This is a genomic window from Xenorhabdus yunnanensis (assembly GCF_028598805.1).
In the GTDB taxonomy this organism is placed as follows: domain Bacteria; phylum Pseudomonadota; class Gammaproteobacteria; order Enterobacterales; family Enterobacteriaceae; genus Xenorhabdus; species Xenorhabdus yunnanensis.
The window spans coordinates 1-57,671 of sequence record NZ_JAQRFI010000004.1 but is presented as its reverse complement, the minus strand read 5'-3'; the positions used below and the strand labels follow the sequence as shown (position 1 = coordinate 57,671).

Sequence of the window (57,671 nt, the reverse complement as noted above, 5' to 3'; positions counted from 1 at the left end):
CCAGTGCGGAGTTTTCACCGATGCCACCAGTGAAGATAATCGCGTCCAGACGGCCTTCCATCAGTGCGCTGTATGCGCCGATGTATTTAGCCAGACGGTGGCAGTAAACATCCATAGCACGTTTAGCATCAGCTTTGGTTTCGTAGTTATCTTCTACGTAACGGCAATCGCTGGTGACTTCGGTCAGACCCTGGAAGCCGGACTCTTTGGTCAGCAGGGTGTTGATCTGAGCGATGCTCATACCCATTGCATCGTGCAGGTGGAATACGATGGCTGGATCGATGTCACCACTGCGGGTACCCATGACCAGACCTTCCAGTGGAGTCAGGCCCATGGAAGTATCAACACACTGACCGTTGACGATTGCAGAAACAGAACCACCGTTGCCCAAATGGCAGGTGATGACATTCAGTTCTTCAACTGGCTTGTCCAGCATTTTAGCTGCTTCGCGGGAAACATAGAAATGGCTGGTGCCATGTGCGCCGTAGCGACGGATGCCATGCTCTTTGTACAGGTTGTAAGGCAGTGCGTACAGGTAGGCTTCTTCTGGCATAGTCTGGTGGAATGCAGTGTCAAATACTGCAATATTTTTCTCAACCAGATGAGGGAATGCTTTTTCCGCTTCTGCAATACCGATCAAGTGAGCTGGGTTGTGCAGTGGTGCGAATGGAATAGCCGCTTCAATACCTTTGATAACTTCATCGGTGATAATCACGGAAGAAGTGAACTTCTCACCACCGTGAACAATGCGGTGACCGATGGATGAAATCTGTGCAGAAAGTTCTGGTTTTTCAGCCAAAATAGTATTAACAATGAAGTTCAGCGCTTCGCTGTGTGCTGCGCCGGCTCCTAAAGCCGCTTCGTTTTTCGCGCCATCCATTTTCCATTTAATACGAGCTTCAGGCAGGCTAAAGCACTCAGCTAAACCAGAAAGATATTCTTCACCATTGGCAGGGTCGATGATAGCGAATTTCAGGGAGGAGCTACCGCAGTTAAGAACCAGTACCAGCTTACTTGACATGGAAATACCTATTATCTTGTTGTGATCTAATCTTAAAATGAGAACAATGTTAAAAAATGAAATAATTTATTAACAAACCGAATCCAATTGTTGCGAAAAAGGTCAAAATTCCTGTTTTGCTACTGCAACAACATAAAAGTCTGTGTAGGATACAGTTTGCTAGCAATAAAGACAAAATATACTTAATAGTATTAATACTACAAAAAAGATTTTATCTTTTGTAGGGATTTTTTAAAAATTATACCTTTAATTGATTGAGGTTATGATGAACACGACACCACCTGTTAACCAAGGTTGGTTTAAACGAATGCAATTAGGGCAGCAATATTTGAAAATCTGGCCACTGGCAAAACAGCTTGCACCTATTTTTCCTGAAAATCGTGTGATTAAGGCGACTCGCTTTGGTATCCGGTTTATGCCGCCATTAGCAATTTTTACTTTGACATGGCAAATCGCTCTGGGTGGTCAATTGGGGCCAACGGTGGCGACAGCGCTGTTTGCCTGTAGTTTGCCGTTGCAGGGGTTATGGTGGTTGGGAAAACGTGCGGCAACACCGTTACCGGAAAGATTGCTGCAATGGTTTTATGAAATTCGGGAAAAATTTGCTCAGGCAGGAATTGTAATGGCACCGATAGAAAATGCCCCGACTTACTTTGCGCTGGCTGAATTGCTTAAACGGGCATTCAGGCAATTGGATAATTCTTTCCTTGATGATATTTAAACCGCTGGAACCCCTATTCAATACAAATTCATGTCCATGCTGGAACCTGAACATGCTGAACGTTATCGTCGTTACCAAACCGTTATCGAATGGGGTTTTGGTTTACAATTGCGTGAGTTGGATCGCGATTTTGGTGAGTTATCCGAAGAGATTTGTCGCCCTATCATTAATATTATGGAAATGTATCATGCGCTGCATATTTCATTAAGTAATCTTAAAGATCGGCAGGAACTGGATGAGCGCCGTATGGCCTTTTTAGGTTTTGATGCGGCGACAGAACCGCATTATCTTGCTTATGTTCGTTTTATGGTGAATACAGAGGGACGCTATACTCATTTTGATTCTGGGAGCCATGGCTTTAATGCTCAGGCACCAATGTGGGATAAGTATCAGCGTATGTTGGCGCTTTGGTTTTCTTGCCCTCGGCAATACCATCTGAGTGCCGTTGAGATTGAGCAGATTATTAACGTATAGTTGCGTTTGAAGGAGTCGGGTTTGGTACTGAGATGCAGAGGTTTTTTATTCGATTTGGATGGTACTCTGATCGATTCATTGCCTGCGGTTGAGCGGGCATGGATTCAGTTTGCCGATAAGATGGGGATCGATAGAGACGAAGTATTGAACTATGTTCATGGCACTCCGGCAATATTATCCCTGCGGCATTTCATGCCAGATGCTAGTGAAGAAGAGATCGCCAGCACTTTCAAATGGATTGAAAAAATTGAAACAGAAGATACAGAAGGCATTACTGCTTTGCCTGGTGCCATTGCCCTGATTGATAAATTGAATGCGCTGGACATTCCGTGGGCAATCGTGACATCGGGGACTGTTCCTCTTGCCTCTGAACGTCATAAGATGGCGGAGTTGCCGGAACCTGCGCACTGGGTAACGGCTGAGTCAGTCACACATGGCAAACCAAATCCTGAGCCTTATTTGCTGGGCGCTAAAAAATTGGGATTATTGCCAGAGGAGTGTGTGGTTTTTGAAGATGCTGTTGCGGGAATTCATGCCGGGCTGGATGCGGGCTGTCAGGTTGTTGTCGTCCACGATTCGCCAGATATTCCGCGTCGTGATGAAATCCATTTGACGATTACTAATCTGGAAGATATTGAAATTGTCAAATCTGGCGGTTATATATCGATTTATACCCAATAGCGTTTTATATCCAACTTGAAAGATGAAGAACATATACCACAAATCAGGATGATTCTTGATCATGACGAGGGATTTTCCCTGAGAAAAATGGCTTACTTATCTGGTTAACGTTTGTATCCGTAGTCTTTTGATATTGCGGATAGGTCATATTTAAAATATATCGTTGATAGAGGCCAGATTGAGTAGCGAATTGTTGTGGGTATTGACCCTGTTATTAATAGCTATTGTGCTTTTCACCACCAATAAAGTCAGAATGGATGTTGTGGCTTTATTGGTGATCATTGCATTTGTCTTGAGTGGCACATTGACGTTAAGTGAAGCCACTGTCGGTTTTAGTGATCCTAATGTGTTATTGATCGCTGCCTTATTTGTCATTGGTGAAGGGCTGGTGAGAACCGGGGTTGCTTATCAGATGGGGGATTGGTTGGTTCGTGTCGCCGGTAACAGTGAAACCAAAATGTTGGCCTGGTTAATGCTATCGGTTGCCGGACTGGGCGCTTTTATGAGTTCAACCGGGGTTGTGGCAATATTTATTCCCGTTGTCTTGAGCGTGGCCGCCAGAATGAAAATCTCTCCGGGACGATTGATGATGCCATTAGGGTTTGCGGGCTTGATCAGTGGCATGATGACCTTGGTAGCAACGCCGCCCAATATGGTCGTCAATAGTGAGCTGGTGCGCGAAGGTCTGCGGGGTTTTGATTTCTTCTCCATTACACCGATTGGCATTTTAGTCTTGATGGCTGGTGTGGTTTACATGTTAGTCGCTCGTCGTTGGTTGGGGGGCAAAAGCCACCAGGCAGTGGACGAACGTTATCATCGGACATTCCGTGATTTGATACGTGACTATAAACTATCTGGTCGCGCTCGCCGTTTTGCTATCCGGCAAGATTCACCCTTGATTGGTCACACATTGGATGAGCTAGGGTTACGTGCAGGCTATGGTGCGAATGTCATTGGCATTGAACGTTGGCGTAAATTTCGTCGGGTGATGGTTGCTGCTACTGGTGATATAGAGCTGCGGGGTCAGGATGTTCTGCTGGTGGATATGTCGGATAGTAATGTTGATTTACGGGAGTTTTGCAGCGAACAACAGCTGGAACCGATGGTATTGCGTGGGGAATATTTTTCCGAGCAGTCCCGTGATGTCGGTATGGCTGAGGTTTCCGTGATCCCTGAATCCGACCTCTTGGGGCAATCATTGCGTGGTATGAAATTTCGCACGCGTTATGGACTCAATGTAGTGGGAATTCGTCGTGGGGGAAAAGCGTTGGAAGGGAAGTTAGTGGATGAACCCTTGTTGCTTGGTGACACGTTACTGGTGATTGGCGATTGGAAATTGATTCGTGCATTGAAAACGAAAACCCCCGATTTTATTGTACTGAATCTACCCATTGAAGTGGAAAGTGCGGCTCCCGCTGCTTCACAAGCGCCTCATGCCTTATTCTGCCTTGCCCTGATGGTTGTTATGATGCTGACCAATGAAATCCCGAATTTTATTGCTGCGTTAATTGCCTGTCTGCTAATGGGGAAATTCCGCTGTATTGATATGGAGAGTGCTTATCGTGCCATTCACTGGCCGAGCATTATTTTGATTGTCGGTATGATGCCTTTTGCGCTGGCATTGCAGAAAACAGGGGGGATTGACCTCATTGTCCGCGGGCTGATGGATATCGCAGGTAATATGGGGCCGCGGGTGATGCTAATGTGCTTGTTTGTACTTTGTGCCGTTATCGGCTTGTTTATCTCCAATACGGCGACGGCAGTGTTAATGGCTCCGATTGCGATTGCAGCCGCGAATGAAATGGCTGTTTCTCCTTTACCCTTTGCCATGATTATTGGTGTGGCGGCTTCAGCAGCATTTATGACACCGATTTCATCTCCGGTTAATACATTGGTGCTTGGGCCTGGCGGATATCGATTCGCCGATTTCCTGAAACTCGGCGTACCTTTTACGTTAATTGTTATGGGAATCAGTGTGGCGACTATCCCAATACTTTTCCCTTTCTAATGTTTCTGTCGGGCAGCTCCTGTATCAATATGGAGCTGCATTACAGTTATAGATTAACATTATTGAATTATTTTGGCTGACCTGATCGCAACTGGATAGCCACTATCGGATAACTGTTGTCAGATAACTACAGCCGTGGCAAAGCATCACTTATGAACTGATTTCATCGAGGGAGAGGCTGAAGCTCGGTACGAATACATCCATGAAATAATCCATTTCTTCACTGCGACGTTCTGCCAGTGTTTTATCTAATCGGTTTTTAGCTTGATTGAACTCAGTATTGCCCGCAGAGAGTTCTTCCAGACATTTCAAGTAAGCACATAACGCATCAGCTTGCTTAATAATGCGGATTTCTTCTTCAGTATGGTGATGTTCATCCAGAATAGAACGAAAATCATCCTGTAGTTCAGTTGGAAGCATATTCAATAACTTTTGTTGAGCTATTTTTTCTATCTTCTTATATTCATGGGCAATTTGAGGGTTGTAGTACTTAATGGGCGTTGGCAAATCCCCTGTAATGACTTCGCTGGCATCGTGATACATTGCCAGCAAAGCGATCCGTTCGGCATTGACATTACCATTGAATTTACGGTTTTTGATTATTGCCAGAGCGTGTGCGACAAAAGCAACCTGCAAACTGTGCTCTGAAACATTTTCTGTGCGCACATTTCGCATAAGAGGCCAACGGCTAATTAATTTTAGGCGGGATAATTGGGCGAAAAAATGACTCATAATTTCCTCTTGTAGCGGAATAATATTGATTAATTGTGGTCGGAGTGGAAGGGGAAGTAAACCTATTAGATATCGATTTAACTCAATATATTCCTTCCATTGCGTAATCTATAACATGAAAAATAAAGGGAATATTAATTTATGGAAATTCATTTATAGGGAAATAACAGTGAATGAGAAATAAACTTTTGATAACAAAATAATAACCTACCCCATTAGTTTATTAATACTTTCCGAGATAGGCTTTAAATAATGAATATTATGGTTATTGGTGATAGTTACCGATAAAGCGGGAAAATTTATCAATAGCCATTTGCAAGTCAGTGACATGCGGCAATGTAACAATGCGGAAATGGTCAGGAGCTGGCCAATTAAATGCGGTACCCTGAACCAGCAAAACTTTTTCCTGTAGTAAAAGATCTAATACCATTTTTTGGTCATCATGAATATTGAAACGTTTGATGTCTATTTTCGGGAACATATATAGAGCACCCATTGGTTTCACACAGGAGACCCCTGGGATCTGGTTAATCAATTCCCATGCACGGTTGCGTTGTTCATAGAGTCTGCCACCTGGAAGAATAAATTCACTGATACTTTGATAGCCACCTAATGCTGTTTGAATCGCGTGCTGCATTGGCACATTGGCACAAAGGCGCATTGATGCCAGCATTTCTAACCCTTCAATATAATCCTTGGCTTGCTTTTTAGGACCGTTCAGTACCATCCAACCTTGACGGAAACCAGCTACACGGTAGGTTTTGGACAGGCCATTAAAAGTCACAGTAAAGAGATCGGGTGCTAATGCTGCGATGGAGTGGTGCTGGGCATCATCGTACAGAATCTTGTCATAAATCTCATCGGCAAAAATAATCAGATTATGTTGACGGGCGATTTCTACTATTTCCAGCAACAATTCTTTACTATATACCGCTCCGGTTGGGTTGTTCGGGTTAATAATAACGATGCCACGGGTACGCGGAGTAATTTTACGGCGGATGTCATCTAAATCAGGAAACCACCCTTGTTGCTCATCACATAGATAGTGGACGGCATTACCGCTGGAAAGTGAGACAGCCGCAGTCCAAAGAGGATAATCAGGTGCAGGAACCAACATTTCGTCCCCGGTATTCAGCAGAGCCTGCATAGATTGAACGATAAGTTCAGAAACACCGTTACCAATAAAGATATCTTCAACGGTAACATCCAGCATATTTCTGGCTTGGTAATGCTGCACGATCGCCTTGCGTGCGGAATACAACCCTTTTGAGTCAGAATAACCTTGGGCTGTTGATAGATTACGGATGACATCGACTAAAATTTCATCAGGCGCTTCGAATCCAAATGGTGCTGGATTTCCAATATTTAATTTCAGTACCTTATTACCTTCTTCTTCGAGTCGTTTAGCTTCTTTGAGGGTATTCCCCCGGATGTCGTAGCAGACATTATCTAATTTGTTGGATTTATTAATGGAAAACATAGAGTGCCTTGACCTCTTGGCAAAATTGGATACTACCCAGCATACAAAAGTGTAGTAATCAATGTACTCTTCTCAATCTATATTTTGAAGAGGCTTTGATATCTTTGGTTAAAACGGTTGTTTTAAGAATAAATGAATAAGTTTGCTCTCTAAATTATCCTGATTTGTTGGTGTTTTATTTCTAGTTGGTTTATTTTTTTGGTTTTTTATTTTGTATAATGACTTGTTTTTAGTTGACAAGAAACGAAGAAGATGACATTTTGACAGGTGTTTTTTTAGCCCATATGTTTAGTAAATTTTAATTTGTCAATAAAAGTAAGAAGGTTTGTATAATGTATTCTTATAATTTATCTTTATTGACGTAAAGTTAATTTAGGTTTTTATCACATGATACTTTGACAATTTTTTTGAATTCTTATCCATAATATTTTCAGGCCTATTCAGTGATAAAGTTAACTCATTAAAAATACTAATATTAGCTGGCGGTGTTAAGTATGGCTAATTCAGATCATGTTATTCTTTGAAGTAAGTCAGAAAAAGGATATTTGTACTGGAAATTGGTGATTATGTGATGTAAATAGAGTTTTATCTCTAATTTATTTTTGGATTGCATAATTTTTGTTAAGAAAGGAGAAAATAAAACCCATAATGATCTAAATGATAAAAAAATGCAGTAAACCTTTGCCCTATTAAATAGAGTAGAGTAATGTCATAATCGGCATTATTTTATTTAATACTGCTGAAGTAACGAAACAACACCAGGTTAGTACTATTAGCTATTAAAAAAAGACCAGTAAAAAGCGAATACATGCGATGATAAATTCGAATCGTCAGATAATAAACCTCGATCTCGATCTGTTGAGGACTTTTGTTGCTGTTGCGGACTTAAATACTTTTGCAGCAGCAGCAAACGCTGTTTCCAGAACGCAGTCAGCTGTTAGTCAGCAAATGCAGCGGTTGGAACAGCTCGTGGGGAGAGAATTATTTGCTCGCCACGGCCGCAATAAGCTTTTGACCGAGCATGGGCTTCAACTTCTTGGTTATGCACGTCAAATTCTTCGTGCTAATGATGATGCAACTGCATCATTGACTTACAATGATGCGGAAGGTGAATTGAGAATAGGTGTATCAGATGATGCTGTTGATACATTACTTCCTTTCTTATTGAACCGTATTGCTTCTGTCTATCCACGCGTGGCCGTTGATGTACGTATTAAGCGTGCTCAATTTATCGAAAGCATGTTGGATAACCATGAAATTGATTTGGCATTAACTACAGCAAAAATTAACCACCATCCTAAAACGATCTTACGTTCTTCGCCTGTTTTATGGCACTGCGCACCAGATTTCCAATTGCGGACGAACGAACCTATACCGTTGGTTGTGATGGATGAAGCTAATCCTTTCCGCGAGCTCGCTCTGGATACGCTGCATATGGCAGGTATTTCATGTCGCGTTGCATATGAAGCTGCCTCCTTATCCGCTATTCGTGCGGCTGTGAACGCAGAAGTTGGTATTACCGCTCGCCCTCTGGAAATGCATAATGCAGACCTGAGAATTTTAGGTGAAGCTGACGGTTTACCACGCCTGCCGGAAATTCAATTCTTTTTGTATTGTAACAGTAATGAGCAGAATGAATCTGTCTTGACTGTTTTTGGTGCAATAGAAAATAAGAAAACACCTTATACTGTAACGTCGGCTCAGTCTGATGAATCAGATGAAATAGATGAATCTATTGATTCTATTGATGAACCTATCAAACCAACTGAAGTCATTGATGAAACTTCTGTTGAAGATATAGACGAATAAGTTTTATGTGTTTATAGGCTAATATTTCCATTTTACTTATGGAGATATTAGCCTGTTGTTAATTGCTTATTAATAATCCTCTCCGGTTTTCATTCCCATTTCTGATATTTCCAACAAGAAATATACCCTAATAATTTTCCTATATCTTTCGAATTTTAGTTAAAAGAATGTTGCTTTGTTAACAAATTTTATTTTTCTAAATTGATAAAATAAATCTGTTTTCAGAAATAGCTTTTTTATCGCACATCAATAGTTCTTTTTAGAAACAATTTATTAGGAATTGAATGAATTACGTTCATCTGTTGAATGTTTTTCAATGAAACTGTGCACTTGATCATAAAAATATCCCAAGTAGTGCAGTGGAAAGACAGGTTTTTCCTGCGATAATAGTGTAGGAAAGTCGAGTTATCGGTTAGACTGGTTATGTCGGGAAGGTGTTTTCTTATACGACTGACACGTTTTAGCGATATGCCAGCACAATCTGTTAATTAATAGTTTGCTGTTTGTAAATAAATAAATGAGTGCTTTTGCCGTTATGGCAAATATATTGAGAGGAATAAAAACCAAGACGATTCAAGCGATGAGATATATTGATTAGCGCTGCTTCAGATTTGGTTGTTATCCCTTCCCATGAATCGATGTGGTGCAACACTGCCGGCAAAAAGAGCAGACACCTTGACACCACTTTTGATGAGTAAGCAACGAGTATGTCTACATCCACTGGAATTTTAGCCCATCACTGGGCATTTGCGGTTTTCTTAATAGGTGCTCTTGGTTTGTGTGTGCTCATGCTACTGGGCGGGTACTTCATGGGGGGCAGAGCGAAAGCCAGGGCAAAACACATACCTTATGAATCAGGTATTGATTCTGTCGGCAGTGCTCGTTTACGTCTGTCGTCGAAGTTTTATCTGGTTGCCATGTTCTTTGTTATCTTCGATGTTGAAGCCCTTTACTTGTATGCATGGGCCGTCTCAATCAAAGAGAGCGGTTGGCTAGGCTTTGCCGAAGCAAGTATTTTCATTTTGGTGTTATTGGCAGGCTTGGTTTATCTGGCGCGTATTGGAGCGTTGGATTGGACCCCCGCACGTTCAAAACGTCAGGTCAGTAAACCAAGTGCTGACACTTATACCAACAACAGTCATATGCAGTAATAGCGAGGCATAAAGATGGATTATACGCTCACCCGCATAGATCCGAACGGTGAGAATGACCGTTATCCCCTGCAAAAACAGGAAACTGTCAGCGATCCCTTAGAGCAGCACGTTCACCGTAGTGTCTATATGGGAAAATTGGAACATGCTCTGCATGATATGGTGAACTGGGGAAGGAAAAACTCCCTGTGGCCCTACAACTTCGGGCTTTCTTGCTGTTATGTGGAAATGGTGACGTCATTTACCGCAGTTCACGATGTTGCTCGTTTTGGTGCAGAAGTATTACGGGCATCTCCCCGTCAGGCTGATTTCATGGTGGTTTCTGGCACCTGCTTTGTCAAAATGGCTCCTGTCATTCAACGTTTGTACGATCAAATGCTGGAACCGAAGTGGGTTATTTCAATGGGAGCCTGTGCAAATTCCGGTGGTATGTACGATATTTACTCTGTAGTTCAAGGGGTTGATAAATTTATCCCCGTCGATGTTTATATTCCTGGCTGTCCCCCTCGCCCAGAAGCCTATATGCAGGCACTGTTGCTGTTGCAAGAGTCCATAGGCAAAGAACGACGTCCGCTGTCTTGGGTTGTTGGCGATCAGGGGGTTTACCGCGCAAATATGCAATCAGAAAGAGAACGGAAGCGTGGTGAACGTATTGCAGTGAAAAATCTGCGTACTCCAGACGAAATTTAAGGCTTTTAGCCATATAGCGTAACCAGAGCAATGTGTTGCGATTACAAAAACCCTGATCAAGCGTTGTGGTGAAGAATGATGACAGATCAGATAGCGCAAGAAAGCGCACGACCTGCTTGGGAAACACGAGATCATATTGATGATCCTGTTGTAAGCGAGCTTAACCGTCAATTTGGCCCGGATGCCTTTACCATCCAACCGACCCGTACCGGTATGCCTGTTGTTTGGGTTAAGCGGAAACAGTTACTGGAAGTAATAACATTCCTGAAAAAGTTGCCCAAACCTTACGTCATGCTGTTTGACTTACATGGTGTCGATGAGCGTCAGCGCTCTCACCGACAAGGTTTGCCTACGGCCGATTTTTCGGTGTTTTATCACTTGATTTCCATAGAGCGTAACCGTGACATCATGTTGAAAGTTGCGCTCATTGAACAAGATCTGAATATCCCAACTATCACGTCAATTTTCCCGAATGCTAATTGGTATGAACGTGAAACGTGGGAAATGTTCGGCATTACATTCAACGGCCATCCAAATTTGCGCCGTATCTTGATGCCACCGACATGGGAAGGCCATCCGTTGCGCAAGGAATATTCTGCGCGTGCCACGGAATTCGATCCTTTCATACTGACGAAGCAGAAAGAAGATCTGGAGATGGAAGCCCTGACTTTCAAACCAGAAGAGTGGGGCATGAAGCGTAGTACTGATAATGAGGACTTCATGTTCCTTAACCTTGGCCCAAACCATCCTTCTGCTCACGGTGCATTCCGCATAGTTCTGCAACTTGATGGCGAAGAAATCGTTGATTGCGTACCTGATATTGGCTACCACCATCGTGGCGCCGAAAAGATGGGTGAACGTCAGTCATGGCACAGTTATATCCCTTATACCGATCGTATCGAATATCTGGGGGGATGTGTTAACGAAATGCCTTATGTGCTGGCGGTTGAGAAGCTGGCAGGTATTGAAGTACCAGATCGCGTGAAAACAATTCGTGTCATGCTGTCTGAGCTGTTCCGCATTAATAGCCATCTGCTTTATATCAGTACATTTATCCAAGACGTTGGTGCGATGACCCCCGTCTTCTTTGCCTTTACTGACCGACAGAAAGTTTACGATGTTGTTGAGGCAATTACTGGGTTCCGTATGCATCCGGCGTGGTTCCGAATCGGTGGTGTTGCCCATGACTTGCCACGCGGCTGGGAAAAACTTTTACGTGAATTGCTGGACTGGCTGCCGAAACGTTTGAATTCTTATGTCAAAGCAGCGCTGAAAAACAGTGTCCTTAAAGGGCGTTCTGTTGGAGTGGCGGCTTACAATGCTAAACAGGCTTTGGACTGGGGAGTTACCGGTGCGGGGCTGCGTGCGACCGGTATTGGTTTTGATGTGCGTAAATGGCGTCCTTATTCCGGCTATGAAAATTTCGATTTTGAAGTACCAACAGGCTATAACGGCGATTGCTATGACCGTGTCATGCTGAAAGTGGAAGAAATCCGTCAGAGTATGCGCATCCTTGAGCAGTGCCTCAAAAATATGCCGGAAGGTCCATTCAAGGCTGATCATCCCCTGACCACACCACCACCGAGAGAACGGGCTTTGCAGCACATCGAAACCATGATTAACCACTTCTTGCAAGTGTCATGGGGACCCGTCATGCCTGCCAATGAATCATTCCAGATGATCGAAGCAACTAAAGGTATCAACAGTTATTACCTGACCAGTGACGGTAGCACTATGAGCTATCGTACCCGCATTCGTACACCAAGTTTTGCTCACTTGCAGCAAATACCATCGGTGATCCGCGGCAGCCTGGTTTCTGACCTTATCGTCTATCTGGGCAGTATCGATTTTGTTATGTCTGATGTGGATCGCTAACGATGCAAAGTGAATTTAACGCAAACAAGCAAGCACGTCTTGATGTGGTTAACGTAACGGACGCTCAGACACCGGATGAATTTGTGTTGAGTGCGGAAGAACGTAATGCCATTGAGCAAGAAAAACACCACTATGAAGATCCGCGTGCTGCGTCAATTGAAGCACTGAAAATTGTGCAAAAGCAGCGTGGTTGGGTGCCGGATGGTGCCATTTATGCCATTGCTGAAGTTTTGGGTATTCCAGCCAGTGATGTGGAAGGTGTGGCGACGTTTTACAGCCAGATTTACCGGCAGCCGGTAGGGCGTCACATTATCCGTTATTGTGACAGTGTTGTATGTCATATTACGGGCTATCAGGGCGTTCAGGCAGCGATAGAGTCTCACCTGAACATTTGTCCGGGGCAAACCACGACAGATGGACGCTTCACATTGTTGCCAACCTGCTGTTTGGGTAACTGTGACAAGGGGCCAACCATGATGATTGATGAGGACACTCACAGTTATGTGAAACCCGAAGAAATTGAAAAATTACTGGAGCAGTATCCATGACAACGCACTCAGGAGTGAAAAAAATTATCCGCGCAGCGGAAACTCATCCCCTGACATGGCGGTTGCGTGATGACCAACAACCTGTCTGGCTGGACGAATACTGCAGCAAGAATGGTTACAAAGGAGCCGAAAAAGCACTGAAGGGCATGGCTCCTGATGAAATTACCGCGCTGGTTAAAGATGCTGGCTTAAAAGGTCGAGGCGGTGCGGGCTTCTCAACAGGCTTGAAATGGAGCCTGATGCCAAAAGACGAAAGTATGAATATCCGCTACTTGTTGTGTAATGCGGATGAGATGGAGCCGGGCACGTACAAAGATCGCCTGTTGATGGAACAACTGCCCCACCTGTTGGTGGAAGGTATGCTCATCAGTGCTTTTGCACTGAAAGCCTATCGTGGCTACATCTTTCTGCGTGGTGAGTATGTCGAAGCGGCTGTTCATCTGCGCAGAGCAATTGAAGAGGCTAAAGCTGCGGGGCTGCTTGGCAAGAATATTTTGGGCAGTGGCTTTGATTTTGAATTATTTGTTCATACCGGCGCGGGTCGTTATATCTGTGGTGAAGAAACCGCACTGATTAACTCCCTTGAAGGGCGCAGGGCAAACCCACGTTCAAAACCACCATTTCCTGCGACTTCTGGCGTATGGGGAAAACCAACGTGCGTCAACAACGTCGAAACCCTGTGCAACGTTCCTGCAATTCTTGAGCATGGAAAAGAATGGTATATCGGTTTGAGTGAAGGCAAAAGTAAAGATGCCGGCACCAAACTGATGGGCTTTTCTGGCCGCGTCAAAAATCCGGGTGTTTGGGAACTGCCTTTTGGTACGACAGCCCGTGAAATTCTTGAAGATTATGCGGGTGGAATGCGTGATGGCCTGAAATTCAAGGCATGGCAACCAGGAGGGGCAGGAACCGATTTCCTGACCACAGATCATTTGGATCTGCCAATGGATTTTGAGCATATCGCCAAAGCGGGTAGCCGTTTGGGAACTGCATTGGCAATGGCAGTGGATCATGAAATCAATATGGTTTCCCTGACCCGTAATCTTGAAGAATTCTTCGCTCGTGAATCTTGTGGTTGGTGTACCCCATGCCGTGATGGTTTGCCGTGGAGTGTCAAAATCCTCCGTGCTATTGAGAACGGTAAAGGCCAGCATGGTGATATCGAGACTTTAGAACAACTCTGCCGTTTCCTCGGCCCCGGCAAAACTTTCTGTGCTCATGCACCCGGTGCCGTAGAACCTTTGCAGAGTGCTATCAAATATTTCCGCGAAGAATTTGAAGCGGGAATTGTAACTAAAGACTACGGCAATACCAGCCTGATTGCGGGTATTCAACCAAACCTGCTCAAACAGCGTTGGTAAGGCTTGTTTGCATAAAGCAGAATTTTGATTAACGCCTGCCACGGCAGGCCATTGGGAAGCATGCTGACTATGGCTACGATACATGTAGACGGCAAAGAATATGATGTAAACGGGGCTGATAACCTGTTGCAAGCCTGCCTCTCATTGGGGCTTGATATACCTTATTTTTGCTGGCATCCAGCGCTGGGAAGCGTTGGCGCTTGCCGCCAGTGTGCGGTGAAGCAATATCAGAACGCGGAAGATACGCGTGGACGTCTGGTGATGTCTTGTATGACACCAGCGACAGATGGCGCGTATATTTCCATTGATGATGATGAAGCAAAGCAGTTCCGCGCAAGTGTCGTGGAATGGCTGATGACCAACCACCCTCACGACTGTCCAGTTTGTGAGGAAGGGGGAAACTGTCATTTGCAGGATATGACGGTGATGACCGGGCATTCATTCCGGAAATATCGTTTTACCAAACGCACTCACAAAAATCAGGAACTGGGGCCATTCATTGCTCATGAAATGAACCGCTGTATCGCTTGTTACCGTTGTGTTCGCTACTACAAAGATTATGCGGATGGAACGGATTTTGGCGTTTATGGTGCTCATGACAACGTCTATTTTGGTCGCACTGAAAGTGGCACACTGGAAAGTGAATTTTCCGGTAACCTTGTTGAAATTTGCCCAACTGGGGTATTTACCGACAAAACACATTCAGAACGCTATAACCGTAAATGGGACATGCAATTTGCGCCAAGTATCTGCCAACAGTGCAGCATCGGCTGTAACACCAGTCCCGGAGAGCGTTACGGTGAACTGCGCCGAATTGAAAACCGCTACAACGGTACCATCAACCACTACTTTATGTGTGACCGTGGGCGCTTCGGCTATGGTTATGTCAATCGTGATGATCGTCCTCGCCAGCCACAACAATTGCGTGGTGATCAGTGGATTTCACTGAATGCCGAACAAGTTATGCAAGGGGGCGCAGACATTTTGCGTCAGGCGAAAAATGCCATTGGTATCGGTTCACCGCGTGCCAGTATTGAAAGTAACTTTGCCTTGCGGGAATTGGTTGGTGCGGAAAACTTCTACAGCGGCATTTCAGCGGAAGAACAACATCGCCTTGATATGATGTTGGAAATTCTTCAGCAAGGCGGGGTTTATACGCCTTCCTTGCGTGAAATTGAAAATTATGATGCCGTATTGATTTTAGGGGAAGATCTGACTCAGACCGCTGCCCGCATGGCTTTGTCTGTGCGTCAGGCCGTGAAGGGCAAGGCCCGCGAAATGGCGGCAGCCCAGAAAGTGGCTGACTGGCAAATTGCGGCTGTGATGAATATCGGTCAGCATGCCAAGTACCCTCTGTTCTTGACCAGCGTCGATGATACTCGATTGGATGATGTTGCAGCATGGAGCTACCATGCCCCCGTTGATGATCAAGCGCGTTTGGGTTTTGCTGTCGCACATGCCCTGAACAGCATAGCTCCTGCTGTCAATGACTTGCCGGATGATTTGAAATCGAAAGTGGAAATTATTGCACAGGCACTGCGTGATGCGAAAAAACCATTGATTATCAGTGGCAGTAATCCGGGTAGTGACACTTTGGTTCAGGCAGCCGCAAATATCGCATGGGCATTGAAAGATAAGGGAGCCAATGTTGGGCTTTCCTATGTTGCCGCGTATGCCAATAGCTTGGGTCTGGCGATGATGGAAGCACGACCATTGGATGTTGCTTTGCAACGCATTACCAAAGGGGATTCAGATACCGCCATTGTGATGGAAAATGATCTCTATCGTCATGCACCGGCAGACAAAATAGACCGCGCGCTGGATAGCCTGAAAAACCTGATAGTTGTTGATCATCAACGCACGGCTATCATGGATAAAGCTCATTTGATTCTTTCGGCATCTAGTTTTGCTGAAAGTGATGGTACGTTGGTGAATCAGGAAGGTCGTGCTCAGCGCTATTTCCAAGTCTATGAACCTGCATTCTATGACAAATCCATCGTTATGTTAGAAAGCTGGCGTTGGATGCACTCTCTGTACACCACCTACACACAATGCCAGACTGACTGGACGCAGCTTGACCATGTAATTGAAGCCTGTGTTAAAGCCATGCCGCAATTCAAAGACATCGTAAATGCAGCGCCTGATGCCACATTCCGTATTCGTGGGCAAAAATTGGCTCGCTCACCTCATCGCTACAGCGGTCGTACCGCCATGCTGGCCGACGTCAGTGTTCATGAGCAGCGCCAACCGCAGGATATCGACACAGCATTTGCCTTCTCAATGGAAGGGAACAACAGTCCATATGCACCTCGTCAGCAAATACCATTTGCATGGGCACCAGGCTGGAACTCGCCACAGGCGTGGAATAAATTCCAGGCTGAAGTCGGTGGTAATCTACGTTTCGGCGATCCAGGGGTTCGTCTGATTGAAACGGTTGATGGTGGATTGAATTATTTTGACGCTATTCCAACCGCATTCACTGCGCGAAAAAACCAATGGCATGTTGCGCCTTATTTCCATTTGTTTGGCAGTGATGAACTGTCACAACGTTCAGATGTATTGCAGGAGCGTATGCCTGAACCGTATGTGATGATCAATCATAAGGATGCGGAGCATTTGAATGTGAAAGAAGGTGCGGTGATGACATTTGATTGTGAAGGACAGCAGCTGCGTTTGGCAGTGCGCTTGAGTGGCAATCTGGCTCAAGGGCAAGTCGGCCTGCCTCTGGGAATGCCGGGTATACCACCGGTTCTGGCAGGCAAATCAGTCAATAATTTACGGGAGGTTGCATAATGAGTTGGTTAACTCCCGATATGATTGAGATTCTGATTACTGTTCTGAAATCGGTCGCCATTCTGCTGGTTGTGGTTATCTGCGGGGCATTCATGAGCTTCTTTGAACGCCGCATTCTTGGCCTGTTCCAGAACCGTTACGGGCCAAACCGTGTGGGTTGGGGCGGTTCATTGCAGCTCGTCGCAGACATGATCAAAATGTTCTTTAAAGAAGACTGGGCCCCCCGCTTTTCTGACAGAGCCATTTTTACTTTGGCTCCTGTCATTGCATTCTGCTCACTGCTTCTGGCGTTTGCCATTGTGCCAATAAGCCCTACGTGGATGGTTGCCGATCTGAATATCGGCATCTTATTCTTCATGATGATGGCAGGATTGGCGGTTTACGCCGTGCTGTTTGCCGGATGGGCGAGTAACAACAAATATTCTCTGTTGGGCGCGATGCGTGCATCAGCACAGACATTGAGTTATGAAGTTTTCCTCGGTCTGTCCATGATGGGAGTTGTGGCGCAAGCTGGCTCCTTCAACATGGTGGATATCGTCAACTCACAACAACATGTGTGGAATATCATTCCCCAATTCTTTGGCTTCCTGACTTTCGCCATTGCAGGTGTTGCAGTGTGTCACCGTCATCCGTTTGACCAACCGGAAGCAGAGCAGGAATTGGCTGACGGTTATCACGTTGAATATTCCGGTATGAAATTCGGTCTGTTCTTTGTGGGGGAATATATCGCTGTCGTGACGGTGTCAGCCTTAATCGTCACACTGTTCTTTGGTGGCTGGAATGGGCCTCTCTTGCCTCCATTCATCTGGTTTGCGTTGAAAACGGCATTTTTCATGATGATGTTCATCTTGATCCGTGCCGCATTACCGCGTCCTCGTTATGACCAGGTGATGTCGTTTGGCTGGAAAGTCTGCCTGCCGTTAACATTACTTAATATGCTGGCGACTGCCGCAGTTATTTTATACAACGCTCAATAAAGGGGTGATTGAACCATGACATTGAAAGAGTTAGTGGTCGGTTTCGCCACCCAGGTACGCAGTATTTGGATGATAGGGCTTCATGCCTTCCATAAACGCGAAACAAAAATGTATCCGGAAGAACCGGTTTACCTGCCACCCCGTTACCGTGGGCGCATCGTTCTGACGCGTGATCCTGACGGTGAAGAGCGTTGTGTTGCGTGTAACTTGTGTGCAGCGGTATGCCCGGTGGGATGTATCTCACTGCAAAAAGCCGAGCATAAAGATGGTCGCTGGTATCCTGAATTCTTCCGCGTTAACTTCTCGCGTTGTATCTTCTGCGGCCTGTGTGAAGAAGCTTGCCCAACTACCGCTATTCAGTTGACTCCGGATTTTGAACTGGGTGAATTCAAGCGTCAGGATCTGGTGTATGAGAAAGAAGATCTGCTGATTTCAGGGCCGGGTAAATACCCTGATTATAACTTTTACCGTAAGACAGGTATGGCGATTGACGGCAAGGATAAAGGTGAAGCCGAGAATGAAGCCAAGCCTATCGACGTTAAAAGCCTGTTGCCATAAGGAGCGATGTTCATGGAATTTACATTTTATGTCGCAGGGCTGGTTGCCATCCTCGCAACCCTCAGGGTAATAATCCACACTAATCCGGTGCATGCATTGTTGTATCTGATTATTTCCTTGTTGGCACTGTCTGTCGTGTTTTTTTCAATGGGCGCCTATTTTGCAGGTGCTTTGGAGATTATCGTTTATGCAGGCGCAATCATGGTGTTGTTCGTCTTCGTCGTGATGATGCTGAATTTAGGAAAATCAGTTGTTGAGCAGGAACGGTTATGGCTACAACCCAGAGTTTGGATTGGCCCGTCAGTCTTGTCTATTGTGCTGTTGATTGTGCTGATTTATGCCATCAGTACCCTGTCATCCGCTAAAATCAGCGGTGAAGTGGTCAGTGCCAAAGAAGTGGGCATTAGCTTGTTTGGCCCTTATGTATTAGCCGTGGAGCTGGCATCTTTGTTGCTGCTGGCTGGATTGGTCGTGGCTTATCACATTGGCCGTGAAAATCGACAAGGGGAAGTGATCAGCAATCGTGCGGAGGACCAACAATGATAGCGTTACACCACGGCCTCATTCTGGCGGCTATTCTGTTTATATTGGGCTTCACTTGCCTGATTATCCGCCGCAACTTGTTATTCATGCTGATCGGGCTGGAAATCATGATCAATGCTTCAGCACTGGCATTTGTCGTTGCTGGCAGCTATTGGCTCCAGCCTGATGGTCAGGTGATGTATATTCTGGCTATCACTCTGGCAGCAGCCGAGGCGAGTATCGGTTTGGCACTGTTACTACAGTTGCACCGTCGTCGCCAAAACCTGAATATTGATACAGTCAGTGAGATGCGCGGATGAACTTACTCTATTTAACAATTCTGCTGCCACTGCTGGGATTTTTGCTATTGGCATTTTCCCGTGGCCGCTGGTCTGAAAATTTGTCAGCCACCATTGGAATTGGTTCCATTGGGCTGGCAGCATTGGTCACATTCTGGGTAGCGATTGAGTTCCTTACTCATAATGGGGCAGGGGGGCTGGCCTACAGCCAAACATTGTGGAACTGGATGGCTGTCGATAATTTCAGCATCCCCGTTAATTTGGTACTGGACGGGTTATCACTGACAATGCTGAGTGTTGTAACTGGCATTGGCTTCCTGATCCACATATACGCTTCTTGGTATATGCGTGGTGAAGAAGGGTATTCCCGTTTCTTCGCCTATACCAACCTATTTATCGCCAGCATGGTGGTATTGGTACTGGCAGACAACATGCTACTGATGTACCTCGGTTGGGAAGGCGTTGGCCTGTGTAGTTACCTGCTGATCGGTTTCTACTACAAGACCCCTGCCAATGGTGCGGCGGCAATGAAGGCTTTCATTGTAACCCGTGTTGGTGATGTATTCCTTGCCATTGGAATGTTTATCCTTTACGACCAGCTCGGCACGTTAAGTTTCCGCGAATTGGCGGTATTGGCTCCACAACATATCGAAGCAGGATCTACCGCGATCACTTGGGCAACCCTGATGATTCTGGGTGGTGCTGTAGGTAAATCAGCTCAGTTACCATTGCAAACATGGCTGGCGGATGCGATGGCAGGTCCAACACCGGTTTCTGCTCTGATTCACGCCGCTACGATGGTTACCGCTGGTGTTTATCTGATTGCCCGTAGCCATGCGTTGTTCTTGATGGCGCCGGATATTCTGCATTTGGTAGGTGTTATTGGTGCAGTCACCTTACTGTTGGCAGGTTTCGCTGCGCTGGTGCAGACAGATATCAAACGGGTGCTGGCTTACTCCACCATGAGCCAGATTGGTTACATGTTTCTGGCGCTCGGGGTACAGGCGTGGGATGCAGCAATTTTCCACCTCATGACCCATGCGTTCTTCAAAGCATTATTGTTCCTGGCTTCTGGTTCGGTGATTCTGGCATGCCATCATGAGCAAAACATCTTCAAAATGGGTGGCCTGAGCAAGCGGATTCCATTTGTTTATCTCTGCTTCATTATAGGTGGTTCTGCATTGTCAGCACTGCCATTACTGACCGCAGGTTTCTACAGTAAAGATGAAATCTTGTGGGGCGCGTTGGCAAATGGTCATATGAACCTGATGCTGGCAGGGCTGATTGGCGCATTGATGACATCACTGTATACCTTCCGCATGATCTTTATTGTGTTCCACGGTAAAGAAAATACCAAGGCTCATTCAGTCAAGGGCATTACTCATACCTTGCCATTGTCGGTATTGTTGGTGCTGTCCACCTTTGTTGGCGCGCTGATTGTGCCTCCGCTGGCGGGTGTTTTACCCGAAAACAATGCAGGGCATGATGGCAAAGTGACATTGGAAATCATTTCTGGTGTGGTTGCCGTTGCCGGTATCTTGCTGGCGGCAGCGCTGTATCTGGGCAAGCGTCGCGTGGTCAATGCCACTGCGAACAGTGCTCCGGGGCGCTTCTTCTCCACATGGTGGTTCCACGCATGGGGATTTGATGCGCTGTATGACTGGGTATTTGTGAAACCATTCAAAGGTATCACCCGTCTGTTGCAAAACGATCCTTTGAATTCACTGATGAACATGCCAGCTATATTGTCACGTTGGGGCAATAAAGGGCTTCGTTGGAGTCAAAACGGACAAGTCCGTTGGTATGCTGCCTCTCTGGGGTTGGGTGCAGTGCTGGTTTTAGCTCTGCTGCTTTTGGTTTAATTAAGGGACATATTGCGCCATGCTACTACCTTGGCTAATTCTTCTGCCCTTCATCGGAGGCCTGCTGTGTTGGCAGGCGGAGCGCTTCGGCACTCGTATGCCGCGTTGGATAGCGCTTCTGGCGATGGGGTTGACACTGTTACTCTCCCTGTATCTGTGGTTGCAGGGGGGTTATACACTCACCAACCCACAAGGCATTCCACAGTGGCAATCAGAATTTTTGCTTCCGTGGATCCCCCGTTTTGGCATTAACATTCATCTGGCATTGGATGGTTTATCCTTGTTGATGGTGGTACTAACGGCATTATTGGGCTCGATGGCGATCCTCTGTTCGTGGAATGAAAACCAGCCATATCAGGGTTTCTTCCATCTGAACTTGTTGTGGATACTGGGTGGTGTGATGGGGGTCTTCCTTGCCATCGACCTGTTCTTGTTCTTCTTCTTCTGGGAAGTGATGCTGGTACCGATGTACTTCCTGATTGCGCTGTGGGGACACAGAGGCTCGGAAGGTAAAACCCGTATCACTGCGGCAACGAAATTCTTCATCTATACTCAAGCCAGTGGTTTGGTGATGCTGATTTCGATTCTGGCATTAGCTTTCATTCACCATGATGCAACGGGTGAATGGACATTCAACTATGAAAAACTGTTGAATACGCCAATGTCATACACGGTTCAATACCTGTTGATGTTGGGCTTCTTCATTGCATTCGCCGTGAAAATGCCGGTTGTTCCTTTACATGGCTGGTTGCCTGATGCTCATAGTCAGGCACCAACAGCAGGTTCGGTTGACCTTGCGGGTATTTTGTTGAAAACAGCGGCGTATGGTTTGTTGCGCTTCGGTTTACCACTGTTCCCACAAGCCTCTGCGGAATTTGCTCCGATTGCAATGTGGTTGGGGGTCATTGGCATTTTCTACGGCGCGTGGATGGCATTCAGTCAGACTGACATCAAGCGCCTGATTGCTTATACCAGTGTTTCCCACATGGGTTTTGTTCTTATCGCCATTTATACGGGTAGCCAATTGGCTTATCAGGGAGCGGTGATTCAGATGATTGCACATGGTTTGTCAGCCGCAGGGTTGTTCATTCTGTGTGGTCAGCTATATGAACGCCTGCATACCCGAGATATGCGCCAAATGGGCGGATTGTGGGCAAGAATTCAGCTTTTGCCTGCGATATCCCTATTTTTCGCGGTAGCGACATTGGGTATGCCGGCAACCGGTAACTTTGTTGGTGAATTTATGATCCTGTTCGGCAGCTTCAGTAAATTTACCCTGATTACTACAGTATCCGTGTTCGGTTTAGTTTTTGCCTCCGTTTATGCACTGTATTTGATGCAGAAGGCTTATTACGGTACACCAAAAACTGATGAGCCATTACAGCGGATGGATGTGCGTGAAATTTCCATTTTGCTGCTGTTGGTTGTCTTGTTGGTGATTTTGGGTGTTTACCCGCAGCCAATCCTTGATACCTCAGCCGCAGCGATGAGTAACATCCAGAATTGGTATTCAGCTTCACTTTTAACTACAAGGCCGTAATTCGCCATGACAATAACTTCTGAACAATTGATCGCACTGTTGCCGCTATTGATCGTCGGGTTGACGGTGGTGGTTGTGATGCTGTCCATTGCGTGGCGACGCGATCATTTCACCAATGTCACCTTGACGGTGATTGGTTTAAACCTGGCCCTGCTTTCTCTCTATTTTGTGGGACTACAGGAGCCAATGGATGTCACGCCATTGATCCATGTAGATCGTTTTTCAATGTTCTATTCCGCCCTTGTGCTGATTGCGAGCCTTGCAACAACGACATTTGCCTACTCATGGCTGGAGAATTATCCCGACAACAAAGAAGAATTTTATCTTTTGGTGCTGATTGCGGCAGTTGGAGGCATTCTGCTCTCTTCTGCCAACCACATGGCATCGCTGTTTATCGGAATTGAATTAATCACTCTGCCGCTGTTTGGTTTGGTGGGCTATGCGTATCGCCAAAAACGTTCGTTGGAAGCGAGCATCAAATATATGTTGCTGTCTGCGGCTGCATCTTCATTCCTGCTATTTGGTATCGCTCTGCTGTATGCTGAATCCGGTGACTTGTCTTTCGCATCATTGGGTAAGAGTCTGAGTGACAGCAAATTACATGAACCGTTGATTTTGGCTGGACTGGGTATGATGATCGTGGGACTGGGCTTTAAACTTTCCCTTGTGCCTTTCCAACTGTGGACACCGGATGTTTATCAAGGTGCACCAGCACCGGTATCAACCTTTTTGGCGACGGCAAGTAAAGTTGCTATCTTCGCAGTGGTTATGCGCTTATTCCTTGAAGCGCCGGTCACTGATAGCACAACTCTGCGTATTGCACTGACCGTGATTGCCATTGCATCTATCCTGTTTGGTAACTTGTTGGCATTGACACAAAGCAATATCAAACGTCTGCTGGGTTACTCATCCATTGCTCATCTGGGGTATTTGCTGGTGGTACTGATTGCCATTAAAGATCACACACTGGCAGAAGAGACAGCGGGTGTCTATCTGGTCGGTTATTTGCTTGCCAGTATCGGAGCGTTTGGTGTAGTCAGCCTGATGTCCAGCCCATACAGAGGACCGGATGCTGATTCACTGTTCTCATATCGTGGCCTGTTCTGGCATAAACCGATACTGTCGGCAGTTATGACTATCATGATGCTGTCATTGGCGGGAATACCATTAACATTTGGTTTCATTGGTAAATTCTATGTCATCGCGACAGGTGTTGAAGCAAAGTTGTGGTGGTTGACCGGAGCAGTTGTTGTTGGTAGTGCCATCGGGCTTTACTACTATTTGCGCGTGATGGTGAGCTTATACCTGCCGGCACCGAAAGCCCTGAACCGTGATACACCACACAACTGGGCATTCACTTCTGGCGGGATTGTTGTACTACTCACCGCATTGCTGGTGTTGATCCTCGGTGTCTGGCCACAACCATTGATCGATATTGTTCAGCAGGCGAAAAGTGTCTTGTAAGGCAATAACCTAAAGAGACTATAAAAAAACCCAGCCACTGTTGACTGGGTTTTTTATTATATTAATAATTAATGACAGATAAGTTTGTTTTATATCTGGTTAACGGGTTCAGCAATTTAGTGCTATGAAAAATTAATTTCTGAAATTGATTTTTTTATTTTATATTTCAACTTGTTGCCTATCAAATATAATGAATTTTCTTATGAAATGAAGTATGACTGTCATAAAGGCGGATTTATTTTCCTGAAAAATATCATGTGCTATTGATGCTATTAATGTAGACTTAAAACCTTGAGGTTGTCATTTTTGCATTTTAGGCCAACGCGAAAATTATGGGTTTTTGCTGTGATTAACATATTATAAAAAGTATTTCGAGAATCAAGGCCATTTTCATCAGATATTGTTATCCAGTAATTCGGATATTCTCTAAGGTTAAATATAAAATGCTTTACATTATCAAAAACAGCGATTGTACCTATATGGCCTCTTGTAAAGCCATTCCTATGCCTAGGAGGACATACATATTTTGCAGCATGAGCCGTTCCGATAGAAAGAGTGATTAAAATAATTATAAAATCCAAGTGTTTTTTGTATTTCATGGCTTGTTACCTCTATTTTGAAAGCATTAATGGCTTGTATTTATATTAGATTGGATTGGAATTTTTGTGTTTTATTCAATGAATGATTAACAAGATTTTAAAAATACTGATTTAGTCATGCCGATAGGATTGGGATACTTAGTTAATATTAAAATTACAAGGTTTTTTACTCTACGAAATACTTGATATAAAGCATTTAGTATAAATTATCTGGATTGATGGAGTCGCTGGGAATAATTAACTGCTCTTGCTTTTCAAAGAATATTACTATTCTGGAAAATTGTCTAGCCGACCACCAAGAATATAGGTTATTAAACGAATTGAAAGGGGCTTATCTTTAACCGTATAAATATATTTACTTTTTACTGAGAAATTTGATTATCAACATAACTCCTCTACTGCACACACATATATATCCCTCTGTAAGTACAGTTATTTTTATTTTTATGTTAAGGTGACCTTTCATGTAGGTTGAGTGAATTATGAACGCAATGCGCCTGCGAGGTGTATAACCCTTTATTGGGATTATATGTAATTTTATAAAATCTCTACAAAATATTGCTTATTGGAGTAAATAGGAGATAGTGTCGAACACTAATTTTGAAGGATAATTATGAGTCAAGATAATACTGGTCAGGTAAAGACTAAAACTTCCATTAACCCACCAGTTTTCTTCTTCTCAGCGTTTTTAGTCATTGCACTGGTGACATTCGCTGGTTTGAAACCCGAACTTGCCGACCGATGGTTTAAGGCGTTGCAGCAGGATATTTTTGTTAACGCCAGTTGGTTTTATATCCTCGCGGTTGCTTTAATTTTACTTTCGGTTACCTATCTGGGTTTGTCCAGATACGGCAACATAAAACTGGGCCCCGACCACGCTGAACCAGATTTCAGTTATTTTTCCTGGTTTGCCATGCTGTTTTCTGCGGGTATGGGAATTGGGCTTATGTTCTTTGGCGTAGCCGAACCGGTGATGCATTATCTGTTACCTCCGGTGGGAACGCCTGAAAGCATCGCTGCGGCGAAACAAGCAATGAAGTTAACTTTCTTCCATTGGGGTCTTCATGCTTGGGCCATTTATGCGATTGTTGCTTTGATTCTGGCATTTTTCAGTTATCGACACGGCTTGCCTCTAACCTTGCGTTCAGCGCTATATCCGATTATTGGCGATAAAATTTATGGGCCGATTGGTCATGCAGTAGATATATTTGCTGTCATTGGTACTGTATTCGGCGTTGCCACCTCTTTAGGATATGGCGTTCTTCAGGTAAATGCAGGTCTTAACCATTTATTTGGATTGCCGCTCAATGAAACTGTACAGGTTGTATTGATCGTTGTTATTACCGCTTTAGCAACTATTTCTGTTGTTTCCGGCTTGGATAAAGGCATCCGCATTTTGTCTGAGTTGAATTTGGGTCTGGCATTTTTATTATTGATCTTGGTAGTTGTTTTGGGGCCAACTGTACTGTTACTGAAATCTTTTGTGGAAAATACGGGAGGCTACCTTTCGGAAATTGTCAGCAAGACATTTAATCTTTATGCCTACGAACCCAAATCCAGTAATTGGCTGGGGGGATGGACATTACTCTATTGGGGATGGTGGTTATCGTGGTCTCCATTCGTTGGTATGTTTATCGCAAGGGTTTCCCGGGGCCGAACTATCAGGGAGTTTGTAACCGGCGTCTTATTTGTACCGAGCGGTTTTACTCTGATGTGGATGACGGCATTCGGTAATAGCGCCATTGACCTGATTTCCAATAAAGGGGCGAAAGAACTGGGCCACATCGTGCAGACTGACGTTCCTCTGGCACTGTTTAGCTTCTTGGAACATTTCCCATTTCCTAGCGTTCTTTCGTTTATTGCGATGGCTATGGTAGTCATGTTTTTTGTCACCTCCGCGGATTCAGGCGCAATGGTGGTTGATACATTGGCTTCGGGCGGTGCTCAACATACACCAATCTGGCAACGGATCTTCTGGGCAGGGTTGATGGGCATTGTTGCTATCGCACTGTTACTTGCTGGTGGTTTGTCTGCTTTGCAAACAGTAACGATTGCTAGCGCGCTTCCTTTCTCCATTATCTTATTGATATCTATTTATGGCTTGCTCAAAGCATTGCGGGTTGATGCATATAAGAAAGACAGCCAGCAAATGACCACGATTGCACCTACAGCCAGCCGGAATCCTATTCCGTGGCAGAGGAGATTGAGGAATATCGTCTATTATCCTAAGTGTTCGCAGGTGAAGCGTTTTATGAACGAAGTCATCCAGCAGGCAATGGGAATGGTGGCTGAAGAATTAGAGAAACAAAATAAAGTTATCATAATTAATGATGAAATGGATGATCGGCTTCATTTGGAAGTAGATTTTGGCGACAACGTCAATTTTGTATACGAAGTTCGCCTGAGAGGATATATACAGCCTGCATTTGCTCTTGCTGGTTTGGAAGATGATGATAGAAATGAAGAGCAAAAATATTACCGTGCGGAAGTTTATCTTAAAGAAGGTGGACAAGACTATGATCTAATGGGTTGGACTCAAGAACAGATCATCCACGATATTTTGGATCAATACGAAAAGCACATTCACTTCTTGCATTTGGTTCGTTAGCAAATAGTTTTTTAACAAATAGCTCATTACAAATAGCTCGTTGACAAAAAAGCCAGTCCCCAGACTGACAATCTGGGGATTTTTTTATCTTATGATTTATTAATAGTGTGATTTACCCCGTATTATTGCATTTTTCATCTTTTTCCATCGGTGTGTTTGGTTTGCAGTGACTATTCTTTCATTTATTGGCTTTTATTCATTGGCTTATTGCACAGAGGGGGAATTGAATGCTGAAAACCTTACTGACTTATGACGTTATCCAATGGGTTGCCGGTGCAAAAGATTGGCGTGACGCTATCGCGATAGCATGTCAACCGCTCATTAATGATGGAGCGATTGAGCAAAGTTACGTTGATGCAATTTATCATTCCCATAAAGAGCTTGGCCCTTATTACGTAATTGGCCCAGGCATTGCGATACCACATGCAAGACCGGAACAAGGTGCCAACCGTCTTGCCTTGAGTTTAACGGTATTCCACCAAGGCGTGGTATTTGGTTCTGAAAACAATGATCCAATTAATTTATTGATCGTATTCGCGACGACAAACAGTAACAGCCATATTGAAGTGCTCGCTGAATTAGCCGAACTATTTGATGACCAACAAAAAATTAGCCAATTGATGCATTCCGGTAGCCAAGACGAGATTTTTTCGATCGTTCAGGGTTATTAACCAACATCTCATGCATGACGGGAAATATCATGAAAATTACAGTCGTTTGCGGTAATGGTTTGGGCACAAGTTTAATAATGGAAATGAGCATCAAAAAAATCCTGCAAGAATTAGCTGTAGAAGCCAGCGTTGAACATATCGATTTGGGATCAGCCAAAGGCACGATGAGCGATATTTTTGTTAGTACAAAAGACATCGCTGAACAGCTGATAATGCAGGATGTGGGCGGAAAAATTATTGTACTGGAAAATATGCTGGATAAATCCTCGATGAAAACACATTTATCTGCGGTACTGGTTGAAATGGGTAAATTATAATTGGAGGCGGGCATGAATTTCTTTCGCTTCTTGATGAACGATGTATTAGCAGAGCCGGCTATTTTAGTTGGGTTTATCGCTTTAATAGGTCTAATCGCCCAGAAAAAGACTGTAACGGAGTGTATTACAGGAACAATAAAAACCATTCTGGGATTTATCATTATGGGGGCAGGAGCGGGAGTCGTCATCAATTCTCTGGGGGGATTTTCCACTATATTTCAATATGCTTTTGGGATTCAGGGAGTAATACCAAACAATGAAGCGATTGTATCGATCGCGCAAAAAAGTTTTGGCAGAGAAATGGCCTTGATCATGTTTTTTGCCATGATTATTAATATCCTAATTGCCCGTTTCACACCGTGGAAGTTTATTTTCCTGACCGGACACCATACTTTATTTATGTCGATGCTGGTGGCGGTAATTCTATCAGTGGCCGGAATTGACGGTATGCTACTGGTAGCAATCGGCTCACTTGTCGTTGGCGTCTCGATGGTATTTTTCCCCGCTATTGCCCATCCTTACATGAAAAAAATCACTGGCTCTGATGACGTAGCACTTGGGCATTTCTCAACACTCTCTTATGTTTTAGCAGGATTTGTTGGCAGTAAATTGGGGAATAAGGCACATTCTACAGAAGAGATGAACGTACCGAAAAGTTTATTGTTTCTGCGTGACACACCTGTCGCCATCTCTTTTACTATGGCGATTATCTTTATTATCACCTGCCTGTTTGCTGGCGACGATTTTGTCCGGCAAGTCAGTGGTGGTAAAAACAGCATCATGTTTGCCGTAATGCAATCCATCACCTTTGCAGCAGGAGTTTATATCATCCTGCAAGGCGTCAGAATGGTGATTGCTGAGATCGTACCTGCATTTAAGGGAATTTCCGATAAACTGGTGCCGAATGCCAAGCCAGCACTGGATTGTCCAGTGGTATTTCCTTATGCACCTAATGCAGTCCTGATTGGTTTTTTGAGCAGTTTTGCCGCTGGTATTATTGGCCTGTTTATCCTTTATATATTTAATATGACCATGATTATTCCGGGTGTAGTGCCTCATTTCTTTGTTGGCGCAACCGCAGGTGTTTTCGGCAATGTTACGGGAGGAAAAAGAGGAGCAATATTAGGTGCCTTTGCACAAGGGATGCTTATTACTTTTTTGCCCGTATTCCTATTGCCAGTATTAGGAAATATCGGTATTGCCAATACTACATTCAGCGATGCTGATTTTGGTATAGTAGGCATTTTATTGGGGATTATTGTTCGTTATTGAATTTAGGGCAAGATAATGTCTATTATATTAAGAAAAGTAAGATAAATAGATTTATTGAATATAATATAGGTGTGTGTTTTTTTAATAAAATAGCCGTGAGTTGAATGATTGAAATATGGTATTTGTTGCAATATTTAGAAAACGATGACCTTGAGTTAGATGAAAATAAGATTCATGATTTGTTAGAGGAAATGGTGGATTATGGAAAACTGATAGAAGTATCTAGAGTCCAATATGAACTGTTATGAACCGATAAAATCAATATATTATTCTGTGTTCTTTTCATCAAAGGTGATTACTTAGGTTGATACTTTTAGTCGATAGAGTGTACAATAAATAATCCGCAAATCAGAACGCTGACTAAATTATTTAGATGTTGAATTAAACTGTGATCAGCTATTTCACTAAAAATTGAATCTAAAACGAGAGAAAATAAAATGGCAAAAGGAAATTTTTTGACAGTTGGAGATAAAACAACGTGTAACGGGGCTATTTTAACAGGAACCAGTAACATTAAATTTTATGGAAAACAAGCCGCAGTTGAAGGTTCCACGGTGACTTGTGGCAGATACTCAGGTAATTATGCCATTGTGGGTGGGGTTGGTTCTTTTTTGGATAAAGGAACAAAATTAGCCGGGACTTTGGATAGCCGGACTACTTGTCCTTGTAATGCTGGCCTTATCCATTCTATACCTGATAGTTACCAAAAATAGATTTATTTTATGATAAATATAGAAATAAAATATATGTAGCTAATCTTATTTCATAGCAACTATAAATGGAATTAAAATACCCTTATCCATGTTGTAATAATACTCCTTTCGAGTTTATAGGTGAATATAATATTTGTCCTATTTGTAAATGGGAAGATGATCCTATTCAAGCTCAGGATGCTGATTGTTCTGGAGAGGCCAATTCTATGAGCTTAAATGAAGCCAAAAAAGCCTTTAAACAAGGTAGAAAGATTGAATAATTTTATGTACTGTTTATCAGTATATTAATATATCAAAGAGAAATAGTATGGAAAGCTATAAAAAATACACTATGGATAAAGCTGATTTAATATTGCATCCTATTATTGGTGGGGAGCTGATATTATTAAATTATGTTGGGTTTGCACAAGAAAGTAGATTTGAATTTTTAAGCAAGATAGAGGGTTGGGATAGAATGGATGATTCTGAAATATTAGAATTCATCAACTTCAAAGAATACATTTCTAACGATGTTTTTATCATTAATGAAGATTCTTATACAAAAGATAAAGTTTATTTAATGGATGTAAATAACATTGATAATTTTGTTGGGGATTATTTCAAATTGAACTCTAGTTGTTTTTTTGATGGTGATACATTTTTTATATCTCCTCTAAATAAGGTTCTGATTGAGTTTCAACATGACGGTTATGTATTTCTGCATAAACTACCCGTTTTACTGAATGAGCTTGGTAAGTCTAGGATTTCAAATAAAACAGTGCATTATGTTTGATTTGTTACTCATCAAATCCTGGTGAGGATATTGCGGATAAAATAACGAGAATCATAAAGGAGTGGCGTATGGAAAACGGTAATTGTCACTATTATGACAAAATTGCGTTATAATCACTGGATTATTGTTATAATAGTAACAGGAGTGATGCTAATGTTTTCTCTCTATACCGCCTATGATGTGCAACATGAATTAAAAGACTTTATCAAGCGGCAACGTAAACAACAAAAAATATCTGTCGAAAACTTAGCCGATCGTTCGGGCGTACCTTATAGCACCATCAGGAAATTTGAGCGTACAGGCAATATCTCATTACGACAGTTTCTTATGTTATTGGAAGCGATGGGGGAGTTACATCCATTGCATGAACTTACCAAAGAACGTAAGCGAGAACCAACCACAATCGCCGAGGTGCTGAAAAATGCTTAATACTCCATTGAATGTCAAAAGGAAACTTTGCTTTTTTGGCCGATGATGCTGACAATTGGCGACTTTCTCCATTTTATGATGTGGTGTATATGCCGTCACCTTATAACGAACATATGACTTCGTTTAATGGTAATGGCAAGGCAATTACCTCTGTAGCATTGGCTCAATTGGCAGGACAGGCGGGGTTCTCCAGTGTGGCTCCTTTGATGGATATGCTTGAAGATATTTATGATGAAACTCGCCGTTTTCAATTAATTGCTAATGAGTTGGGAATTGATAAATCAATAGTGGCTACCATTGATCAGCATATAGAACATAAATGGTCGGAACTAAAAAAATGACATAATAGTGTCACTAATAACTAAAATATGCTAAAAAATGTCACTATAGTAACAATCTATAAACATTCTTGCAGGGGAAGATAAATTATTCATCACAACCATTTCTTCACAAATTCTTCCAATGGCATTGGGCGGTCAAAGTAATACCCCTGCAAATAATCGACAGAATAGTTTTTTAGCTGATTGACTTGTGCCCGATTTTCAATCCCTTCTGCCACAATTTCCAAATGCAATCGTAGAGCAAGATCAATAATATTTTCTACAATATGTTTTGAAATCATATTGGTACCCATTTTGCTAACAAAGTTATGTCCTATTTTTACTAAGTTAACATTAAATTTTTGTAAATAATTGTAATTAGAGTAACCCGTGCCAAAGTCATCCAGGGCGATTAATACGCCTAATTTATCCAACTTATCGAATAAACTAATTGTATGTTCATCTGGCTCCAATAATTCATATTCGGTAATTTCCAAAATTAGTTTGACGGAGTCTTTTGGAAATGATTTAAGAAAATTTTGGCAGTCATCAACTAAACGGGTGTCTTTATAATGTCTTGGGCTGATATTGAAATTAAAATGGAAATGTGTGGGTAACTGATGGGCAATAGGCGCAAAGTAATCTCGTACTTGGGTGATTAGGTTATGAGTTAAGGGAATAATAAGATCTGATTTTTCAATTTGTGCGATAAATTTAGCTGGTGTCAATAGACCATGAGCTGGGTGTTGCCAGCGAACAAGGATTTCACATCCGATAATTACATTGTTTTTACTACAAATAATTGGTTGTATGTAGGGAACGAATTGCTTGTTTTTAATCGCTTTTTTCAGACGATATTCTGGGATAATGATGGTTTTGGTGTATTTATAAAGAAACACCGCAGATATGAGAGTCAGTAGAAACAGTGGAATAAATACACGTTCTAATTCTACATCTTGCTGGATATTATCCTGATAATTGGAAAATAATCTCCAGAATATAAATCCTGTGTTGATAGTAATGGTGATGAATAACATCACAAACATCCGATACAGAGATCGGGATGATTTCAGATTCAGCCCCATCATTTCTCCTTTTTGATAAAGCTCATTACTTAACAGTAGACTTGTTATCTAAATGTGCAAAAAGTTATTAACTTTTTTTTACAAAAAAAGAAGTTTTTTGTAATAAATAATCTCGGCTATGTTACAGGAAGAGTTTAGCAACGGGAAATAGCTATATAGCTATACGGCATGATTTGAATAAAAAATTTCGTAATTGGTGGTACTGATCAAAATAAACGAATATTGTTGCCATCCATGGCAAAACTATTATTTGATTTATATCAGTATATTATCGGGTTACCACTAATAAGGTTACCACCAATAAATAGTGGTGCATTAAATCCAGTTCGTTAACTTCATTGTATTGCTATTACAGGGCTATTATGGCGCGGTTATAACAATGGCAACGCGGCGGTTTTCCGCTCGGCCTTTTGAGTTTCGGTTATCGGCGATAGGTTGGCTTGGTCCTAATCCACGGGTTGTCAGATTAGTACGCTGCATACCTCCCTGCGTTAGCGCATCTGCAACTGTGTTGGCTCGTTTCAAAGATAATTGATGGTTGTAGTTCACTTCTCCGTAGTTGTCGGTATGACCATCAAGACGTGCATGGTGGATGCCAATTTTGGATAAAGCACTTGCGAGTTCTTTTAATTTTGCTTCGCCTTCTGGACGCAAGTGAAATTGGTTATTACCAAACAAGACCTTTTCTGACATACCAAATAGCCAGCCTTCATTGGTTTGCTGAAACCCTTGCTGTTTAAGTGCGGTGATTTGTGCGGCTGTCAGTGCGTCTTTGTTCTGGCAGCCGCTGAGAAAAAGTGCACCAATAAATGCACAGATAAATAAAAAATAACGATTTTTACTCATAGTGAGTTCCTTGATAGGTAGTTTAGTTTTGTTGTATCAGCGGAATGCCAGCCGCCGCCTCGTTGTTTAATGTGATACATCGCCGCATCAGCTTCAGAGAGTAGTTGCTCTGCCGTCAGGTCACCGTTGGATAAGGCGATGCCAATGCTGAGTGTGATGCGTAGATGTTGACCGTTGGGAAGGATAATGGGGGTATCCATGGTATGGATGATATTTTTCGCCACACGCTCTGCATCTTCTAAATTGGCAGAAGGTAATAGGATAGCGAATTCATCTCCACCAAGCCGGGCAACGGTATCTGTTTTTCTTACTCTTCTTTTTAAGGTGGCAGCGATGGTGGCAAGAACATGATCGCCGGCAGCATGCCCATGAACATCGTTGACATATTTCAGCCTGTTACCATCAATAAATAATATCGCTGTGCTTTGGCACATGAATTTATCGTTCATGACGGTTGAAAGAACCCGTTCAAAAGTTGCCCGGTTTGGCAAACCTGTCAGGGAATCATGTTGCGCCTGCCAGGTTAAAACGGCTTTTTCTGTTTGCAGATGGTGTTGCCACTCTTCCAACTCTTCCAGCAGATGATTGAATACTTGGCTTAATTCATGTAATTCAGCAATATGCGCGGAAGGTACACGTCGTGAAAATGCTCGCCGTTGTCGTACATCATGGGCAACCACGGTAATGTTTTGCAAAGCTCTGACGATGCCATCGTGCATGCGTAGTGAAAGGTAAAGTGAAATTACGGCGCTGAACAGCAGGCAGGCAAATAGTACCAACAAGGCCTGATAAATAAATTTGATGATATGGTCGCTGTTGCCAATTAACCAGATTGATCCTACCTTTTGTTGATGGTGATAAATGGGCAGGGTAAGGGGTTCAGGAAGAAGCCAGCGCTCAACCAATTTTTTTAAATTGCTGGTACGAGGCTCCTGACTGGCTTGCCAGCTTGCCAATACCTGTTGCTTGGCATCAAAAATCTTAGCTTTTGTAAAGCCGTCATGAACAGCAATCATCTCCAATATTTCGTTTGCTGCGGTTTTGTCCTGAAAGACCACTGCCGCCTGTGCTGTATGGGCGATAGTCGTGGAGATTAGTTTTAAGTTATTTTCGGCATACTTCTGCATAGCAAACAATGCCAGTAAAGATAAGAATAAGCCGACTACAGATAATATGATAAAAGTAATAATCAGATGTATCCGGTGAAAGGCCTGGCGCAGAGTAGGGCGTGATAGCATCAGCGAATAACGTCTTTTCATACAGATTATTCCACCTTGCGTGCCAATTGCAGGACATTCGGATGTACGCGTACGCCGCTGCGCGTCAGAATATCAAGGTTGAGGCTAAATGTTGCCTGAGTGCTGTTAATGTTGAGACAGAATGCACTGCCAATTTCACAGCTCGGATTATTTTCAGCAATGGTAAGCAATGGCTTGTCATTTTTCCGGTCAATCACTTGGTGTTGAAGCTGTGGATCGACTTGACCATAGTAAATAACATCACATCTTTCTATTATTTGTTCTACGTCTAGTTGTTCTGCATCTAGTTGTTCTACATTGAAATTCAGAGTTTCTACTTGTATCTCTATGTGCTCAGAAATCTTATTAATGTGAGTTAAAGCGTTGATGTAATTGGATGGTGGAACCAGACATAAACGCAAGGTAGTCGGTGTAGTAGGCCAGTGTGTATAACTGAGAATCCCAGAAACTACCCGCACAACATTTTCTTCATCGCGTTTTAGTTTTTGATTGGTGTCAGACATAGCCATTACTGCTGAATTATATATTACAGTAATTAAGCATAAGGTTATTAATACCCGTATAAACAATCTGGAAATATAACGTTTAAAAATAATTTGTCTGAAAGCAATTTGCCTGAAAAAAATACGTTTAAAAGTAATATGCTTAAAAGCGATATGCCTAAAAGCAATGTGCTTAAAAATAGTGCGCTTAAAAGCAAAGCGCTTACAAAGATGATGAGTCCGTTCAATCAGTTGCATAACGAGTCCCAATATTCGTCTTTCATATGGTGTAAATAATAGTGTTTGGTATAAGTAATAATGTTGAGGTTATTGGTAAAGTCTGTTCCCAGTTAGAACCTATCTCATCAAGATATTTGTACAATCATTTTTTTCGTTGCTGCCACTTTTGTCGCTACAGCTACTGTAATTACGGTTGTCACGATTATTGTGACTGTGTATTACTGTGACTGCACAAAGAATGATACCGAATGAGATAGGTTGTAAATCTTTTACTAACTAAATAATATTATTCAAATTAAATTAATACCTTATTATTATAATTTCATTTTTAATAAATAATTATTATCTTTATTTTGATGTATTTTCATCGATGCTTATTATATGTCCATGATTGTCATAAGTGATACTGGAAACTTTGCTTTGTCTTAAGATGTCTAATAAATTTTTTTCCAAAATAAAACTCTGTGCTATTTCAGCATGAGTTAAAACAGGCCGATGGCGACGACGTTCGGTTCTGAATCGACGTTGATTGTATTTTGCCCAGCCAATTAGCAAGAGTGCATTAAATATGGCGATGGCAATATAAAGAACAATGGACCCTGGTTCTAAAGTAAATGCTGAAGTAAATACTGAAACAAATGGTCTGGGACCATTATGGGAGAAATGAGATAATCCCATCGTGAATAAATAGATAAAACCAACCCAAGCCAGAACCGTTAACAGGATGTCAATTAAACGAGGCGATAGTCTTTGCTCAGTAAAAATCAGTGGATCTTTCATGATTCGATTCTCTCTATTCCTCTGTCAGGGCTTTCCCAGCGAGCACGTTTTCTGCGAACTTTGAGCATCACTTTGGGAAAAGATACCAAGGTCGTAAATAGGTTTAGCATCCAATAGACCATCGGATACCAAATTACCCAGAAAAGCGATGAGGCAACGTGTTTTTCATAGCGTCGTTCAATCACTAAGCTGATAGTAAACTGGATCAGGCAGGTAGCCGCCAGAACTAATCCTGTATATCCGGGTGGAAATAGTGTATAGACGCGAATGTTTTCCGGTAATGTGATGAGCATTCCGAGAAAAAATAAAATGATGGAAAGGGCAAAGGTAAATGACCAAATAACGGAGCAGCAGAATTCGGCAAACAATACCCACATGCGGCGATATTTCCATGACCACAATTTACGTAGGTTTTTCAGGAAAACTTCGGCTCCACCCTGCGCCCAGCGCAATCGTTGCTTCCATAGTCCCCTCAAGGTTTCAGGCATCAGGATCCAACAAATGGCACGGGGTTCGAAAAAGATAGACCAATGGTGTAGCTGGAGTTTCCAGCTTACATCAATATCTTCCGTGATCATGTCATTACTCCAATAACCCACGTCAGCGAGTGCCCTGCGGTTAAACGCGGCAACAACCCCTGAAACAGTAAAGACTTGACCGTAAACCCGTTGAGTACGTTTGATCAGGCCAATGATGGAAGAGAATTCTCCGACCTGAACACGTCCAACTAAAGTGGAGCGTGTGCGAATACGGGGATTGCCGGTAACAGCACCAACGCGGGGATGATCAATCATGGGCTTGACCAACCAAACCGCAGCATCGCGATCCAACAGGGCATCACCATCAATGCAAACCAGATAATCACTTTTAGCGGCAGCGGCTCCCGCTTGAAGGGCAGTGGCTTTTCCCTGATTCTGTTTCAGGTGTATCACTCGCAAGGCTTGATGTTGTTTTGCCATAGCATTGAGTTCATCAGCGGTACTGTCAGTTGAACCATCATTGATTGCGATGACTTCAATATTGGGATAGCGCTGGTTCAATGCTGCCAGCAGTGTTTCGCGAACGTTTGGCCCTTCGTTATAGCAAGGGATTAAAATTGAAATCAGAGGCTCACCTTCAAGATGGGGGGCTTCTTTATCAACAATTTTCCAGTGTCTTTCCCGATAGAACCAAAAGTAGATCCCCCCTGAAACCCAGATGGCTGACATAAACAATGGCCAGAAAAAGACAAAGTTCAGCATGACTTCACCAGTAAAAGTGACGGCGATGCCAAGAGGGATGCTCAATACAAGGCAGAGCACTATAAAAGCAAGAATACGATCAATCATTAAGTGGATACCATTCAGGAGAAAGAACCGGGCGAACCTCGTTCATTTCTGGTTGATTATTGAGAAAGTCATCGGGGTAGTAACCGAAACTCTGAGCACCATTGAGCTGCAATTGACGCATCCATTCTGCTAATTGATGTCCGGGGATCGCTCTTTTATCCATAGGCTTGCGCCAATCTACGGATTGGAGTTCAAAGACCGTTTTATCCAGCGCCTGTGGACGTTGTGCAATGATTTTCACCAAGCGCGATAACCACTGATTGCTTTTTGACAGTGGCACATTTTCCATCAATGGCATTGCCATTGGGGCGACCCAATCATAGTGAGTAAGAAAATCATCCAGATTTTGGGCAAACCACTCTTCGCTGTCTGGCTCCAGAATTGGCATGGCAAAAATATTGCGTGCAGTTTTTATCTGATGACCCTGTATTGACTTAAGTTCTCGGGTTAATTCATGGGTAAAGTCAATCAGATATTGGCTTTTAAAACGTGTCCAACGGGCGAACTGTTCCGGATCTTGCCGAATTTCTGCAATCGAGGCAGGCAATCCTGCGGCTTGATAAGTTTTGATGGCATCTGCGCCAGCGTCTTCAAAATCAGACATCACTGCATCATCGTGATACAGGATGCCCTGAAAAATGGTATGGGAAGCCAAATCCTGATAAATCTCTTTGATTCTTTGACGATTGTCTGGGTTATAGGGCGATAAGCGACGATATTGTGTCGGGTTCACAAACAGCTTGTTGTAACTTTCGTCATAGCTCATTACCCGTGGAAGTGAAGGCTCCAGCTCGAATGCCAGAACGGGCATCCACGCATAAACGTCAATGTTCAGACGACTGTGCAGTTGCCAAGCAACACGGTTAAATAGATCAGCCCGCATCGGCAGCCAACGGTTAGGGAAGTAGAGTTCACGTACATTGCCATCGCCTTTGGGGTCGGCAAAGGCTTGCAGGAAAACGGTATTGACACGGAGATCAGCAATGCGTTGTACAAGTTGATCGAGATTGCTGGCTTGTTGAATGGGATCAGGATCATAAACATAGTCCAGATCGATATGGGCAATCCGTAAAATCCGTTTATTCTGCACCTGAATTACCTGCTCAGCAAACGACTTCAGAGAAGGGTTATGGGTAAGCAATATCCGGGGAACATTATCAAGATCGTTTACGTTTGCCAGCCCATTGTCCAGAGTCAGTGCCATTTTGTAGCCGTAGCGTTTGGCGATTTCCAGTGTAATACCGTTATCCATGCCATAAGGCCACACCCAAACCCGTGGTTGCTTGCCGGTGGCAGCAACAATTCTTTGGGTGATAGTGGCGATATCCTTTTCCAGCCGTTGGCGAAACGCTTGCTCACTTTCGTATTTACCTGTCTTGGGATCGTAAATACGAACAGCGGCGGCAGGTTCTGTGTTGCCTTGTGGGTTAGCGATGGCACCATAATGATGCTGATAAGTATGCGAACCTATTTCCACTAAACCAGAACGAGACATTTCAGCCACCTGTTCCCAAGTAGTGAAGCGTTCCCGCGGTACTGTCAATCCACCAAAATTAACGGGTTTTCCGGCTGGTACATCAACCCAGACGCCGACAGGAGCCAGAATGGCTGGCCAGTTATAGGCTTTAAGCAATGGAAATACACGATGATAAAAACTGCTATAGCCATCATCGAAAGTCAGCAATACTGCTTTTGGCGGCAATGGTGTACCGCCCTGATTGGCGGTGAGGATCTGATCGACGGTGACTGGCTGATAGCCATTTTCCCGCAACCATGCAAATTGATCGTTCAATGCGCTGGTACGGACTGACATAAAACGTTGATCTGCACCATTGTCTTCAACATCATGGTAAGCCAGCACCACAAAACTATTTTTGGGCCAGGGGCGTTCATTCATGGAAAGAGGCCGTTGCGCTGGTGGAACGAAATCAGGTTTTCCTGCGTATGCCATCATGTGCAGTTGAGGAATAAACAAGCTAATCAGCAGTGCCGATATCATCAAGCAATGGCGAAAAATATTGTGTGTCATAAAAAATCCTTCAGAACCGATAGATTAAATCAAAGGTAGCTTGCAGATTACTTTCCCGTTTACCGTCGTAAGGACGTTTATCCAGCGTGATCCTTACACCTGCATCAATGACGTCATTCCATTTAATCCGTTGGCCGTATCCCACCATTGTGATAAGACCTCTGCTGTACTCTTGCTGCCAATATTGCCCAATACCTGCCGCAATCTGCTGGCTCCAGACGGTTTGATAATGCCGATACATTATGTGATCTGCTTCCAATTCAGACAGGAATGTAAAGTCGCTTTTGGGGTTGAAATAAGGTGTATTCTGGTGAGTATTGTGAGTTGTACTCAGTTCCAGCTTCGTATCAAGTTTGAGATAAGGAGCGGTATATAGACGTTGAAGACTGTCAATGCCATATTCAAAGCGATGATTACCATCTGAGAAGAATGAAGGTGCAAAACGCGCACTCCATTGACTGCGTTCGCTATATCTCCAGAGAGTATAAATCTGTCCGCCATTCGCGTGGATATTATTGCTCAATGCACGCAGGGGAGTATTGCGGGCGAGGTGTTCTGCGGAGCCACCCAGACGCCATTGATCATTGAAATCATGCCACCCCGCAATTCTCAAGCCTATCTTGCTGCCATGCTGATAATTACGTGCCGAAACTTCACCTTCCAGCCAAAAATCCCGCGAACGCCACTCCACACCACCGCGCAAATCACGATTCAAGCCCCGTTCTTCTGAAAATTGGCTGCGGTTGTAAGCTCCACCAGCAAATAAGCGCCAATTATCATCAAGGGGAGGGCTATAAAGTACAGCATCAATATCTGAACTGTGTTTACCGCTTTTGGGGTTATCTGAATTTATGCCTTGGCTAGCTTTAATGCGCAATTCTGACATGTGATGCACATTGCGCAGACGGTTAAAGCGTTTGGCAAGCATATTTTCTGGTGCGCGGGTAATAACATCATCGGCCAGCAAATCCATCTGATGCCATTCTTGCAGAGCAAGGGCAGTATAGCCTTGTTGGATTTCCAATGACAAATTACGATGATCAAGTCCTTCAATTTGTTTTAATTCACTTTCAGCACGACGTGACCAACCACGATCCAGCCAGATAGCAGCCAAGTCGATCCGTAATTTCTGATTGCCGGGGGCTGTTCGGGCTAAATGGGCAAAGCGTTTTTCTGCTTCTGGAAGATCTTCATGTAATTGTGCCGATTCAGCTAAAAATTGCTGTCCTTGTAGCCAACCATCATTGGGAATGCGAATGGGTGATCCAAAGACATTAAGCATATGAGGATTGCGTTGCTTGATATTGGTGGCAAGCTGTTGAGCTGCATCCAGATGCTCACTTTCCACATTGGCATAAAAAAGAACGATATCATCTTCGGGGGGGATATTGGGCCGTGAGATTTCCCCAAACGGCACGATATTTTCATTGGGACGATTCAGGGAGCGCAGAATATCCCGCGCTTTTTCTGGTTGGCGCAGGTTCAGATAAGCTGCCGCTGCCCATTTCTGCGCATACTCCGGAACATGCAGGCCTTTTTTCTGCTCGGCTTGTTTTTGTAAGATCAGATATTCATTGATGACTTCTTGCATCTGATGGCGAGCAAGAAGAGCACCAAGCCGATCAATACGTGCCCGTTGAGAATCCTGTTGGGCATCGGCTAGGTTGTGCCATTGATTGAGCATGTTCTCGTAGCGAGCAAGTGCTTTATCAGCAATGTCAAACCGCTCTTTTTCGCTACGATTGGGGATCATTGACAAACGAACCAATTCAGCCGCAGCATCCGTTTCCAGCTTGCGCAGTTGTTCAGAGGTTAATTGTTCAGAGGTTAATCGTTCAGTGGTCAATTGTGTGGAATGCTGTTGTCCCAAATGCCATGCAGGGCTACTGACCCGATTGTTTTTTAGGCTAAACAGATAATCTTGAGCGACTTCTTTATTATCGGGAAACCGTTCATGCGCGGTGGAAAGTATTTGCATTGCACCCCATGTACGCCCGGCAGCTTGATCAACATAGGCCATCAAACGGTAATTGGCGGCGCTAGGTTGATGAGCCAATAAATCTTTTGCCAAACGGCGGGCTTCTTGGTCTTGCTTGGCATCGGCGAGTGTCATGATAAGACCAGCTTTGGTATCACTGTTTTGCTGATCTAAAGCCAGGGCAGTGCGCCATATCTGTATTGCTTGTGTCCATTGACGTTGGTTGCGATAGGCGCGGGCAACGGCCGAGATTCCTCTGGCGGGTAGAGCCACTGAGCGATAGCGTTGCCAAAGAGAAATGACTTCATCGTCATGCCCAGCCCAGCTCGCAACTTGTAACCAATCAGCAATTTTTGAGGCAGAAAGGCGATGTTGTTTCTCTTCCTGGCGAATATATTCGAGCATGGGTTCAGTATTACCATTTCTGGCTTGTTGAATTAATGCATCGTAATCTGCTTGAGCAGATTCTGTTGTGATTAAACAACCTAGAGATATAAATAACGATAACAATTTATACCGATATCTATGAAAGCCCATCGGACGGAAATAAAGATATGACACGCTATCCCCTTTTTATACTGCTTATTGGTTTTACAAATAGCAGAACCAGACGGAGTTGGGTTTAATTTAGATTAAGGTGAATTTTTACATTCTTCATTTTTGAAGAGGCAGAATAATACGTATTGTGTGAATTTATATCAATGGAAAAATTTCTCAAAATAATTAGGTGAATTTAATTTTGTATGGGTACTGTATTTTTATTTAATAATTATCATTAGGTATTTTACTGGGTTGTTATTTTTTTATTCCTTTTAAATCAATTGGTTGAATTTATTTTTTTCTGATGCTAAAACGTTTTGAAAAATAAATTCTAATGTTGTCAGTAGATTCAATAAAAATACTTTGGCTGAAAGTGAATGTTTTTCATAAATGTTTTTACTAACTAGATTATTTACAATTATAATCATGTTTTATTACCAATAAGTGAATGTTATTTGTTGTTGATGTTTTTATTTGAAATAAATTAATGAAATTAAATTAACTGATTTTTTCAGTATAAAAATATAGTTTACACATCGTGTGGTGGCTATACTTCGAAATTAAATGCTATTTTTATCATTGATATATAATTTATGATCTAACCAATAGATTTAAAGCTGCAACTTCGTCAATTTCCACAAATGCGTTTATGGATTTTTTTGATTTTCGGTGTTTAGAGGTGAGTGAATTTCAATCAATGCTATGTAATTAATTTACATTAGTAATTATATGGGTACTGTTTTTTCCTGTAGATAACGTCAAATATTTTTGTTTCTATGGTTTATTATAACTTTAAAATTAATAAATATAATAAATAAATTATTGATCATTAAATGATCATACTGAGATTTATCTTAGATGATATTAACTCAATTACCGATCAGACTTTATTCATCCTGCATTTTCTTTTTATTCTTATCCAATTGAATTATAAAAATAAATTTTTAATTAATATGCTTTATTTCAAGAATAAATAAATAACCTAATAAATTATTTCATCTGGTAAATAAAACCATGGAGAAAATATATGGAGTAATAATAATCATTAGTTTGCTAATTATATATTATTTTTAAATTAGTGAATTTTTAGAATTAAATTCATTGATTTCACCTATATATAATGTCATTTAGTAAACATTTAGGAATATTGCAGTATATAATACTAAATATAAATATAATTTAGATTTTCGTGTTGATCTATATGAAATTATAGCTATTATGATCTCGACTTGTCCGAAATGTACGAATGAACCCCATAAAAAACCACGTAGGGGAACATAAGTGCGTAAAAGACAATTGCTGTAGATGCGCGGTTTATACCTTAGATTTCAAGTTGCGGTATGGTGGAAAGAAAACGAATTTACAAAAGTATGGGGAATTACGTATGGACCATGTATGTGAACCATATGATTAGTAATTGGTGTGAGTAAAGCCAGTAATACAGCCGCTTGAAAGATGCAGCGTATATTGTGCGAAAACGGTCTATCAAGTAAGTAAATTTGTTTCCATATCGTCTGTAATTAGCCGATAGGATGTTTTTGTATATTGACTAATGGGGTTTAATTTAATGAAATCTAAGCTGCTTATTTCTTCTCTTTTTATATCTTCTTTATTTGCCGCAACCGCAAATGCAGGAGATGGGACAGTTAGATTTAATGGAGAAGTAATACAGAATGCTTGTAAGGTTCATGGTGATTCTGCTGATCAAACCGTTAATATGGGTGTTGTTAGTGCCGATGCATTTAAACAAGTCAATGATACGGCTGCGCCGACTGCATTCCGGATTAAATTGACTGATTGTCCGGTAGATACGAAAGAAAAGAACGTCTTTATTAAGTTTGATGGCCCGAGTGATAGCAATAACAGGGATCTTTTGTCTTTGACTAAAGTAGATAATGCTGCAACTGGTATCGCTATTGGTATTTATGAAGCTGATACTCAGGCCCGCGTTCCTGTTGCAGGAGCTTCTAATGCTAATTCTCTTCACTTAGGTGTTGATCAAGAATTGAAGTTTGTTGCCAAGTATGTTGCTACAAAGCCAAAGGTTGGCCCTGGCTCTGCTAATGCAGTAACTAACTTTACTGTGGTTTATAATTAACAGTTTGATATTATGGACATTGTATACCCAATAGTTTTTAAGTCGTAGCGAAATTAATTCTGTTGCGGCTTTAAGAGTGGAGGGGAATAAAACCTGGCAAGGATGCTTGGGTTATTCAATTGAATATATCCAATTATGGATTGGCGGAGAAATAACTATGTCATATTATCGTTTATTGTTTATTGTTTATTGTTTATTGTTTATTGTTTATTGTTTATTGTTTATTGTTATTTTATATTTCTTTAGTTGCAACATTTCCATCGCAGGAGTTATTATTGGTGGGACTAGAATTATTTATTTAAGTGATAAAAAAGAGGTTTCTGTCTCGATTAAGAATCCAGAAAAGAAGACTGACTATCTCATTCAAAGTTGGATTCAAGATGAAAATGATAAAACCAAAACGCCTTTTGTTATAACACCACCTTTATTTAACTTGTCGGAAAATAATGAAAATATTTTACGTATTGTTAAGGTTGGCAATGAACTGCCAACGGATAGGGAATCGATATTTTGGATTAATATTAAATCGATCCCTGAATCATTAAATACCGATTCAAATATAAATCAGTTGCAGATTGTCGTGAATTCACGTTTGAAACTATTTTATCGTCCTGTACAACTGAAAGAACAAGCAGCGGTTGCTTATAAGAAATTAGAATTTAAACACGAAAATGGATTGTTGGTGGCTGAAAACCCTACACCTTATTTTATCCCTCTTTCATCTCTTAGTGTTGATGAACAAGAAATTAAATATGCGGGAATGATTAAGCCTTTTAGCCAATCAAGTTGGCCTTTGTCACTGATGAGTGCTAAGAAAGTAAGTTGGAAAGCTATCAATGATTATGGTGGTGTGACAAAAGCAGAGTTTGCTGGCCTTAAGTTTTAAAACCATATCTAGGAAAGCATATCTAATAGCTATCAGAGCTAATTCATTATATTGTCAGAAAATTAAATATGTCAAAGTATGTTAAGTATAATCTTGCCAAACGATCCCACCTTGGCAGGAGTTATAGAGTTTTACTTTCTATATTAATTGTGGTTAGTAATTTGTTTTATCATTTAACCGCATACGCGGAAAATAAATTTAACATCCACGCGTTAAAAATTGGTGGGAACTTACCTGATGATATGGATTTATCTATTTTTCAGGCTGGTATTCAACCACCCGGTGTTTACTGGGTGGATATTTATTTAAATTCTAAGCTGGTGAATGAAAGAAATATCGAATTTATTTTAGTGGATGGTAAGTTACAGCCTAAAATTACACTTAATAAATGGCGGGATATGGGTGTTAAAATTGGTAATATTTCTGAATTGGCAAGCTTATCCCCAGAGACTGTGATTACAGATATCAACCAATATATTCCGTATGCCAATACTGAGTTTGATTTTAATCGACAACGATTAAATATTAGTATTCCTCAAATTGCTTTGAATCAGCAGGTGATGGATTATGTTTCTCCTGAATCTTGGGATCAAGGATTAACCGCGTTATTGGTTAATTATAATTATAGTGGTGCTACAAACTGGAATGAGCACCATAATTCAACACAGAATAATTATTTTAATCTCAGGTCAGGAATGAATTGGCACTCTTGGCGTTTGCGTAATAATGCGATTTATTCCGATCAAAACCAACGATGGAAAAGTCTTAATACCTATTTGCAACGTGATATTCAATCACTTCAGGGGCAACTGACAGTTGGTGACAATTTTACTTCCAGTGAACTGTTTGGTGGCATTGAATTTCGCGGAATTCAGCTCGCATCTGATGAAAATATGTTGCCGGATAGCCAGAATGGTTTTGCGCCAACTGTACGTGGTATTGCTCAAAGTAATGCACAGGTAACAATCAAACAAAATGGCTATGTTATTTATCAGACTTATGTTGCACCCGGTGCGTTTGAAATCAGCGATCTTTATCCAGCAACGTCCAGTGGTGATCTGGAAGTTATCATCAAAGAGGCAGATGGTAAGGAACGCAGGTTTATCCAAGCATTTGCTATCACACCTACCATGTTACGGGAAGGGAGGCACAGATACTCAGTTGCAATGGGACATTATCGTTCAGTCAATGGCAAAGAACGTAAACCTTATTTTTCTCAGGGAACGTTGAGCTATGGCTTTCACAATAGGTTGACTGTTTATGGTGGCACAATTTTATCCCGTGACTATCAATCTGTTTTGTTAGGGGCAGGTACGAATTTGGAAGAATTGGGGGCGCTTTCTTTCGATGCAACCCATGCTAATACAGAGTTATCCTCAACTAAAAAATCCACAGGGCAGGCTTATCGTCTGCGATATACAAAAGATTTTTCAATGACCGGAACAAATTTGGCATTGACGAATTATAGCTATTCAACCGAAGGATTTTACAATTTTGGTGAGGCTAACCGCTTTGGGGATACCCGACGCTTTTTTTCTCATTTTAATAAAAAAAACAGGTTGCAATTGCAAGTTAACCAAACATTGGGGGATTTTGGTAGCGTTTCTCTAACAGCATTGCAGCAAGATTATTGGAAACAAAATGGTCATGAGCGTTCACTTAATGCAAGTTATCACATTAGCCGCCAAGGGATCAGTTATAGCCTGAATTATGCCTATAACCTTCATCCAAACTCTAGTAAGCATGAACAACTGTTTGCGTTTGCTATCAATGTGCCTCTTGATCGTTGGCTGAAAAGAAGTTGGGCGAATTATAGCGCCACTCTCAATCAGCACGGCAGAATTGCACAGCAAGTCAGCCTGAATGGAACCGCGCTTGAAGATAATAACTTGTTCTACAGTTTGCAACAGAGTTATTCCAGTAAGGGCTATTCCAGTAAGGGCCATGCCAATGAAAGCGAAAGCGTGGGTGGAAATATACATGGGGAATATCGGAGTTCTTATGGTCGAATCAGTGCGTCTTATAGCTATCAGCAACGCGAAAACAAGCAGCTAAGTTATGGCATTAATGGGGGAATTGTCATCCATCCGTATGGTCTGACTTTATCTCAAGAATTGGGGGAAAATGCAGTCTTGGTTCGAGCTGAAGGCGCAAAAGGCATCAAAGTTGCCAACAATACCTCAGTTGCCACAGATTGGAACGGTTATGCGATTGTGCCGTATGCCAGCAGTTATCGTAAAAATCGGGTGGCGCTGGAACCTCATTCATTTTCTGATGATGTCGATATTGATGTGAATACTCAATCCGTTGTTCCAACGAAAGGTGCACTTGTTCTGGCTAACTTTAAGGCAAGAATGGGAAACCGGGTTCTGATGTACCTGACTTACCGTGGCAAGCCAGTGCCTTTTGGAGCAAAAGTGATATTAGAAGGCGCAAATGAAAACGTAGGCCAGGCAAATAGAGTTGATGAACTGCATCGTGCTCTCGTCAGTAGTGAAGGGCAAGTTTATCTCACTGCAATGCCGGATAGCGGCAAATTGAGGATCAAATGGGGAACATCAAGCACCAAAGATTGTGTGGTTAATTACACGCTACCGAAAAAAAGGCCTCAATCTGGCGTATATACCTTAGATATGAATTGCGAATAGGATCAGGTTCATATGTTTATTGTCTATAAGAAATATCGATTATTACTGGCGGCCAGCAGTGCGTTGATTGGATTGTTTGCCAGTATTTGTGGTCACACAGAGTCCTGCCATTTTGGGCCTAAATATATCGCACAAAATTTTTCCATCAATTCAGGCATTTTTCCGGTAAGTCGGGAGATTCATATTGGTGGAATCATTGATTCCTATCCAGTCAAACCCATGGAGCTGAATAAAATCTATTGTGATGCATCGGCAAAGATAGAGTGGAAGTTTTCAGGATATCCCCTTATCACGGCAAACGGTAGTCAAGACCTTTATGACTCTGGGGTATCGGGTATCGGAATACGGGTTAATCCCCAAGAGCATGAAGCTAAAATCGAGTTTGTGAAAACAGAAAATCAAACAGGCTCAGGTGTAATAAAGTCTGGTACGCTTACCGCGTATCTGGAAGGAACAGCCATATATTCTTATCACCTCAGCAGCATAAGTTTTATCACTCCTAGTTGTTCTCTGCAAAGAAGGGACATTCTTGTTCCAATGGGAAAAATAGGAAGCACTGAGTTCTCTGGGGTTAATAGCACTGCGGGAGAAAAGGAATTCGCTATTGAATTGAGCTGTAATACCAATACTCCCCTTGAGTTAGCGTTTGGTACAGGTACGCTAAGCGGCCTTAGCGATGTATTGGATCTGGATCAAGACAGGAATTCAGCGAGTGGAATTGGTCTTCAGGTTTTATACCACGACCATCCCATCCAATTTAATTCACCAGTTAAACTGGGCAACACTACAGACGGAACTCACTCTGTTTCTTTAAAAGCTCGTTATATACAAACAGGAACTCGAATTACTGCTGGCAAAGCGAATGCAACCACAACTTTGGATATTATTTATCCTTAATTCCTTGCTTTAAACACATCCAATCCTATGACCAGCCATGATCTCTTTTTGTGGCTGGTTTCTATCTTATTTATATCCAACCTTTATGTAAAATTCTGCCCAAATTTTATTATCAATTAGCTTTACATTTGTTTCTTATAGCGAAAATATCGCCAATTAAATAACAATTCCTTGAACTAAGATAAAGAAATCGTTTTTACGGGCATTAAGATAAAGGATGCCTTATATAATATCTCCTATTCTTTGGCATCATTTTTTGAAAAGAAGTTGTTGAGCATTCTATGTCAAACAGTGCATTTAATCGCCGTTGGGCGGAACTTTTATTGGAAGCATTGACCCGCCACGGATTGCGCCATGTCTGTATTGCTCCCGGCTCTCGTTCGACACCATTGACATTGGCTGCCGCAGAAAACCATAAGTTGATCTGTCATACCCATTTTGATGAGCGTGGCTTGGGGCATTTGGCGTTGGGGCTGGCAAAAGCGGGAAAAGAGCCAGTTGCGGTTATTGTGACATCTGGAACGGCGGTCGCCAATTTGTATCCTTCCTTGATTGAAGCAGGATTGACGGGAGAGCGGTTGGTATTTCTCACTGCTGATAGACCACCTGAATTAATCGATTGTGGCGCGAATCAAGCTATTCGCCAGATAGGTATTTTTGCTTCTCATCCCACACAAACCTTAGCATTGCCACGTCCGACCAAAGATATTCCTGCCAGTTGGTTGGTTTCTTCCATAGATACTGGAATGTCAAACCTGAAACAAGGCGCTTTGCATATTAATTGCCCGTTTGCTGAGCCTTTGTATGGCAATGAGATGACAGCACATCAAGATTGGCTACAAACTTTGGGAGAGTGGTGGCAAGGGGATGAACCGTGGTTGGTTCAGCCAGAAATGCATACTACGATCAAGGCAACAGATTGGGATATCTGGCAGAAAAAACAGGGAATTGTATTGGCAGGAAGAATGAGCGCTGAAGAAGGAAAATTTGTCGCTCAATGGGCTAAAGATATAGGCTGGCCGCTAATTGGTGATGTGTTGTCTCAAACAGGGCAGCCTTTGCCACATGCCGATTTATGGCTGAATCATCCTCGTGCCCAAAAGATTTTGGCACAAGGGCAATTGGTGATTCAGTTTGGTGCCAGTCTGACAGGAAAACGATTGTTGCAATGGCAGGCCAAATGCCAGCCTGAGCAGTATTGGGTTGTTGATCCCATTGCAGGCAGGCTTGATCCAGCCAACCACAGAGGCCGCAAATTCACTTGCAGTGTAGCTGATTGGCTACGGGAACATCCTGCATATTTGTGCGTGTCTTGGGCAGATGAATTGAATACATGGTCAAGAAGCGCATCTAAATGCGTTGAAACAAAGTTGGCAGGAGAATTCAGCGAAGCCGCAGTTGCGCATCAACTGCCTCAATTGTTATCAGAAGAGGGGCAATTATTTATCGGCAATAGCTTGATTGTACGTTTGATTGATGCTTTAGGGCAGCTTCCAGCGGGCTATCCGGTTTACAGCAACCGAGGCGCCAGCGGAATTGATGGATTGATCTCAACCGCAGTAGGTGCACAACGGTCAACAGATAAACCAACACTGGCGATTGTAGGCGATATTTCTGCCCTCTATGATCTAAATAGTCTGGCTTTATTACGTCATCTTTCTAATTCCATGCTATTGATCATAGTGAATAATAATGGTGGGCAGATTTTTTCTTTGTTACCAACGCCGCAGGAAGAACGCCAGCGTTTTTATTGTATGCCGCAAGATGTCAATTTTGATCATGCCGCAGCTATGTTCGGTTTGCACTATGCTGCACCACAAAATTGGTCGGAATTAAAACAGTGTGCCCAACAAGCATGGGAGCGTAAAGAGACTACATTGATTGAGTTAAAAGTTTCGGGCAGTGAAGGAGCCATATGCCTGCAAGAGCTACTGAAACAGGTGGCTGATCTGTGAAATTAAAGTGCCAAATGTTTCATTCGCATAATCAAGGGACATGGTTAGTTTGGTTACATGGACTATTGGGAAAGGGGGACGATTGGTCTCCTACGGTGGGTGTTTGTGATCAATATCCTTCATTGGTGATTGATTTACCAGGGCACGGTAATTCTGCCGATGTTGCGCTGACAAGTGGCTTTGCTGAAATGAGCGAGTTGCTGAGTGCAACTTTATCCGAGTATCAAATCAATGATTATTGTTTGATAGGCTACTCACTGGGAGGACGAATTGCTATGTACCATGCGATTCATGGTGAATATGATGGCTTGCGAGGATTGCTGGTGGAAGGGGGAAACCCCGGATTGTTTTCCCGGCAGGAGCGTGATGCGAGATTGCAGCATGATCGGCGTTGGGCGCAACGCTTTCGTCAAGAACCAATAACGTCAGTCTTGGCTGATTGGTATCAACAGCAAGTATTTGCTGATTTAACGGCAGCGCAGCGTGTTCAATTTATTTACCTGCGCAGTCAAAACAGGGGAAACAGCATTGCTGATATGCTGGAAAATACCTCGTTAGGACGACAACCTTGGCTGGTTCCTGATTTGCAGCAAATAACCATTCCTTTCTCCTACTTATGTGGGGAAAATGATCGTAAATTCCAAAACATAGCGCGGCAATATACACTGCCATTAAAAACCATCCCCCGGGTTGGACATAATGCTCATTATGGCAATCCTGCGGCTTTTTCTAGCGCAGTGAACCATTTTTTATCACTTTTTGGTTAAGGAAATACAGTAATGCGTTACCCAAGCGAAGACAAATTGTATGCCCCTATTGAATGGCAAAATTGTTCTCAAGGGTTTGAAGATATTCTCTACCATAAATCCGCAGATGGTATGGCCAAAATTACGATTAATCGCCCACAGGTGCGCAATGCGTTCCGTCCTCTGACTGTCAAAGAGATGATTCAGGCGTTGGCAGATGCCCGTTATGACGAGGCCATTGGTGCAATTATTCTGACGGGAATGGGGGAAAAGGCTTTTTGTGCGGGTGGCGACCAAAAAATCCGTGGTAATTATGGTGGTTATAAAGATGACAGTGGAGTACATCATCTGAATGTATTGGATTTTCAGCGACAGATTCGTACCTGTCCAAAACCCGTGGTTGCCATGGTTGCAGGATATGCAATTGGTGGTGGGCACGTCTTGCATTTAATGTGTGATTTGACTATCGCAGCAGATAACGCCATTTTCGGTCAGACAGGCCCTAAAGTTGGCTCCTTTGATGGCGGTTGGGGAGCATCATATATGGCGCGGATCGTCGGACAGAAAAAAGCGCGTGAAATCTGGTTCCTATGTCGCCAATACAGTGCTGAAGAAGCATTGGATATGGGACTGGTTAACACAGTTGTACCTTATGCCGAATTGGAAAAAGAAACTGTGCGCTGGTGTCGTGAAATGCTGGAAAACAGCCCAATGGCATTGCGTTGTCTGAAAGCGGCATTAAACGCCGATTGTGATGGTCAGGCTGGTTTGCAGGAGTTGGCGGGGAATGCCACTATGTTGTTCTACATGACCGAAGAAGGGCAGGAAGGGCGTAATGCGTTCAACGAAAAACGCCATCCTGATTTCAGTAAATTCAAGCGTAATCCGTAATGCGTAAAGCGACTTTATACCAATTCAGCCTGCCAATGGAGGCCGGTGTTATTCTGCGTTATCAGCGTCTGAAAACCCGTGATGGTTTTTTGGTTCATTTGCAGGAAGATGAATGGGATGGCTGGGGAGAAATTTCCCCATTACCGGAATTCAGCCATGAAACGCTTGAGCAAGCTAAGATTTCGGTTGTGGAATGGTTGCAGCAATGGTTACAACAACCTTGGCGCAACACGCCGCCAGAAGAAAGTGATCTTCCTTCCGTTGCGTTTGGTATAAGCTGTGCATTGGCTGAATTACAGGGAAAGCTGCCTGAAACGGTCAATTATCGCAAGGCGCCATTATGCACGGGTGATCCCGATGATGTGATTCTGCGTTTAGGAAATATGGCCGGACAGAAGATTGCAAAAGTGAAGGTTGGGCTGTATGAGGCTGTACGAGATGGCATGGTAGTGAATGTTATGCTTGAAGCAGTGCCTGATCTCCAACTACGATTAGATGCCAATCGTAGTTGGACACGCACAAAAGCAGAGGGTTTCGTCAAATATGTCAATCCAGATTTTCGGCAGAGAATCGCCTTTATCGAAGAACCCTGCAAAACCCGAGAAGAATCTCTGGCATTTGCTCGTGAGACAGGTATCGCCATTGCATGGGATGAAAGTGTACGTGAAGCCGATTTTAAGGTGGAAGCACAAAAGGGGGTTTCTGCCATCATCATTAAACCAACATTGGTAGGCAGTATTGACCATTGCCGTCAGTTAATTATTCAGGCACATCAATTAGGATTGGAGGCAGTGATTAGCTCCAGTATTGAAAGTAGCTTTGGGTTGACACAATTAGCTCGTCTCGCTCAATGGTTCACACCGGATACACTCCCGGGCTTGGATACTCTGCATCTTATACAGTCACAACTCATCCGTTGTTGGCCAGATAGTGATATTCAGTGTGTCACTTTTGATCGCACTTTTGATAGGCTGGCAACGGTGTGGAGTTGTGAATGCCAGTGACAGAGTGGGCGCAGTGGCCGTGGGAGCATTGGGCCTCGGCTTTGCCTAAAAAACAGGCTGTTCAATTATATGATGAGCAATTAGATTGGTATCAATTAACACGAAGAATCAATGCCATTGCCCGCCATTTCCATCAACAGGGAGTCGTAGAAAGTAGCGGTGTGCTTCTTAGGGGTAAAAATAGTGCGGAACTTCTGCTGTGTTATCTTGCTGTCTTACGGTGTGGTGCAAGAGCATTGCCTCTTAATCCTCAGTTGCCTGACTCCCTGTTGGCTGAGTTGTTGCCTCATCTCAATATTGATTATGGGGTGGATTTTACGGATTCACCTTCGCCGGTTATTCAAGTTAAAGAACTTAACTGGCAACAAAAATTTCCAGCAGAGCATGAACGGTGGGTATTGTGGGAAAGCGAACGTCCTGCCAGCATGATCCTGACTTCGGGCTCTTCTGGGCTGCCTAAGGCTGCGGTACATTCCATTGGCGCTCATCTTGCCAGTGCGCAAGGCATTCTTTCCTGCATGGATTTTCAATCAGATGATAGTTGGTTGCTTTCATTACCGCTGTTTCATGTTTCAGGCCAAGGCATCCTTTGGCGCTGGTTGCAAACAGGAGCAACATTGATACTGCGGGATTTGCATCCACTGAATCTTGCATTATCTGGTTGTACTCATGCATCTCTTGTACCTACTCAACTTTGGCGTTTGTTGGAACAATCACATGAATATCCATTGATGTTAAAAGAAGTACTGTTGGGAGGCACTATGATACCGACATCACTGGTGGTACGAGCTGAAGAATTGGGTATTCGCTGTTGGTGTGGTTATGGGTTGACAGAAATGGCATCAACTGTTTGCGCAAAGCGGGCTGATGGATTGCCTGGTGTAGGGCATCCGCTTCCAGGCAAATCCGTTCGCTTAGTGGATGAAGAAATTCAGATACGCGCAGACAGTATTGCGAGCGGCTATTGGTTTAATGGAGAATTGAACCCATTGATAGATAATGAGGGATGGTTTTCGACTCGGGATCGGGGAATATTTGAACAAGGAGAGTTACGGATCTTAGGGCGTCTCGACAACCAATTTTTCAGTGGTGGGGAGGGTATCCAGCCAGAAGATATCGAGCGGGTTATTAACCAGCATCCTCAAATTGAACAGAGTTTTGTGGTTCCCATTTCTGATGTTGAATTTGGTCATCGACCAGTAGCTGTGATTGAAACTCAATATCCTGAGTTGACAGAAACAATTATTGATTGGATTTCGGATAAAATCGCTGCTTTCCAGCGACCTGTTACCTGTTATTTATTACCTTCACAACTGAAAAATGGCGGAATAAAAGTCTCTCGTCAACTCGTTAAACAGTGGGTAATAGAGGAATATAGTGAGATTTGTGAAAAATAACGCTATTTATGTCTATGAATCTAGATGTTTCATCAATTTCGTTATTCATTAGCCACTATCCGCATCAAAATTGATGCAGATAGTTCAGGCAGGGAAATTATCCTATTTGTGGCAGCATGCCTGTAACGATACCAACTTGAATGGCGATAACCGCAAGCCCACACAGGAAAATTAAGACTAACGCAGGCTTCCCACCTTTGACTCGATAACCTTCCTGATTTTCTTTACGGCTACGCCAAACCAGTAGACAAGGCAATAACAGCGCGAGAATGGACAGAGCAACTGCCGCAAATGTCAACGCCATAACAAAATTAGGGTAATACAATGCACAGAATAATGGTGGAGCAAAAGTTATTAACCCTGTTTGTAAACGCCCTTTGGCATTATTGCGGCGTTTAAGAAGATCAGCAAGGTAATCAAACAGCCCTAAAGCAACACCGAGGAATGAGGTAGCTAGCGCAAGATCGGCAAACAGATGAACGGCAAGCTCTACTTTTGGAGAGGCGACAACTTCTCTGACTGCTAGCAATAACCCATTCAGGCCAGATTGTTGTGCGAGAATGCCAACAAATGTATTTGAAGAAATAGCTCCGAGGGTGACCAATTGCCACAGAATGTAGGCGAACAGTGGAATAGCACTACCAATAACAAAGATTTTTCGTAGCTTATTGGTATCTCCTCCCATATAGGTAACGATGCTTGGCACACTACCGTGGAATCCGAATGAAGTAAAAATCACTGGGATGGCAGAGAGCACTAGTCCTTGCTCAATAGGCATGGAGATCAAGTTGATTTTATCAACATGAAGCATCATTACACCGAGTACGATCACCAGAAAAACTATTTTAGCGGTAAACAGCAGACGATTAATTAAATCGACGGATTGGGTTCCAATGCAGACTACCCCGCCAGCAATAATGGTAAAAATGCTGATTCCAGCAGAAACAGAAATAGGTTTATCTAACCAAGAAGAAAGGGTAGCCGCCAGCAGCTCTCCTGCACCACTAATATAAGCAGTTGTTAGCGCATACATTAGGAAAAGCATACTGAAGCCAGTCAACACCTGCCCACCTAACCCAAGGTAGCGTTTCGCAATGGTTCCTAATCCGGAATCAAATTTATTATGTTGATAAACTTCCACGAGCAAGAGGGCGGTATAACTCATCAAAGCCCACAGGGCGATTAACATGGCGAATGTAGTTCCAAATCCCACACCTGCCGTTGCCAATGGCATTGCCAGCATCCCGGCTCCAATCGTCGTTCCAGCGACGATAAAAATACTGCCAATAGTGCGATTTTTCACGCGATCCTCATTTCTGAATATGTTAAAAAAATTGTTATAAGGTTGGCAGGTTAAATGATTGATTTATATCTGTCAAATCTATGGTACACAACATGTAAATAAATGATTACACTATCAAGGTGAAGTTAAAAATGTCTTCATGTCTCAATTTTGTTTTATTGAAATGACATAACTGTACCCAATAATTGTCTATTTTTAATAACATAATTTATTAGTATGTTAAATAACCGCTAGCGGTATTATTCAAATGACTATTTTGTTCAAATAACGTTGTAATTCGAATATGTGATTATACCAAGCAAGACCAACAAGCTGGCAATTTGGAAAGATTGGAGGGATTAGGGGAAGAAAAAGTAAAAACCCGCTATTTCACCGATTGGTTACGGAAAATAACGGGTTTTTGTATGGTGCCGGCTACCGGAGTCGAACTGGTGACCTACTGATTACAAGTCAGTAGTTTTAATTTTAAATCAATCAGATACCGCATAAAATCACACTTTCACATCACAACATTGAAAAAGTTTGAAAATGTTAGAAAGACATTAGAAAACTTTTGTGTCCCAAATTCGTCCCACCCATCACAGCCCCAAATCACTCTCCCCCTGCCTCACATTCCACACCGAATCTGCCGATGTTTACTCTATTAACGTAAAGTGATCATTCAACAAATCCAATCTGGTTGACAAGGCAGGGTAATAATGTAAAACCAGTTGACGCAAAAATACTACTTCCGCCCCACATTCCACACCGAATCGGCTGGCATCTGGACGCGGATATCTAAGCGACAGCCTTCAGGGATGTCACAGGGGCACTATGCACCTGTCATTATTGTGGCTGTTCCGGCCATTTGACATCGGGGGCGGTCGAGCAATCTACCCGATTGAGTAGGACACGGTATTTGCGCCATGCGGTGAGTACGGATTTCTCTGTGTCGGTGGCGATACCTAAATCGGCGGCGTCCTGCAATGGCGCGATTCTATCTCTGGCCTCATTCATTAAATGCTGTTTCCGT

Annotated in this window: 51 protein-coding genes (1 of these 51 running past the window's edge); 37 read left to right on the top strand and 14 right to left on the bottom strand. The window is 42.9% G+C overall.

Going from position 1 to position 57,671, the window contains the following annotated elements; translation table 11 throughout:
* Positions 1-1,021: the 5' portion of an acetate kinase gene (ackA, locus tag PSI23_RS02860; RefSeq protein ID WP_273553655.1), read on the bottom strand. 182 nt of this gene lie to the left of the window's left edge; only the first 1,021 of its 1,203 coding nucleotides appear in the window; the start codon lies at positions 1,019-1,021; its stop codon lies off the left edge, out of view.
* A gap of 265 nt (positions 1,022-1,286) precedes the next feature.
* Between ackA and yfbV the strand changes: the two genes are divergently transcribed.
* The 4 genes from yfbV (at position 1,287) to PSI23_RS02840 (ending at position 4,905) form a co-directional block, all read left to right on the top strand.
* A complete protein-coding gene (gene yfbV, locus PSI23_RS02855; protein WP_273553736.1) occupies positions 1,287-1,742 on the top strand; it encodes a terminus macrodomain insulation protein YfbV in 456 nt (151 codons plus the stop codon).
* Positions 1,743-1,772: 30 nt separating this feature from the next.
* On the top strand, positions 1,773-2,216 hold the full coding sequence (locus PSI23_RS02850) for a YfbU family protein (RefSeq protein WP_273553654.1): 444 nt from the start codon (positions 1,773-1,775) through the stop codon (positions 2,214-2,216).
* Between the two features lie 21 nt (positions 2,217-2,237).
* Positions 2,238-2,897: a sugar phosphatase gene (locus tag PSI23_RS02845; protein ID WP_273553653.1), complete on the top strand. Its 660-nt coding sequence runs from the start codon at positions 2,238-2,240 to the stop codon at positions 2,895-2,897.
* 178 nt (positions 2,898-3,075) lie between these two features.
* Complete coding sequence (locus PSI23_RS02840; protein WP_273553652.1) at positions 3,076-4,905, top strand: SLC13 family permease; 1,830 nt, start codon at positions 3,076-3,078, stop codon at positions 4,903-4,905.
* Positions 4,906-5,055: 150 nt separating this feature from the next.
* On the opposite strand, the gene yfbR is transcribed toward PSI23_RS02840, so the two are convergent.
* Together yfbR and PSI23_RS02830 are read right to left on the bottom strand one after the other, a co-directional pair.
* Complete coding sequence (gene yfbR / locus PSI23_RS02835) at positions 5,056-5,637, bottom strand: 5'-deoxynucleotidase (RefSeq protein WP_273553651.1); 582 nt, start codon at positions 5,635-5,637, stop codon at positions 5,056-5,058.
* A 265-nt stretch (positions 5,638-5,902) separates the two neighbouring features.
* Positions 5,903-7,117, bottom strand: coding sequence for a pyridoxal phosphate-dependent aminotransferase (locus tag PSI23_RS02830; protein ID WP_273553650.1), 1,215 nt, complete (start codon positions 7,115-7,117; stop codon positions 5,903-5,905).
* A gap of 813 nt (positions 7,118-7,930) precedes the next feature.
* On the opposite strand from PSI23_RS02830, the gene PSI23_RS02825 reads away from it, so the two are divergent.
* From PSI23_RS02825 to nuoN, 14 genes are all read left to right on the top strand, one after another.
* Positions 7,931-8,926, top strand: coding sequence for a LysR family transcriptional regulator (locus tag PSI23_RS02825; protein WP_273553649.1), 996 nt, complete (start codon positions 7,931-7,933; stop codon positions 8,924-8,926).
* A gap of 707 nt (positions 8,927-9,633) precedes the next feature.
* Complete coding sequence (locus PSI23_RS02820; protein WP_273553648.1) at positions 9,634-10,077, top strand: NADH-quinone oxidoreductase subunit A; 444 nt, start codon at positions 9,634-9,636, stop codon at positions 10,075-10,077.
* 15 nt (positions 10,078-10,092) lie between these two features.
* Positions 10,093-10,767, top strand: a complete 675-nt coding sequence (locus PSI23_RS02815; protein WP_273553647.1) for a NuoB/complex I 20 kDa subunit family protein — start codon at positions 10,093-10,095, stop codon at positions 10,765-10,767.
* A gap of 75 nt (positions 10,768-10,842) precedes the next feature.
* Positions 10,843-12,642 carry an NADH-quinone oxidoreductase subunit C/D gene (nuoC, locus tag PSI23_RS02810; protein ID WP_273553646.1) on the top strand — a complete coding sequence of 600 codons (1,800 nt, stop codon included), beginning with the start codon at positions 10,843-10,845 and terminating at the stop codon, positions 12,640-12,642.
* Between the two features lie 2 nt (positions 12,643-12,644).
* On the top strand, positions 12,645-13,190 hold the full coding sequence (nuoE, locus tag PSI23_RS02805) for an NADH-quinone oxidoreductase subunit NuoE (protein WP_273553645.1): 546 nt from the start codon (positions 12,645-12,647) through the stop codon (positions 13,188-13,190).
* A complete protein-coding gene (nuoF, locus tag PSI23_RS02800) occupies positions 13,187-14,551 on the top strand; it encodes an NADH-quinone oxidoreductase subunit NuoF (RefSeq protein ID WP_273553644.1) in 1,365 nt (454 codons plus the stop codon). The genes nuoE and nuoF overlap by 4 nt, the downstream gene beginning before the upstream one ends.
* A gap of 69 nt (positions 14,552-14,620) precedes the next feature.
* On the top strand, positions 14,621-17,344 hold the full coding sequence (gene nuoG / locus PSI23_RS02795; protein ID WP_273553643.1) for an NADH-quinone oxidoreductase subunit NuoG: 2,724 nt from the start codon (positions 14,621-14,623) through the stop codon (positions 17,342-17,344).
* Positions 17,344-18,321, top strand: a complete 978-nt coding sequence (gene nuoH, locus PSI23_RS02790) for an NADH-quinone oxidoreductase subunit NuoH (protein ID WP_273553642.1) — start codon at positions 17,344-17,346, stop codon at positions 18,319-18,321. Before nuoG ends, nuoH begins: the two co-directional genes overlap by 1 nt.
* A gap of 15 nt (positions 18,322-18,336) precedes the next feature.
* Positions 18,337-18,879 carry an NADH-quinone oxidoreductase subunit NuoI gene (nuoI, locus tag PSI23_RS02785; RefSeq protein WP_273553641.1) on the top strand — a complete coding sequence of 181 codons (543 nt, stop codon included), beginning with the start codon at positions 18,337-18,339 and terminating at the stop codon, positions 18,877-18,879.
* Positions 18,880-18,891: 12 nt separating this feature from the next.
* Positions 18,892-19,422 carry an NADH-quinone oxidoreductase subunit J gene (nuoJ, locus tag PSI23_RS02780; RefSeq protein ID WP_273553640.1) on the top strand — a complete coding sequence of 177 codons (531 nt, stop codon included), beginning with the start codon at positions 18,892-18,894 and terminating at the stop codon, positions 19,420-19,422.
* Positions 19,419-19,721 (top strand): NADH-quinone oxidoreductase subunit NuoK, encoded by a 303-nt coding sequence (gene nuoK / locus PSI23_RS02775; RefSeq protein WP_045971435.1) that lies wholly within the window; start codon positions 19,419-19,421, stop codon positions 19,719-19,721. Before nuoJ ends, nuoK begins: the two co-directional genes overlap by 4 nt.
* Positions 19,718-21,562, top strand: a complete 1,845-nt coding sequence (gene nuoL, locus PSI23_RS02770; RefSeq protein WP_273553639.1) for an NADH-quinone oxidoreductase subunit L — start codon at positions 19,718-19,720, stop codon at positions 21,560-21,562. The genes nuoK and nuoL overlap by 4 nt, the downstream gene beginning before the upstream one ends.
* 19 nt (positions 21,563-21,581) lie before the next feature.
* A complete protein-coding gene (gene nuoM, locus PSI23_RS02765) occupies positions 21,582-23,102 on the top strand; it encodes an NADH-quinone oxidoreductase subunit M (protein WP_273553638.1) in 1,521 nt (506 codons plus the stop codon).
* 6 nt (positions 23,103-23,108) lie between these two features.
* Positions 23,109-24,566 carry an NADH-quinone oxidoreductase subunit NuoN gene (gene nuoN, locus PSI23_RS02760; protein ID WP_273553637.1) on the top strand — a complete coding sequence of 486 codons (1,458 nt, stop codon included), beginning with the start codon at positions 23,109-23,111 and terminating at the stop codon, positions 24,564-24,566.
* A 272-nt stretch (positions 24,567-24,838) separates the two neighbouring features.
* On the opposite strand, the gene PSI23_RS02755 is transcribed toward nuoN, so the two are convergent.
* Positions 24,839-25,165 carry a hypothetical protein gene (locus PSI23_RS02755; RefSeq protein ID WP_273553636.1) on the bottom strand — a complete coding sequence of 109 codons (327 nt, stop codon included), beginning with the start codon at positions 25,163-25,165 and terminating at the stop codon, positions 24,839-24,841.
* Positions 25,166-25,778: 613 nt separating this feature from the next.
* Between PSI23_RS02755 and betT the strand changes: the two genes are divergently transcribed.
* The 9 genes from betT (at position 25,779) to PSI23_RS02710 (ending at position 32,288) form a co-directional block, all read left to right on the top strand.
* Positions 25,779-27,773, top strand: a complete 1,995-nt coding sequence (gene betT, locus PSI23_RS02750) for a choline BCCT transporter BetT (protein ID WP_273553635.1) — start codon at positions 25,779-25,781, stop codon at positions 27,771-27,773.
* 227 nt (positions 27,774-28,000) lie between these two features.
* On the top strand, positions 28,001-28,444 hold the full coding sequence (locus PSI23_RS02745; RefSeq protein WP_273553634.1) for a PTS sugar transporter subunit IIA: 444 nt from the start codon (positions 28,001-28,003) through the stop codon (positions 28,442-28,444).
* A gap of 29 nt (positions 28,445-28,473) precedes the next feature.
* Positions 28,474-28,761 carry a PTS sugar transporter subunit IIB gene (locus PSI23_RS02740; RefSeq protein WP_273553633.1) on the top strand — a complete coding sequence of 96 codons (288 nt, stop codon included), beginning with the start codon at positions 28,474-28,476 and terminating at the stop codon, positions 28,759-28,761.
* A gap of 12 nt (positions 28,762-28,773) precedes the next feature.
* Positions 28,774-30,033, top strand: coding sequence for a PTS ascorbate transporter subunit IIC (gene ulaA / locus PSI23_RS02735; protein WP_273553632.1), 1,260 nt, complete (start codon positions 28,774-28,776; stop codon positions 30,031-30,033).
* 437 nt (positions 30,034-30,470) lie between these two features.
* The gene (locus PSI23_RS02730) at positions 30,471-30,746 is read left to right on the top strand and encodes a PAAR domain-containing protein (protein WP_273553631.1); all 276 of its coding nucleotides are present in this window, start codon (positions 30,471-30,473) and stop codon (positions 30,744-30,746) included.
* 65 nt (positions 30,747-30,811) lie between these two features.
* Positions 30,812-31,006 carry a CPCC family cysteine-rich protein gene (locus PSI23_RS02725; protein ID WP_273553630.1) on the top strand — a complete coding sequence of 65 codons (195 nt, stop codon included), beginning with the start codon at positions 30,812-30,814 and terminating at the stop codon, positions 31,004-31,006.
* A 47-nt stretch (positions 31,007-31,053) separates the two neighbouring features.
* Positions 31,054-31,518 carry a hypothetical protein gene (locus PSI23_RS02720; RefSeq protein WP_273553629.1) on the top strand — a complete coding sequence of 155 codons (465 nt, stop codon included), beginning with the start codon at positions 31,054-31,056 and terminating at the stop codon, positions 31,516-31,518.
* 153 nt (positions 31,519-31,671) lie between these two features.
* On the top strand, positions 31,672-31,947 hold the full coding sequence (locus PSI23_RS02715; protein ID WP_273553628.1) for a helix-turn-helix domain-containing protein: 276 nt from the start codon (positions 31,672-31,674) through the stop codon (positions 31,945-31,947).
* Positions 31,948-31,982: 35 nt separating this feature from the next.
* On the top strand, positions 31,983-32,288 hold the full coding sequence (locus PSI23_RS02710; RefSeq protein ID WP_273553627.1) for a HipA domain-containing protein: 306 nt from the start codon (positions 31,983-31,985) through the stop codon (positions 32,286-32,288).
* Positions 32,289-32,380: 92 nt separating this feature from the next.
* On the opposite strand, the gene PSI23_RS02705 is transcribed toward PSI23_RS02710, so the two are convergent.
* From PSI23_RS02705 to pgaA, 8 genes are all read right to left on the bottom strand, one after another.
* Positions 32,381-33,304 carry an EAL domain-containing protein gene (locus PSI23_RS02705; protein WP_273553626.1) on the bottom strand — a complete coding sequence of 308 codons (924 nt, stop codon included), beginning with the start codon at positions 33,302-33,304 and terminating at the stop codon, positions 32,381-32,383.
* Positions 33,305-33,712: 408 nt separating this feature from the next.
* Positions 33,713-34,198, bottom strand: a complete 486-nt coding sequence (yfiB, locus tag PSI23_RS02700) for an outer membrane lipoprotein YfiB (protein ID WP_273553625.1) — start codon at positions 34,196-34,198, stop codon at positions 33,713-33,715.
* Entirely contained in the window at positions 34,195-35,457 is a 1,263-nt protein-coding gene (dgcN, locus tag PSI23_RS02695) for a diguanylate cyclase DgcN/YfiN (protein WP_273553624.1), read from the bottom strand. Before dgcN ends, yfiB begins: the two co-directional genes overlap by 4 nt.
* 5 nt (positions 35,458-35,462) lie before the next feature.
* Positions 35,463-35,960, bottom strand: coding sequence for a regulatory sequestration protein YfiR (gene yfiR, locus PSI23_RS02690; protein WP_273553623.1), 498 nt, complete (start codon positions 35,958-35,960; stop codon positions 35,463-35,465).
* Positions 35,961-36,527: 567 nt separating this feature from the next.
* Positions 36,528-36,959, bottom strand: coding sequence for a poly-beta-1,6-N-acetyl-D-glucosamine biosynthesis protein PgaD (gene pgaD, locus PSI23_RS02685; RefSeq protein WP_273553622.1), 432 nt, complete (start codon positions 36,957-36,959; stop codon positions 36,528-36,530).
* On the bottom strand, positions 36,956-38,287 hold the full coding sequence (gene pgaC / locus PSI23_RS02680) for a poly-beta-1,6-N-acetyl-D-glucosamine synthase (RefSeq protein WP_273553621.1): 1,332 nt from the start codon (positions 38,285-38,287) through the stop codon (positions 36,956-36,958). Before pgaC ends, pgaD begins: the two co-directional genes overlap by 4 nt.
* The gene (pgaB, locus tag PSI23_RS02675; RefSeq protein WP_373567277.1) at positions 38,280-40,286 is read right to left on the bottom strand and encodes a poly-beta-1,6-N-acetyl-D-glucosamine N-deacetylase PgaB; all 2,007 of its coding nucleotides are present in this window, start codon (positions 40,284-40,286) and stop codon (positions 38,280-38,282) included. Before pgaB ends, pgaC begins: the two co-directional genes overlap by 8 nt.
* A 40-nt stretch (positions 40,287-40,326) precedes the next feature.
* Entirely contained in the window at positions 40,327-42,855 is a 2,529-nt protein-coding gene (pgaA, locus tag PSI23_RS02670) for a poly-beta-1,6 N-acetyl-D-glucosamine export porin PgaA (protein ID WP_273553620.1), read from the bottom strand.
* A gap of 1,546 nt (positions 42,856-44,401) precedes the next feature.
* On the opposite strand from pgaA, the gene PSI23_RS02665 reads away from it, so the two are divergent.
* The 9 genes from PSI23_RS02665 to menE all read left to right on the top strand — a co-directional run bounded on the left by PSI23_RS02665 (position 44,402) and on the right by menE (position 55,356).
* On the top strand, positions 44,402-44,932 hold the full coding sequence (locus PSI23_RS02665; RefSeq protein ID WP_273553619.1) for a fimbrial protein: 531 nt from the start codon (positions 44,402-44,404) through the stop codon (positions 44,930-44,932).
* 157 nt (positions 44,933-45,089) lie between these two features.
* On the top strand, positions 45,090-45,818 hold the full coding sequence (locus PSI23_RS02660; RefSeq protein WP_273553618.1) for a fimbrial biogenesis chaperone: 729 nt from the start codon (positions 45,090-45,092) through the stop codon (positions 45,816-45,818).
* Between the two features lie 161 nt (positions 45,819-45,979).
* Complete coding sequence (locus PSI23_RS02655) at positions 45,980-48,466, top strand: fimbria/pilus outer membrane usher protein (RefSeq protein WP_273553617.1); 2,487 nt, start codon at positions 45,980-45,982, stop codon at positions 48,464-48,466.
* A gap of 12 nt (positions 48,467-48,478) precedes the next feature.
* The gene (locus PSI23_RS02650) at positions 48,479-49,363 is read left to right on the top strand and encodes a fimbrial protein (RefSeq protein ID WP_273553616.1); all 885 of its coding nucleotides are present in this window, start codon (positions 48,479-48,481) and stop codon (positions 49,361-49,363) included.
* Positions 49,364-49,644: 281 nt separating this feature from the next.
* Entirely contained in the window at positions 49,645-51,318 is a 1,674-nt protein-coding gene (menD, locus tag PSI23_RS02645; protein WP_273553615.1) for a 2-succinyl-5-enolpyruvyl-6-hydroxy-3-cyclohexene-1-carboxylic-acid synthase, read from the top strand.
* A 14-nt stretch (positions 51,319-51,332) separates the two neighbouring features.
* A complete protein-coding gene (menH, locus tag PSI23_RS02640) occupies positions 51,333-52,085 on the top strand; it encodes a 2-succinyl-6-hydroxy-2,4-cyclohexadiene-1-carboxylate synthase (protein ID WP_273553734.1) in 753 nt (250 codons plus the stop codon).
* Positions 52,086-52,097: 12 nt separating this feature from the next.
* Positions 52,098-52,955, top strand: coding sequence for a 1,4-dihydroxy-2-naphthoyl-CoA synthase (menB, locus tag PSI23_RS02635; RefSeq protein ID WP_273553614.1), 858 nt, complete (start codon positions 52,098-52,100; stop codon positions 52,953-52,955).
* Positions 52,955-53,959 carry an o-succinylbenzoate synthase gene (gene menC / locus PSI23_RS02630; protein WP_273553613.1) on the top strand — a complete coding sequence of 335 codons (1,005 nt, stop codon included), beginning with the start codon at positions 52,955-52,957 and terminating at the stop codon, positions 53,957-53,959. The genes menB and menC overlap by 1 nt, the downstream gene beginning before the upstream one ends.
* On the top strand, positions 53,950-55,356 hold the full coding sequence (gene menE, locus PSI23_RS02625; RefSeq protein ID WP_273553612.1) for an o-succinylbenzoate--CoA ligase: 1,407 nt from the start codon (positions 53,950-53,952) through the stop codon (positions 55,354-55,356). Before menC ends, menE begins: the two co-directional genes overlap by 10 nt.
* A 97-nt stretch (positions 55,357-55,453) precedes the next feature.
* On the opposite strand, the gene tyrP is transcribed toward menE, so the two are convergent.
* The gene (gene tyrP / locus PSI23_RS02620; protein WP_306309496.1) at positions 55,454-56,599 is read right to left on the bottom strand and encodes a tyrosine transporter TyrP; all 1,146 of its coding nucleotides are present in this window, start codon (positions 56,597-56,599) and stop codon (positions 55,454-55,456) included.
* Positions 56,600-56,979: 380 nt separating this feature from the next.
* On the opposite strand from tyrP, the gene PSI23_RS02615 reads away from it, so the two are divergent.
* Positions 56,980-57,102, top strand: a complete 123-nt coding sequence (locus PSI23_RS02615) for a hypothetical protein (RefSeq protein ID WP_273553610.1) — start codon at positions 56,980-56,982, stop codon at positions 57,100-57,102.
* 382 nt (positions 57,103-57,484) lie between these two features.
* On the opposite strand, the gene PSI23_RS02610 is transcribed toward PSI23_RS02615, so the two are convergent.
* Positions 57,485-57,671: tail fiber assembly protein (locus PSI23_RS02610; protein ID WP_273553609.1), on the bottom strand; the 187-nt coding region annotated here is incomplete at its 5' end.

Excerpts from the sequence above, each read along its gene's own strand:
- yfbV (WP_273553736.1), top strand. The coding sequence starts at position 1,287 with ATGAACACGACACCACCTGTTAACCAAGGTTGGTTTAAACGAATGCAA.
- PSI23_RS02850 (WP_273553654.1), top strand. The coding sequence starts at position 1,773 with ATGTCCATGCTGGAACCTGAACATGCTGAACGTTATCGTCGTTACCAA.
- yfbR (WP_273553651.1), bottom strand. The coding sequence starts at position 5,637 with ATGAGTCATTTTTTCGCCCAATTATCCCGCCTAAAATTAATTAGCCGT.
- PSI23_RS02830 (WP_273553650.1), bottom strand. The coding sequence starts at position 7,117 with ATGTTTTCCATTAATAAATCCAACAAATTAGATAATGTCTGCTACGAC.
- PSI23_RS02825 (WP_273553649.1), top strand. The coding sequence starts at position 7,931 with ATGATAAATTCGAATCGTCAGATAATAAACCTCGATCTCGATCTGTTG.
- PSI23_RS02820 (WP_273553648.1), top strand. The coding sequence starts at position 9,634 with ATGTCTACATCCACTGGAATTTTAGCCCATCACTGGGCATTTGCGGTT.
- PSI23_RS02815 (WP_273553647.1), top strand. The coding sequence starts at position 10,093 with ATGGATTATACGCTCACCCGCATAGATCCGAACGGTGAGAATGACCGT.
- nuoC (WP_273553646.1), top strand. The coding sequence starts at position 10,843 with ATGATGACAGATCAGATAGCGCAAGAAAGCGCACGACCTGCTTGGGAA.
- nuoE (WP_273553645.1), top strand. The coding sequence starts at position 12,645 with ATGCAAAGTGAATTTAACGCAAACAAGCAAGCACGTCTTGATGTGGTT.
- nuoF (WP_273553644.1), top strand. The coding sequence starts at position 13,187 with ATGACAACGCACTCAGGAGTGAAAAAAATTATCCGCGCAGCGGAAACT.
- nuoG (WP_273553643.1), top strand. The coding sequence starts at position 14,621 with ATGGCTACGATACATGTAGACGGCAAAGAATATGATGTAAACGGGGCT.
- nuoH (WP_273553642.1), top strand. The coding sequence starts at position 17,344 with ATGAGTTGGTTAACTCCCGATATGATTGAGATTCTGATTACTGTTCTG.
- nuoI (WP_273553641.1), top strand. The coding sequence starts at position 18,337 with ATGACATTGAAAGAGTTAGTGGTCGGTTTCGCCACCCAGGTACGCAGT.
- nuoJ (WP_273553640.1), top strand. The coding sequence starts at position 18,892 with ATGGAATTTACATTTTATGTCGCAGGGCTGGTTGCCATCCTCGCAACC.
- nuoK (WP_045971435.1), top strand. The coding sequence starts at position 19,419 with ATGATAGCGTTACACCACGGCCTCATTCTGGCGGCTATTCTGTTTATA.
- nuoL (WP_273553639.1), top strand. The coding sequence starts at position 19,718 with ATGAACTTACTCTATTTAACAATTCTGCTGCCACTGCTGGGATTTTTG.
- nuoM (WP_273553638.1), top strand. The coding sequence starts at position 21,582 with ATGCTACTACCTTGGCTAATTCTTCTGCCCTTCATCGGAGGCCTGCTG.
- nuoN (WP_273553637.1), top strand. The coding sequence starts at position 23,109 with ATGACAATAACTTCTGAACAATTGATCGCACTGTTGCCGCTATTGATC.
- PSI23_RS02755 (WP_273553636.1), bottom strand. The coding sequence starts at position 25,165 with ATGAAATACAAAAAACACTTGGATTTTATAATTATTTTAATCACTCTT.
- betT (WP_273553635.1), top strand. The coding sequence starts at position 25,779 with ATGAGTCAAGATAATACTGGTCAGGTAAAGACTAAAACTTCCATTAAC.
- PSI23_RS02745 (WP_273553634.1), top strand. The coding sequence starts at position 28,001 with ATGCTGAAAACCTTACTGACTTATGACGTTATCCAATGGGTTGCCGGT.
- PSI23_RS02740 (WP_273553633.1), top strand. The coding sequence starts at position 28,474 with ATGAAAATTACAGTCGTTTGCGGTAATGGTTTGGGCACAAGTTTAATA.
- ulaA (WP_273553632.1), top strand. The coding sequence starts at position 28,774 with ATGAATTTCTTTCGCTTCTTGATGAACGATGTATTAGCAGAGCCGGCT.
- PSI23_RS02730 (WP_273553631.1), top strand. The coding sequence starts at position 30,471 with ATGGCAAAAGGAAATTTTTTGACAGTTGGAGATAAAACAACGTGTAAC.
- PSI23_RS02725 (WP_273553630.1), top strand. The coding sequence starts at position 30,812 with ATGGAATTAAAATACCCTTATCCATGTTGTAATAATACTCCTTTCGAG.
- PSI23_RS02720 (WP_273553629.1), top strand. The coding sequence starts at position 31,054 with ATGGAAAGCTATAAAAAATACACTATGGATAAAGCTGATTTAATATTG.
- PSI23_RS02715 (WP_273553628.1), top strand. The coding sequence starts at position 31,672 with ATGTTTTCTCTCTATACCGCCTATGATGTGCAACATGAATTAAAAGAC.
- PSI23_RS02705 (WP_273553626.1), bottom strand. The coding sequence starts at position 33,304 with ATGTTATTCATCACCATTACTATCAACACAGGATTTATATTCTGGAGA.
- yfiB (WP_273553625.1), bottom strand. The coding sequence starts at position 34,198 with ATGAGTAAAAATCGTTATTTTTTATTTATCTGTGCATTTATTGGTGCA.
- dgcN (WP_273553624.1), bottom strand. The coding sequence starts at position 35,457 with ATGAAAAGACGTTATTCGCTGATGCTATCACGCCCTACTCTGCGCCAG.
- yfiR (WP_273553623.1), bottom strand. The coding sequence starts at position 35,960 with ATGTCTGACACCAATCAAAAACTAAAACGCGATGAAGAAAATGTTGTG.
- pgaD (WP_273553622.1), bottom strand. The coding sequence starts at position 36,959 with ATGAAAGATCCACTGATTTTTACTGAGCAAAGACTATCGCCTCGTTTA.
- pgaC (WP_273553621.1), bottom strand. The coding sequence starts at position 38,287 with ATGATTGATCGTATTCTTGCTTTTATAGTGCTCTGCCTTGTATTGAGC.
- pgaB (WP_373567277.1), bottom strand. The coding sequence starts at position 40,286 with ATGATATCGGCACTGCTGATTAGCTTGTTTATTCCTCAACTGCACATG.
- PSI23_RS02665 (WP_273553619.1), top strand. The coding sequence starts at position 44,402 with ATGAAATCTAAGCTGCTTATTTCTTCTCTTTTTATATCTTCTTTATTT.
- PSI23_RS02660 (WP_273553618.1), top strand. The coding sequence starts at position 45,090 with ATGTCATATTATCGTTTATTGTTTATTGTTTATTGTTTATTGTTTATT.
- PSI23_RS02650 (WP_273553616.1), top strand. The coding sequence starts at position 48,479 with ATGTTTATTGTCTATAAGAAATATCGATTATTACTGGCGGCCAGCAGT.
- menD (WP_273553615.1), top strand. The coding sequence starts at position 49,645 with ATGTCAAACAGTGCATTTAATCGCCGTTGGGCGGAACTTTTATTGGAA.
- menH (WP_273553734.1), top strand. The coding sequence starts at position 51,333 with ATGTTTCATTCGCATAATCAAGGGACATGGTTAGTTTGGTTACATGGA.
- menB (WP_273553614.1), top strand. The coding sequence starts at position 52,098 with ATGCGTTACCCAAGCGAAGACAAATTGTATGCCCCTATTGAATGGCAA.
- menC (WP_273553613.1), top strand. The coding sequence starts at position 52,955 with ATGCGTAAAGCGACTTTATACCAATTCAGCCTGCCAATGGAGGCCGGT.
- menE (WP_273553612.1), top strand. The coding sequence starts at position 53,950 with ATGCCAGTGACAGAGTGGGCGCAGTGGCCGTGGGAGCATTGGGCCTCG.
- tyrP (WP_306309496.1), bottom strand. The coding sequence starts at position 56,599 with ATGCTGGCAATGCCATTGGCAACGGCAGGTGTGGGATTTGGAACTACA.